Source organism: Mesorhizobium sp. B2-4-7 (genome assembly GCF_006442685.1).
Classification (GTDB): Bacteria; Pseudomonadota; Alphaproteobacteria; order Rhizobiales; family Rhizobiaceae; genus Mesorhizobium.
In genome coordinates, this window is the sequence record NZ_VFVH01000009.1 from 112,844 (window position 1) to 168,712 (window position 55,869).

General features: G+C 63.3%; 56 protein-coding genes and 1 pseudogene (2 of these 57 only partly in view). 41 read left to right on the forward strand and 16 right to left on the reverse strand.

From position 1 onward, the window contains the following. The 5 genes from FJ946_RS22345 to FJ946_RS22365 form a co-directional block, all read left to right on the forward strand. Positions 1-202: the final stretch of a glycosyltransferase family 4 protein gene (locus FJ946_RS22345; RefSeq protein WP_140564501.1), read on the forward strand. 857 nt of this gene lie to the left of the window's left edge; 202 of the gene's 1,059 nt are visible here — the last part of the coding sequence; its start codon lies beyond the left edge, outside the window; the stop codon is at positions 200-202. A 45-nt stretch (positions 203-247) separates the two neighbouring features. Beyond that, a complete protein-coding gene (locus FJ946_RS22350) occupies positions 248-2,410 on the forward strand; it encodes an amylo-alpha-1,6-glucosidase (RefSeq protein ID WP_140525405.1) in 2,163 nt (720 codons plus the stop codon). Positions 2,411-2,492: 82 nt separating this feature from the next. After that, the gene (locus tag FJ946_RS22355) at positions 2,493-4,262 is read left to right on the forward strand and encodes a trehalose-6-phosphate synthase (RefSeq protein WP_140564502.1); all 1,770 of its coding nucleotides are present in this window, start codon (positions 2,493-2,495) and stop codon (positions 4,260-4,262) included. Continuing rightward, a complete protein-coding gene (gene otsB, locus FJ946_RS22360; RefSeq protein WP_140557734.1) occupies positions 4,262-5,065 on the forward strand; it encodes a trehalose-phosphatase in 804 nt (267 codons plus the stop codon). Before FJ946_RS22355 ends, otsB begins: the two co-directional genes overlap by 1 nt. 52 nt (positions 5,066-5,117) lie before the next feature. Next, entirely contained in the window at positions 5,118-5,330 is a 213-nt protein-coding gene (locus FJ946_RS22365) for a hypothetical protein (protein ID WP_140498769.1), read from the forward strand. 9 nt (positions 5,331-5,339) lie between these two features. Here FJ946_RS22365 and dprA read toward each other — a convergent pair whose 3' ends face one another. From dprA to FJ946_RS22385, 4 genes are read right to left on the reverse strand one after another with little or no spacing between them, the layout of a single operon-like run. After that, positions 5,340-6,476 carry a DNA-processing protein DprA gene (dprA, locus tag FJ946_RS22370; protein WP_140564503.1) on the reverse strand — a complete coding sequence of 379 codons (1,137 nt, stop codon included), beginning with the start codon at positions 6,474-6,476 and terminating at the stop codon, positions 5,340-5,342. Beyond that, entirely contained in the window at positions 6,473-7,060 is a 588-nt protein-coding gene (gene plsY, locus FJ946_RS22375; protein WP_140564504.1) for a glycerol-3-phosphate 1-O-acyltransferase PlsY, read from the reverse strand. The genes dprA and plsY overlap by 4 nt, the downstream gene beginning before the upstream one ends. A gap of 58 nt (positions 7,061-7,118) precedes the next feature. Then, positions 7,119-8,405, reverse strand: a complete 1,287-nt coding sequence (locus tag FJ946_RS22380) for a dihydroorotase (protein ID WP_140564505.1) — start codon at positions 8,403-8,405, stop codon at positions 7,119-7,121. Further along, a complete protein-coding gene (locus FJ946_RS22385) occupies positions 8,402-9,367 on the reverse strand; it encodes an aspartate carbamoyltransferase catalytic subunit (RefSeq protein ID WP_140525335.1) in 966 nt (321 codons plus the stop codon). The genes FJ946_RS22380 and FJ946_RS22385 overlap by 4 nt, the downstream gene beginning before the upstream one ends. A gap of 149 nt (positions 9,368-9,516) precedes the next feature. Between FJ946_RS22385 and FJ946_RS22390 the strand changes: the two genes are divergently transcribed. The 3 genes from FJ946_RS22390 to FJ946_RS22400 all read left to right on the forward strand — a co-directional run bounded on the left by FJ946_RS22390 (position 9,517) and on the right by FJ946_RS22400 (position 12,153). Then, positions 9,517-11,145 carry a DNA alkylation response protein gene (locus FJ946_RS22390; RefSeq protein ID WP_140525334.1) on the forward strand — a complete coding sequence of 543 codons (1,629 nt, stop codon included), beginning with the start codon at positions 9,517-9,519 and terminating at the stop codon, positions 11,143-11,145. Positions 11,146-11,263: 118 nt separating this feature from the next. After that, positions 11,264-11,812, forward strand: a complete 549-nt coding sequence (locus FJ946_RS22395; protein WP_140525333.1) for a hypothetical protein — start codon at positions 11,264-11,266, stop codon at positions 11,810-11,812. Next, positions 11,812-12,153, forward strand: a complete 342-nt coding sequence (locus FJ946_RS22400; RefSeq protein WP_140564506.1) for a DUF6105 family protein — start codon at positions 11,812-11,814, stop codon at positions 12,151-12,153. Before FJ946_RS22395 ends, FJ946_RS22400 begins: the two co-directional genes overlap by 1 nt. Here the strand turns inward: FJ946_RS22400 and ruvX are convergent. Continuing rightward, complete coding sequence (ruvX, locus tag FJ946_RS22405) at positions 12,071-12,577, reverse strand: Holliday junction resolvase RuvX (RefSeq protein ID WP_140525331.1); 507 nt, start codon at positions 12,575-12,577, stop codon at positions 12,071-12,073. The genes FJ946_RS22400 and ruvX overlap by 83 nt on opposite strands. Before the next feature lie 123 nt (positions 12,578-12,700). On the opposite strand from ruvX, the gene FJ946_RS22410 reads away from it, so the two are divergent. The 6 genes from FJ946_RS22410 to FJ946_RS22435 all read left to right on the forward strand — a co-directional run bounded on the left by FJ946_RS22410 (position 12,701) and on the right by FJ946_RS22435 (position 17,065). Beyond that, a complete protein-coding gene (locus tag FJ946_RS22410) occupies positions 12,701-13,396 on the forward strand; it encodes a metal-dependent hydrolase (protein ID WP_140564507.1) in 696 nt (231 codons plus the stop codon). A 20-nt stretch (positions 13,397-13,416) separates the two neighbouring features. After that, positions 13,417-13,833, forward strand: a complete 417-nt coding sequence (locus FJ946_RS22415; protein ID WP_140564508.1) for a hypothetical protein — start codon at positions 13,417-13,419, stop codon at positions 13,831-13,833. Between the two features lie 88 nt (positions 13,834-13,921). Continuing rightward, positions 13,922-14,209, forward strand: coding sequence for an Asp-tRNA(Asn)/Glu-tRNA(Gln) amidotransferase subunit GatC (gene gatC, locus FJ946_RS22420; RefSeq protein WP_140498745.1), 288 nt, complete (start codon positions 13,922-13,924; stop codon positions 14,207-14,209). A 7-nt stretch (positions 14,210-14,216) separates the two neighbouring features. Continuing rightward, positions 14,217-14,675, forward strand: a complete 459-nt coding sequence (locus FJ946_RS22425) for a GNAT family N-acetyltransferase (RefSeq protein ID WP_140564509.1) — start codon at positions 14,217-14,219, stop codon at positions 14,673-14,675. Beyond that, on the forward strand, positions 14,675-16,240 hold the full coding sequence (locus tag FJ946_RS22430; RefSeq protein WP_140564510.1) for an amidase family protein: 1,566 nt from the start codon (positions 14,675-14,677) through the stop codon (positions 16,238-16,240). The genes FJ946_RS22425 and FJ946_RS22430 overlap by 1 nt, the downstream gene beginning before the upstream one ends. 27 nt (positions 16,241-16,267) lie before the next feature. Beyond that, positions 16,268-17,065, forward strand: coding sequence for a YdcF family protein (locus tag FJ946_RS22435; protein WP_140564511.1), 798 nt, complete (start codon positions 16,268-16,270; stop codon positions 17,063-17,065). On the opposite strand, the gene FJ946_RS22440 is transcribed toward FJ946_RS22435, so the two are convergent. Further along, on the reverse strand, positions 17,014-17,757 hold the full coding sequence (locus FJ946_RS22440) for a DUF599 domain-containing protein (RefSeq protein ID WP_140564512.1): 744 nt from the start codon (positions 17,755-17,757) through the stop codon (positions 17,014-17,016). The two genes, FJ946_RS22435 and FJ946_RS22440, sit on opposite strands and share 52 nt — an antisense overlap. 174 nt (positions 17,758-17,931) lie before the next feature. Between FJ946_RS22440 and FJ946_RS22445 the strand changes: the two genes are divergently transcribed. From FJ946_RS22445 to FJ946_RS22455, 3 genes are all read left to right on the forward strand, one after another. After that, a complete protein-coding gene (locus tag FJ946_RS22445) occupies positions 17,932-19,335 on the forward strand; it encodes an L-serine ammonia-lyase (protein WP_140557713.1) in 1,404 nt (467 codons plus the stop codon). A 69-nt stretch (positions 19,336-19,404) separates the two neighbouring features. Continuing rightward, positions 19,405-19,842 carry a DUF1489 family protein gene (locus FJ946_RS22450; protein ID WP_140498734.1) on the forward strand — a complete coding sequence of 146 codons (438 nt, stop codon included), beginning with the start codon at positions 19,405-19,407 and terminating at the stop codon, positions 19,840-19,842. A 352-nt stretch (positions 19,843-20,194) separates the two neighbouring features. Beyond that, a complete protein-coding gene (locus FJ946_RS22455; RefSeq protein WP_140564513.1) occupies positions 20,195-20,893 on the forward strand; it encodes a DnaJ domain-containing protein in 699 nt (232 codons plus the stop codon). A 46-nt stretch (positions 20,894-20,939) separates the two neighbouring features. Here the strand turns inward: FJ946_RS22455 and FJ946_RS22460 are convergent, their stop codons facing one another. Then, entirely contained in the window at positions 20,940-22,373 is a 1,434-nt protein-coding gene (locus tag FJ946_RS22460) for a D-alanyl-D-alanine carboxypeptidase family protein (protein ID WP_140564514.1), read from the reverse strand. Between the two features lie 283 nt (positions 22,374-22,656). On the opposite strand from FJ946_RS22460, the gene FJ946_RS22465 reads away from it, so the two are divergent. The 3 genes from FJ946_RS22465 to clpA all read left to right on the forward strand — a co-directional run bounded on the left by FJ946_RS22465 (position 22,657) and on the right by clpA (position 26,061). Beyond that, positions 22,657-22,986 carry a phasin family protein gene (locus FJ946_RS22465; protein ID WP_140564515.1) on the forward strand — a complete coding sequence of 110 codons (330 nt, stop codon included), beginning with the start codon at positions 22,657-22,659 and terminating at the stop codon, positions 22,984-22,986. 270 nt (positions 22,987-23,256) lie between these two features. Beyond that, the gene (gene clpS, locus FJ946_RS22470) at positions 23,257-23,586 is read left to right on the forward strand and encodes an ATP-dependent Clp protease adapter ClpS (protein ID WP_027051901.1); all 330 of its coding nucleotides are present in this window, start codon (positions 23,257-23,259) and stop codon (positions 23,584-23,586) included. 6 nt (positions 23,587-23,592) lie between these two features. Continuing rightward, positions 23,593-26,061: an ATP-dependent Clp protease ATP-binding subunit ClpA gene (gene clpA / locus FJ946_RS22475; protein WP_140515345.1), complete on the forward strand. Its 2,469-nt coding sequence runs from the start codon at positions 23,593-23,595 to the stop codon at positions 26,059-26,061. A 59-nt stretch (positions 26,062-26,120) separates the two neighbouring features. On the opposite strand, the pseudogene FJ946_RS22480 reads toward clpA, so the two are convergent. After that, positions 26,121-26,501, reverse strand: a pseudogene (locus FJ946_RS22480) (hypothetical protein); the annotation flags it as partial. An 18-nt stretch (positions 26,502-26,519) separates the two neighbouring features. On the opposite strand from FJ946_RS22480, the gene FJ946_RS22485 reads away from it, so the two are divergent. Beyond that, positions 26,520-27,161: a chloramphenicol phosphotransferase gene (locus FJ946_RS22485; protein ID WP_140564518.1), complete on the forward strand. Its 642-nt coding sequence runs from the start codon at positions 26,520-26,522 to the stop codon at positions 27,159-27,161. A 187-nt stretch (positions 27,162-27,348) separates the two neighbouring features. Here the strand turns inward: FJ946_RS22485 and FJ946_RS22495 are convergent, their stop codons facing one another. From FJ946_RS22495 to FJ946_RS22510, 4 genes are all read right to left on the reverse strand, one after another. Next, positions 27,349-27,783 carry an HIT family protein gene (locus FJ946_RS22495; RefSeq protein ID WP_140564520.1) on the reverse strand — a complete coding sequence of 145 codons (435 nt, stop codon included), beginning with the start codon at positions 27,781-27,783 and terminating at the stop codon, positions 27,349-27,351. A 158-nt stretch (positions 27,784-27,941) separates the two neighbouring features. After that, the gene (locus tag FJ946_RS22500) at positions 27,942-29,156 is read right to left on the reverse strand and encodes a GNAT family N-acetyltransferase (protein WP_140564521.1); all 1,215 of its coding nucleotides are present in this window, start codon (positions 29,154-29,156) and stop codon (positions 27,942-27,944) included. Between the two features lie 55 nt (positions 29,157-29,211). Beyond that, positions 29,212-29,940, reverse strand: coding sequence for a glycerophosphodiester phosphodiesterase (locus FJ946_RS22505; protein WP_140515351.1), 729 nt, complete (start codon positions 29,938-29,940; stop codon positions 29,212-29,214). Between the two features lie 11 nt (positions 29,941-29,951). Then, positions 29,952-30,416: a RidA family protein gene (locus FJ946_RS22510; protein ID WP_140564522.1), complete on the reverse strand. Its 465-nt coding sequence runs from the start codon at positions 30,414-30,416 to the stop codon at positions 29,952-29,954. A 138-nt stretch (positions 30,417-30,554) separates the two neighbouring features. Here FJ946_RS22510 and FJ946_RS22515 point away from each other — a divergent pair, with 138 nt between their 5' ends. From FJ946_RS22515 to tsf, 4 genes are all read left to right on the forward strand, one after another. Continuing rightward, complete coding sequence (locus FJ946_RS22515; protein ID WP_140525242.1) at positions 30,555-31,382, forward strand: cell envelope integrity EipB family protein; 828 nt, start codon at positions 30,555-30,557, stop codon at positions 31,380-31,382. A gap of 166 nt (positions 31,383-31,548) precedes the next feature. After that, complete coding sequence (locus FJ946_RS22520) at positions 31,549-31,827, forward strand: DUF4031 domain-containing protein (protein ID WP_140525241.1); 279 nt, start codon at positions 31,549-31,551, stop codon at positions 31,825-31,827. A 202-nt stretch (positions 31,828-32,029) separates the two neighbouring features. Continuing rightward, positions 32,030-32,812, forward strand: coding sequence for a 30S ribosomal protein S2 (gene rpsB, locus FJ946_RS22525; protein WP_140498708.1), 783 nt, complete (start codon positions 32,030-32,032; stop codon positions 32,810-32,812). 107 nt (positions 32,813-32,919) lie between these two features. Next, positions 32,920-33,840: a translation elongation factor Ts gene (gene tsf, locus FJ946_RS22530; RefSeq protein ID WP_140498706.1), complete on the forward strand. Its 921-nt coding sequence runs from the start codon at positions 32,920-32,922 to the stop codon at positions 33,838-33,840. Positions 33,841-33,867: 27 nt separating this feature from the next. Here the strand turns inward: tsf and FJ946_RS22535 are convergent, their stop codons facing one another. Then, on the reverse strand, positions 33,868-34,794 hold the full coding sequence (locus FJ946_RS22535; RefSeq protein WP_140564523.1) for a LysR family transcriptional regulator: 927 nt from the start codon (positions 34,792-34,794) through the stop codon (positions 33,868-33,870). A gap of 114 nt (positions 34,795-34,908) precedes the next feature. Between FJ946_RS22535 and FJ946_RS22540 the strand changes: the two genes are divergently transcribed. The 13 genes from FJ946_RS22540 to lpxB all read left to right on the forward strand — a co-directional run bounded on the left by FJ946_RS22540 (position 34,909) and on the right by lpxB (position 48,019). Beyond that, positions 34,909-35,436, forward strand: coding sequence for a nuclear transport factor 2 family protein (locus FJ946_RS22540; RefSeq protein ID WP_140515354.1), 528 nt, complete (start codon positions 34,909-34,911; stop codon positions 35,434-35,436). 29 nt (positions 35,437-35,465) lie between these two features. Further along, complete coding sequence (locus FJ946_RS22545) at positions 35,466-36,575, forward strand: aldo/keto reductase (protein WP_140498700.1); 1,110 nt, start codon at positions 35,466-35,468, stop codon at positions 36,573-36,575. Positions 36,576-36,722: 147 nt separating this feature from the next. Further along, on the forward strand, positions 36,723-37,445 hold the full coding sequence (gene pyrH, locus FJ946_RS22550; protein WP_140560967.1) for a UMP kinase: 723 nt from the start codon (positions 36,723-36,725) through the stop codon (positions 37,443-37,445). 110 nt (positions 37,446-37,555) lie between these two features. Then, positions 37,556-38,110, forward strand: coding sequence for a ribosome recycling factor (frr, locus tag FJ946_RS22555; protein ID WP_140498698.1), 555 nt, complete (start codon positions 37,556-37,558; stop codon positions 38,108-38,110). Positions 38,111-38,143: 33 nt separating this feature from the next. Then, positions 38,144-38,878 carry an isoprenyl transferase gene (locus FJ946_RS22560; RefSeq protein ID WP_140498696.1) on the forward strand — a complete coding sequence of 245 codons (735 nt, stop codon included), beginning with the start codon at positions 38,144-38,146 and terminating at the stop codon, positions 38,876-38,878. Continuing rightward, on the forward strand, positions 38,875-39,690 hold the full coding sequence (locus FJ946_RS22565) for a phosphatidate cytidylyltransferase (RefSeq protein ID WP_140498694.1): 816 nt from the start codon (positions 38,875-38,877) through the stop codon (positions 39,688-39,690). The genes FJ946_RS22560 and FJ946_RS22565 overlap by 4 nt, the downstream gene beginning before the upstream one ends. Before the next feature lie 100 nt (positions 39,691-39,790). Further along, positions 39,791-40,933, forward strand: coding sequence for an RIP metalloprotease RseP (gene rseP, locus FJ946_RS22570; RefSeq protein WP_140564524.1), 1,143 nt, complete (start codon positions 39,791-39,793; stop codon positions 40,931-40,933). A gap of 217 nt (positions 40,934-41,150) precedes the next feature. Then, on the forward strand, positions 41,151-43,523 hold the full coding sequence (gene bamA, locus FJ946_RS22575) for an outer membrane protein assembly factor BamA (protein WP_140560947.1): 2,373 nt from the start codon (positions 41,151-41,153) through the stop codon (positions 43,521-43,523). A 76-nt stretch (positions 43,524-43,599) separates the two neighbouring features. Next, complete coding sequence (lpxD, locus tag FJ946_RS22580; RefSeq protein ID WP_140498688.1) at positions 43,600-44,658, forward strand: UDP-3-O-(3-hydroxymyristoyl)glucosamine N-acyltransferase; 1,059 nt, start codon at positions 43,600-43,602, stop codon at positions 44,656-44,658. After that, complete coding sequence (gene fabZ, locus FJ946_RS22585) at positions 44,651-45,115, forward strand: 3-hydroxyacyl-ACP dehydratase FabZ (RefSeq protein WP_140498686.1); 465 nt, start codon at positions 44,651-44,653, stop codon at positions 45,113-45,115. The genes lpxD and fabZ overlap by 8 nt, the downstream gene beginning before the upstream one ends. 13 nt (positions 45,116-45,128) lie before the next feature. Then, a complete protein-coding gene (lpxA, locus tag FJ946_RS22590; RefSeq protein WP_140498684.1) occupies positions 45,129-45,962 on the forward strand; it encodes an acyl-ACP--UDP-N-acetylglucosamine O-acyltransferase in 834 nt (277 codons plus the stop codon). After that, complete coding sequence (locus FJ946_RS22595) at positions 45,934-46,848, forward strand: LpxI family protein (RefSeq protein ID WP_140564525.1); 915 nt, start codon at positions 45,934-45,936, stop codon at positions 46,846-46,848. Before lpxA ends, FJ946_RS22595 begins: the two co-directional genes overlap by 29 nt. Further along, a complete protein-coding gene (gene lpxB, locus FJ946_RS22600; RefSeq protein WP_140564526.1) occupies positions 46,841-48,019 on the forward strand; it encodes a lipid-A-disaccharide synthase in 1,179 nt (392 codons plus the stop codon). Before FJ946_RS22595 ends, lpxB begins: the two co-directional genes overlap by 8 nt. A 70-nt stretch (positions 48,020-48,089) precedes the next feature. Here lpxB and gltA read toward each other — a convergent pair whose 3' ends face one another. Together gltA and gltX are read right to left on the reverse strand one after the other, a co-directional pair. Further along, positions 48,090-49,418: a citrate synthase gene (gene gltA, locus FJ946_RS22605; protein ID WP_140498678.1), complete on the reverse strand. Its 1,329-nt coding sequence runs from the start codon at positions 49,416-49,418 to the stop codon at positions 48,090-48,092. A gap of 181 nt (positions 49,419-49,599) precedes the next feature. After that, on the reverse strand, positions 49,600-51,024 hold the full coding sequence (gene gltX / locus FJ946_RS22610; protein ID WP_140515358.1) for a glutamate--tRNA ligase: 1,425 nt from the start codon (positions 51,022-51,024) through the stop codon (positions 49,600-49,602). A gap of 103 nt (positions 51,025-51,127) precedes the next feature. Between gltX and FJ946_RS22615 the strand changes: the two genes are divergently transcribed. Continuing rightward, a complete protein-coding gene (locus tag FJ946_RS22615) occupies positions 51,128-53,578 on the forward strand; it encodes a ComEC/Rec2 family competence protein (protein WP_140564527.1) in 2,451 nt (816 codons plus the stop codon). On the opposite strand, the gene lexA is transcribed toward FJ946_RS22615, so the two are convergent. Then, on the reverse strand, positions 53,572-54,315 hold the full coding sequence (gene lexA / locus FJ946_RS22620) for a transcriptional repressor LexA (RefSeq protein WP_140498674.1): 744 nt from the start codon (positions 54,313-54,315) through the stop codon (positions 53,572-53,574). The two genes, FJ946_RS22615 and lexA, sit on opposite strands and share 7 nt — an antisense overlap. A 452-nt stretch (positions 54,316-54,767) precedes the next feature. On the opposite strand from lexA, the gene FJ946_RS22625 reads away from it, so the two are divergent. Then, positions 54,768-55,445, forward strand: coding sequence for a TetR/AcrR family transcriptional regulator C-terminal domain-containing protein (locus FJ946_RS22625; RefSeq protein WP_181167577.1), 678 nt, complete (start codon positions 54,768-54,770; stop codon positions 55,443-55,445). Further along, positions 55,442-55,869: the beginning of a kynureninase gene (gene kynU, locus FJ946_RS22630; RefSeq protein ID WP_140564529.1), read on the forward strand. It continues 820 nt past the right edge of the window; the window shows 428 of its 1,248 coding nt (coding positions 1-428); it begins with the start codon at positions 55,442-55,444; the stop codon falls past the right edge of the window. The genes FJ946_RS22625 and kynU overlap by 4 nt, the downstream gene beginning before the upstream one ends.

Sequence of the window (55,869 nt, forward strand, 5' to 3'; positions counted from 1 at the left end):
CGAGATCATCGATCACGGTGTGACCGGCTTCGTCGTCGAAACCCTCGAGGATGCCGTCGCCACCATGCCGGCCCTGCTTCAGCTCGACAGGCGCCGGATAAGGGCCGTTTTCGAAGGACGGTTCTCGGCCGACCGCATGGCGCGCGACTATGTCGCCACCTATTCACAGGCGATCGACACTCAACAAATCAGGGCTTCCTAGTACAGTGCCCCGTTCAGAAACAAGCACGGGACAGTCTTCTTGACCATCACCCAACTTGACGAGCGCAAGCTTGATCCCGCAATAGCCCTGGCCTCCCTGGACGAAACCGCGCCGAGGGAACCGCACCGGCTCTTCGCACTCAAGCATGGCGACTGCTTCGCCGTCGCCGATTCCTATGGCGACATACGCGGTGTGGGCGACGGCTTCTTCCGCGACGACACGCGCGTGCTTTCCGAATTCCGCCTCGCGGTGGGCGGTCGTTCGACGTCGTTGCTGGGCGCATCGCTGAGCCAGGACAATGTCCTGTTCACCTCCAACCTGACCAATCTGCCTATAGAGAGTGCCGGCGGCCGTCCCATCCCGCAAGGAGCGATCCACATCGAGCGTGTCAGGCTGCTGTGGGAGGACCGGCTGTATGAGCGCCTGACCCTTTCCAACTACAGCCAGGAACATTCGACCGTCCTGCTTTCGCTGCGCTTCGCCGCCGATTTCCGCGACATGTTCGAAGTTCGTGGCTCGACACGCGCCAAACGAGGCACCGCCCATACCGCCGAGATGGACCAGAACTCGGTTCTGCTTCGCTATGAAGGCCTGGACAAGGTGGTGCGTACGTCGACGATATCGTTTTCGCAGAAACCCGACGAATTGACCTCCGACCGGGCGGATTTCTTCATTGCAGTCACCAAACGCAGCCGCAAGACACTGTATGTCGAGGTCGGCAGCGAGATGGCCGATGTGCCCGACCGCGACCGGTTTCGCGCCGCAGCGGCGCGCGCGCGTTTCGGCATGCGCGCCAAGCGCCGCCATGGCGCGACGCTGCACAGTTCGGGCAGGGTGTTCAACGACTGGATGGAGCGCGCCCGTGCCGATGTGGCGCTGCTCACCACCGAACTTGCGACCGGCCCTTATCCCTATGCCGGCATTCCGTGGTTCTCGACGGCCTTCGGCAGAGACGGCGTGATCTCGGCGTTGCAGATGCTCTGGCTCAATCCCGGCCTGGCGCGCGGCGTGCTTGCCTTTCTCGCGCAACATCAGGCGACCGAAACCTCGCCCTTCAGCGACTCTCAGCCCGGCAAGATCATGCATGAAACGCGCAAAGGTGAAATGACGGCGCTGAGCGAGTTGCCGTTCGGCCGCTACTATGGCGGCGTCGACACCACCCCGCTCTACGTTCATCTCGCCTGCGCTTACGCGGACCGCACCGGCGACATGGTCTTTATCGACGGCCTGTGGCAGTCGCTATGTGCAGCCGCCGAATGGATCGAGGCGGCAAGCGCTTCGACCGGATTCGTCACCTACCGGCGTGCGGCGGAGTCAGGCCTCGCCAACCAGGGATGGAAGGACAGCTTTGATTCGGTCTTTCATGCAGACGGTCGTATCCCGAAGGGGCCGATCGCGCTGGTCGAGGTGCAGGGCTACGTCTTCGCGGCGTTCCAGGGGCTGGCGAGACTGGCTCGCCGGCGAGGCGAGACAGAAAAGGCGGAAGGCTGGGAAAGGCGGGCCGAAGAGATCCGCCGGCGGGTTGAAAGTCATTTCTGGATCGAAGAGCTGGGTTACTACGCGCTGGCGCTCGATGGCGACGGCCGACCATGCGAGGTGCGCACGTCCAATGCTGGACATCTGCTCTATGTGGGGCTTCCGGATCCGGATCGGGCGCGGATCGTCGCCGATCAGTTGCTGTCGGCTTCTTTTCACTCCGGCTGGGGATTGAGGACGCTCGCCGACGACGCAATATTCTTCAATCCCATGTCGTATCACAATGGCTCCATCTGGCCGCACGACACGGCGATATGCGCGGCAGGCCTTGCGCGGTACGGCATTCGCGACAATGTGGTGCGGCTGATGAGCGGGACGTTCGAATCCGCCGTCCATTTCAACATGCGCCTGCCCGAACTCTTCTGCGGCTTCACCCGCGCACCGGGCGAGGCGCCGATCGCGTATCCAGTCGCTTGCCTGCCGCAGGCCTGGTCGGCAGGTTCCGCCTTCATGCTGATGCAGGCCTGTCTGGGCCTCCATATCGACGGCTGGGCCGGCGAAATCCATGTCACAAGGCCACGCCTGCCAATCGGCATCGACAGCTTGGTGATCCGCCATCTAGCGGTGGCGGGCACGGCAGTCGACCTGACGTTCCAGCGGGTAGGAGACCGTGTGGGCGCGTTTCTGGCCGACCGCCATGAAGGGTTGGCGCCTTTGATCGTGCGCAGCTAAAAACCGGAACCATCACCGGCGACGTGCGTTGCACCATCTCCCCCGCGGAGAGGCGCGACCTAGGCCGGAGCAATTCACATCGATGCCAGACAACAATTTTGACTTCCTCCACTCTGCCTCCGCTCTATGGTTCGTCATTCTTGCCAGCCTCTGCGTTTCCCTTGTTGCCTTGGTGATTTCCGCGCTGCGATCCCGCCGGACCCCGCCGGAACCGGCGAATGTCGAGCCTCCACCGGCTCGTGTCGTATTGCGGGAGTTCGAAAAGAATGGCCATTCCGCCGACGCGGCGCTCGTCAACTGGTCGCCCTCGACACTGCGCGAAATCCTGGCGAAGGAACTGCCGGATGCGCAAGTGATCGTCGTCTCCAACCGCGAGCCCTACATTCACAATCTCAGGGATGACAATGTCGACCTGGTTGTGCCGGCCAGTGGACTTGTCTCGGCGCTGGAGCCGATCACCCGTGCCTGCGCGGGAACCTGGATAGCCTATGGCGGCGGTTCGGCGGATCATCTCGTCGTCGACCAGAACGACCGCATCGAGGTCCCACCTGAGAACCCATCCTACACGTTGCGCCGTGTCTGGCTGACCGACGAGGAACAGCAAGGCTATTATCTGGGCTTTGCCAATGAGGGTCTCTGGCCCCTGTGCCACATAGCCTTTACGCGGCCCGTCTTCCGCACGTCCGACTGGGAAACGTACGAAGCCGTCAATCGCAAATTCGCCGATACCGTCGTTGCCGAAGCGCGGAACGAACGCCCGATCGTCCTCGTCCAGGATTATCATTTCGCGCTGCTGCCGCGAATGATCCGGGAACGCCTGCCCGATGCGATCGTCATCACCTTCTGGCACATTCCGTGGCCGAATTCGGAAGTCTTCAGCATCTGCCCCTGGCGGGAAAAAATCCTGGACGGCCTGCTGGGGAGCTCGATCATCGGCTTTCATACGCAGTTCCACTGCAACAACTTCATCGAGAGCGTCGACCGCTTCCTGGAAAGCAGGATCGAGCGCGAGGATTCGGCCATCTCCTATGGCGGCCAGACGAGCCTGGTCCACGCCTATCCGATCTCGATAGAGTGGCCGCCGGCTCAACTCGGGAAATTGCCCGCTATCGCGCAGTGCCGCGCGCGCATTCGCGAAAAATTCGGGCTGGCGGACAATGTCAGCCTCTGTGTCGGCGTCGAGCGCCTCGATTATACGAAAGGCATTCTCGACCGGTTTCACGCATTGGACGAACTGTTCAAGCAACACCCGGAGTGGATCGGCAAGGTGGCCTTCCTGCAGATCGCGGCGCCAAGCCGTGGAACCTTGCCGGCCTACCAGCAACTGCACGAGGAATGCCTGCGTTGCGCGGCGGAGCTCAACGAGCGTTATGGCCGGGACGGCTACACGCCTGTCTTGATGGTGGCTGAACACCATTCCCAGGAGCAGGTCTACGAAATCTACCGGGCCGCCGATGTCTGCATGGTGACCAGCCTGCACGACGGAATGAACCTGGTCGCCAAGGAATTTGTCGCCGCACGCGACGACGAGCAGGGCGTGCTGATGCTCAGCATGTTTGCCGGCGCTTCCAAGGAGCTTCTCGAGGCGCTGATCGTCAATCCTTACGACGCGACGATGATGGCCGAGGCGTTGCTGCAGGCATTGACCATGGTGCCCGCCGAGCAGCGCCAGCGCATGCAGCGCATGCGCGAGATCGTCCGCGACAACAATGTCTATCGCTGGGCGGGCAGCATGCTTCTCGACGCCGCCCGCTTGCGCAAGCGAATCGCGATCGACCCCGCCGGGCCGGGCTCCGTTGCCGCGGCCAATGTGATATCGCTGCTTGATCGCAAACGGGTCGCGGCGCTGTGATGTCGGGATCGGCAAATCTGTCCGTGCCGACCGTCCCGCAAGGCCGATGGGCACTCTTCCTGGACATTGACGGTACGCTTCTGGAACATGCCGCGCATCCCGACGCGGTGGTCGTCGGTGATGCGTTGCGAAGCATGCTGACAAGGCTGGACGGGCGTCTGGCTGGCGCTCTGGCTTTCATTACAGGAAGATCCGTTTCCGCCGTCGACCGGCTCTTCCAGCCGCTGCGCCTGCCGGCTGCGGGTCTATACGGCCTGGAGCACCGGCTTGTCCGTGACGGGCCTGTCGAGGCGGCCGACGAGCCCGCCGACATTGCCGCGCTTGCCGAGGAAATCGAGGCGGAACTGGACAATGTGGACGTCTATATCGAGCGCAAGGGCCCGATCCTGGCCATTCATACGCGTGCGGCGCCGCAGTTGCTGCAACGGGCGACGCAACTGGTCGAACAGGCCCTGGAGCGGCTTCCGCGGGGATATCGGGTTCTTGCCGGCAATGCCGGGGTGGAACTGATGCCGCTCGAGGCGGCCAAGGGAGCGGCAATCAGGCGTTTCTGCGAGTTGCCGGCTTTCCGGGGGCGGATTCCCGTATTCCTCGGAGACGACACGTCGGATGAGAACGGCTTCGAAGCCGTCAATGAAATGGATGGCATTTCGGTCCGCATCAAACCGCAAGGGAAAACCGTGGCGCGCCACGCGCTGGCCGATGTCGGCGAGACCCTGGCCTGGCTTGAATCCCTATGTCACGACCAATCGGGCACTGGCCGGTTTGAGGAGGCGGTCCAGCCCACTGTCCGGCAGAGTTGAGGCCGCAAAACGCATTTTGCGCCTTTGAAGAACGGGTTTCAGGAGTTGATCAATGATCCAATTCACCAGCCTCATCCACGAGATCATGCCCGCGTGGCTCCGGCGGCGTTCGCGCCGGCGCATGCAGGACACGGAGACAACTTTCGATCCATCGCGTCCTGAAGACGCCGATGCCGTCTGGCGAAAGGCCGTCGAGAGGGACCTGTTCGGCGCAAACACGCCCGACTATACCGAGACCGAACAGAAGAAGCGCGATCACCACTGACGGAGGCTGTCAGCCTTCCGCGAAGACCAGCGAGACATTGCCGCCGGCATGCCGTTCGAGCCGGCCGGCGAGGTCGAGCTCCAGGAGCACCATGAACACCTGGGCCGGATGCAGGCCGGTGTGGCGGATGATCTCGTCGATCGCCACCGGCGTCGGGCCGAGCGCTTCGGTCACCCTGGCGCGGTCGTTTTCGCCGGGTGGCGGCGTGGCCGAGAAATCGGGGGGATCTTCAAAGGGCGGCAGTTCGGGGGCCCGCAAACCGGTCAGCGGCGCGATTGCCCTGTGAATGTCGGCGGCTTCGGTGACCAAGGTGGCACCGTCCTTGAGCAGGCCATTGGTGCCGGCGGCGCGTGGATCAAGCGGCGAGCCGGGTACGGCGAAGACCAGCCGGCCCATTTCGCCTGCGAGCCTGGCGCTGATCAGGGACCCGGAACGCTGCGCCGCCTCGACCACCACCAGACCGACTGCCGCGCCCGCGACGAGGCGGTTGCGGCGCGGAAAATCCTGGGCACGCGGCTGCCAGCCGAACGGCATCTCCGAAATGATGGCGCCGCCGCGCTCGACGATCTCGTCGCATAGGCCGGCATTCTCAGGCGGGTAGGGCAGATCGAGGCCTCCGGCCAGCACGCCGATCGTGCCGGTCGAGAGGCTGCCCTGATGTGCTGAAGTGTCGATGCCACGCGCGAGGCCGGAGATGATGGCGTAACCGTCGCGGCCAAGGTCGGTCGCCAGCATGCGCGCCATCTTGATGCCGGCGAGCGAGGCGTTGCGGGCGCCGACGATAGCTACCGCGGGCAGCCGGAACACCGCGCCTTCGCCTTTCACCGCCAGCAGCGGCGGCGGATGGTCCATGTTTTTCAACAGGGCGGGATAGTCCGGCTCGCCGATACCGACAAAACGGGCGCCTGCCCGCCGTGCGGCCTCCAGTTCCGCTTCAGCCTCGGCGATCGAGGGAATGCGGGCGATCCTGCTGGCGCCGGCCGAAATCATCAGCTCCGGCAGCATTTCCAGCGCGACCTCGGCCGAACCGAACCGGTTGATCAGGTCGCGAAAGGAGGCGGGACCTACATTCTGGCTGCGGATCAGCCGCAGCCAGCTCAACCGCTGCCGGTCGCTGAGGCGCGGTCCGGCGAGCGGCTTGCTCACTCCTTCGCCCCGATTTTGCCCTCGGTGCCGGCAAGCAGGCGTGAAATGTTGGCCCGGTGCTTGATGAAGACGATCAGGCTCATCACGACGAACAATGCGGCAATCTGCTGTGTGCTCAGGAAATAGAGGGCGATCGGCACGGCGACCGCGGCCGTCAGCGCTGCAAGCGAGGAGTAGCGGAACAGGAATGCCATGGCCAGCCAGACGATGGCGAAGATCAGCGCCACCTGCCAGGCAAGGCCGATCAGCACGCCGAGATAGGTGGCGACGCCCTTGCCTCCCTTGAATCCGAGCCAGATCGGGAAGAGATGGCCGAGGAAGGCGCCAAGGCCGGCCCAAGCGCCGAGTTCGGGCGCGAAATGGCCCGCGATCAGCACCGCGGCCGTGCCCTTCAGCGCGTCGAGCAGCAGCGTGGCCGCGGCAAGGCCCTTGTTGCCGGTGCGTAGCACATTTGTCGCGCCGATGTTGCCGGAGCCGATCTGGCGCACGTCGCCAAGCCCTGCCGCACGGGTCAGCAGAAGCCCGAACGGAATCGAGCCCAAGAAATAGCCGAGCACCAGCGCCGGGATCAGGTTGTAAGTCATTGTTCCCCCCGCATTTCCCCCTGACGGGCTGAATTCGGCGCGATGCGCCGCCGCCAGCTCAGACCGAGAACACTGTGCGGCCCGCCACCAGCGTTTGCAAGACCTTGCCCTGCAGGCGCGCGCCTTCGAAACAGGTGTTCTTCGAGCGCGAGCGAATGCCGCTTTCGCTGACGATCCAGGGTTCATCCAGATCGACAAGCGCAAGGTCCGCGACAGCGCCGGGCTTGAGCGTGCCGCCAGGCAGGCCGAACAGCCTTGCCGGCGCCGTGGACAAGGTCTCGATCAGCCGCGGCAGCGGCACGTCGCCATTGTGGTAGAGCCGCAAGGCGGCGCCCAGCAACGTTTCGAGCCCAATGGCGCCGGCTGCGGCGTCGGCGAAGGGCAGGCGCTTGGTGTCGACGTCCTGCGGATCGTGCGAGGAGACGATGATGTCGACCGTGCCGTCCCTGATCGCTTCGATCATCGCCAGGCGGTCTTCCTCGGCGCGCAGCGGCGGGGTCAACCGGAAGAAGGTGCGATATTCGCCGACATCGTTTTCGTTGAGTGACAGATTGTGGATCGACACGCCCGATGTGACGGTCGCGCCGTCGGTCTTCGCGCGCGCCACCGATGCCGCCGCCATCGCCGTCGATATCTTTGCCGCGTGGTAGGAGCCGCGCGTCAGGCGCGCCAGGGCAAGGTCGCGCTCCAGCGGGATGGTTTCGGCTTCACGCGGAATGCCGGAAAGCCCCAGCCAGCTGGCGTAGAGTCCCTCGTTCATCACGCCCGACGACGCGAGGTCGGCATCCTGGGTTTCGTGCACGATGGTTGCGCCGAAATCGCGGGCATAAGTCAGCGCCCGGCGCATCACCAGCGCGCTTGATATGGTGTGGCGGCCGTCGGTGAAGGCGGCGGCGCCGGCCTCGCGCAGCAGCCCGAATTCGGTCATCTCGCGGCCGTCGAGGCCCTTGGTGATGGCTGCGGCCGGGAAAATATTCACGATTGCCGTGTCCTTGGCGGTGCGCAGCACGAATTCGACCAGGGCCACATTGTCGATGACCGGATCGGTATCGGGCATCATGACGATCGAGGTGACGCCGCCGGCAGCCGCGGCGACACTTGCCGACGCGATCGTTTCGCGATGTTCTCCGCCCGGTTCGCCGATGAAGACGCGGCCGTCGATCAGGCCTGGAATGACCGCCTTGCCGGCGCAGTCGATGATGGTGGCGCCCTCGGGCGCCCCCTGGTTCAGCGCAGCCTTGCCGGCGGCGGCTATCTTCTTCCCCTCGACGATGACCGTCCCGGTCTCGTCTACGCCGCGCGAGGGGTCGATGATGCGGGCGCGCTCGAACACCGTGATGGTCATGCGCCGCGGCCCTCGTGGTTGCGGCGCGGGTCGAGCAGCGCTTCCATCACCGCCATGCGCACGGCAACGCCCATCTCGACCTGTTCCTGGATGACGCTCTGTGGCCCGTCCGCGATCTCCGAGGCGATCTCGACGCCACGGTTCATCGGTCCAGGATGCATTACCAGAGCGTCGTCCTTGGCCGCCTTCAGCTTCTCGGCGTCAAGGCCGAAATAGCGGAAATATTCGCGCACCGAAGGCACGAAGGCGCCTTCCATTCGCTCGCGCTGCAGGCGCAGCATCATCACCACGTCGGCATCTTTCAGGCCCTCGGCCATTGAGCCGGTGACGATCACACCCATCCTGTCGATGCCCGCAGGCAGCAGCGTCGAGGGTGCGACGACGCGCACCTGCGCGCCGAGCGCATTGAGCAGCATGATGTTGGAGCGGGCGACGCGCGAATGCAGGATGTCGCCGCAGATCGCCACGATCAGTTTCGACAGCGGACCCTTGGCGCGACGGATGGTCAGCGCGTCAAGCAGCGCCTGTGTGGGGTGCTCGTGCGCGCCGTCCCCCGCATTGACCACGGAGCAGCCGACCTTCTGCGCCAGGAGGGCGGCCGCACCGGCCGACTGGTGGCGGATGATCAATATGTCGGGCCGCATGGCGTTCAGCGTCATGGCCGTGTCGATGAGCGTCTCGCCCTTCTTCACCGAGGAACTCGCCACCGACATGTTCATGACGTCGGCGCCGAGACGCTTTCCGGCCAGTTCGAACGACGACTGCGTCCGCGTTGAGGCTTCGTAGAAAAGGTTGATCTGGGTGCGGCCGCGCAGTGTCGAGGTTTTCTTCTCGGATTGCCGCGAGATCGCGACAGCCCGGTCCGCCCTGTCGAGCAGAAGCTCGATGTCGGCGGGGGAAAGATCGCGGATGCCCAGAAGATGGCGGTGGGGATAGAGTGGCAGGGACGAAGCGTCGGTCATCTCAAGGGGCTGCTATAGGGTGGACGTTCCATGGCTGCAAGCGCCAGCTTTGGATTGCGGCTGTTCTCCCCGGTATTTTCGTCGCGAGCCTTGGGCTATATCTAGCCGATGGCTCCGGATTCGTAGCCGCCTGGCAGTAAGGATGAAGCGTGACCGACGACGTGACGAACCAGCCGCCGCCGCTGACAGGCGGCAACGCCTGGCGGGGCGATCCGTTGCTGATCCAGCTTGCCGAGCGCTTTTCCGATCCGGTGCGCAAGGATCTCGACGGGCTCGGCCGCTTCGTGCTGACGCAGGAGGCCCAGGAACTGGCCCGCCTCGCCAATGTCGAAACGCCGAGGCTCAGGACGCATGATCGCCAGGGCCGGCGCATCGATCTGGTCGAGTTTCACCCCGCCTATCACGCTTTGATGCGCCGTTCCGTAGCCAACGGGCTGCACTCCTCGGTCTGGGAGAACGGCGATGCCGAGATCGGCCGCCGCCATCAGGTGCGCGCGGCCCGGTTCTACCTGACGGCCGAACTCGAGACCGGACATCTGTGTCCCATCACCATGACCAGCGCTTCGCTGGCAGCGCTGATGGCGAGCCCGAAACTGTTCCGCGAGTGGGCGCCGCGCGTGACGACGCGCAAATACGATCAGAGCCAAAAGCCGCCGGTCGAGAAGACCGGGCTTACGCTTGGCATGGGCATGACAGAGAAACAGGGCGGCACGGACGTGCGCGCCAATGTAACGAGGGCCGAGCGCGTCGGCAGCGGCTTCTATCGCCTGACCGGCCATAAATGGTTCATGTCGGCGCCGATGTCGGATGCATTCCTGGTGCTGGCGCAGGCGCCGGAGGGATTGTCGTGCTTCCTCGTGCCGCGCGTCCTTGGCGACGGCTCGGGCAACGGCTTCCGTTTCCAGCGCCTGAAGGACAAGCTCGGCAACCGGTCGAATGCGTCTTCCGAGGTGGAGTTCGTCAACGCGATCGGTGAGATGGTCGGCGAGCCGGGCGCCGGCGTGAAGACGATCATGGACATGGTGACCTTGACCCGGCTCGACTGCGCCGTGGCGTCTTCGGCGATCATGCGGGCGGGTCTGGCCGAAGCCGTTCATCACGCCCGCCATCGCCAGGTGTTCGGCACCAACCTGATCGAGCAGCCGCTGATGCAGCGCGTGCTGGCGGACATGGCGCTCGACGTCGCCGCTGCCACGGCGCTGTCGTTCCGTCTGGCGCGTTCCTTCGACGAGGCGGCGAGCGATCGCGGCGAGGCGGCCTTTGCCCGTGCCATGACGCCGGTCGTCAAATATTGGGTCTGCAAAATTGCGCCGCCGCTGCTCTACGAGGCGATGGAATGCCTCGGCGGCAACGGCTATGTCGAGGAGGCGCCGCTCGCTCGCTACTATCGCGAAGCTCCGGTCAACGCTATCTGGGAAGGATCGGGCAATGTCATGGCGCTGGATGTGCTGCGCGTGCTTGGCCGCGCGCCGGGCCTATTCGAGGAGGTGCTTGCCGGCATCGATCGCGACCTGGGCGCGGGCGGACGCGGCACCATCGGTGTGCTGAAGGCGGCGATGCAAGTCGCCGCGACCGACGAAGGCTCGGCCCGCCTGCTGACGGAGCAACTGGCGCTGTCGGCGGCGGCGGCGGAATTGCGCCGGTTGGGGGCAGGGCGGATCGCCGATGCCTTCGTCGAGACGCGGCTGGCGGGCCAGTGGCGCAACACCTACGGCATGCTCGATTCGCGCCATGATGCGCGCATGATCATCGACACGCTCTATCCGCCAACCACCTGAGCAGCAGCCATGGACCACGCCTTGGTCATTCCCCCGCGCCGTTAACCTTAACAAATGGTTTCCGTTGCGAGGGCTGGCGGCAAAGCCCACTGTCATTCCTGTCGAAGCAGGAATCACGATGCGACAGGTATTGACCTCTTTTCTCGCCTTGCACTGGACGATCGTTTTCGCCCTGCTGGCGATCATCTGCATCGATGGAAACCGCGGCGTGGCCGGGGCGCTTGGGGTGCTGGGCGTGACGATCGAGAGCGCCCGCTTCGTCGATCTCGAAAATGTCGTCGTGGTTGCGCCTCTGGCAACGGCCCTGCTTGTCGTGGCGGTGCTGTTCTTCTGGGCTTTTGTCGAGGCGCTGATCAACAATGCCAGCAATCCGGGCGCCGACAGCGTTGCCCGCATCGCCTTCATCAGCGCTTCCGGCGTGCTGTCGCTGATCTTGGTCGGAGGCGCGGCGCAAGGCATCAACGGGCTGTTCCTGGGCGTCGCCGTGCAATTGGCCGCACTTCTGGCCTCCTATGTCGCCATGCTTGCCGAGCGCCGCACCCTGGCCACATCGGATGAGGTTGAAATCCACGCCACGGCGCACAGCATGGCCAGGGCCGCAGCCCACAATTCGCTGCTTTCGCTGATATCGGGCCGACCCCAGCCGACCCGGAAGGGAGGCCGCTGATGCGTTACATCTTCGCATTGTGGGCGGCTCCGATGGCGCTTTTCTGGGGCTGGTTCTACCTGTCGCTCAACGACATGAATTTCGGCTACGTCATGCTGAGCCGGCAGTTGCATGATTTCGTCTTCCAACTCTACGGCCAGATGCTCGGCATCGACCCGGCAATCATTCCCGGTATGGTGGGAAGAGCCTGTATATTCGACGGCCTGCTGCTGCTGGCGATCTGGGCGCTTCGCCGCCGTCGTGAAATCATCGGCTGGATCAGGAGGCGGCCGGCGGTTCCGGTGCAGTTCGAGCGGCTGCACCGAGCGAGCGAAGCCGGTCCAAAACTCCCTGCAGAATAAAGGCGGCGGCGGCCGAATCGATCTTGCCGGCGCGTTTGGCGCGCGAAAAATCCATCTCGATCAGCGTCCGTTCAGCGGCTACCGTCGACAGCCTCTCGTCCCATAGCAGGAAGGGAAGGTCGCTCAAGGCGGCCATGTTGCGTACGAAGGCGCGCGATTTCTGCGCGCGCGGACCTTCCGAGCCGTCCATGTTGACCGGCAGTCCAATCACCACCGCGCCGGCATTCTCCTTTTGCAGCAGATCCAGCAGCACGGCCGCGTCGAGCGAGAATTTCCGTCGGATGATGACCGGGCGCGGATGCGCGAAGGAAAAGCCACGGTCCGAAACGGCGACGCCGATGGTCTTGTCGCCGAGATCGAGCCCGGCAAGCGTCCTGCCGCCAGCCAGCCGTGCCGGCAATTCCTCGATGGTAATGATAGCCAACGGTTTTCCTTTGACCCGACAGCGCCGTCGCGGCGTTTTGAACACGCGAGGACGCCGTAACACTTTGCTCTTGAGCTGACGCCGTTCTATCCTCCGACGGAGCAAAAATCGAGGAACTCGCTGATGAAACTCACTTGGTACGGACAATCCGCCTTCAAGATCGAGGTGACGGGCGCAAGCATCCTGATGGACCCGTTCCTGAGCGGCAATCCGCTTTGGAAGAAAAGTTGGGAAGGCCCGGCCGAAGGTGTCACTCACGTGCTTTTGACGCATGGTCACGGAGACCATGTCGGCGATGCGCTCGAGATCCTCAAGAAGACCGGAGCGATGCTGGTCGCCAACCCCGAGGTCTGCGGCTATCTCGGCGGCCAGGGCGTCGACCAGAACAATATCAACCAGGGCAACACCGGTGGCACGGTGGACTGCGGCCCGTTCACGACGACTTTTGTCCAGGCATTGCATTCCTCGTCCTATGGGGACGGCATCTATATGGGCAATCCCTGCGGGCTGGTCCTGCATTTCCAGGACGACAAGACGCTCTATCACATGGGCGATACCGACATCTTCTCGGATATGGCGCTGGTCAACGAGCTGCATGAGCCGAAGATCGGCCTGGTGCCGGTCGGCGACCGCTTTACCATGGGAGGCGCTGTCGCGGCTCTCGCCTGCCGCCGCTATTTCAAGTTCGATGTCGCCGTGCCATGCCACTATGCGACTTTCGGCCTGCTCGACCAGACGCCCGACAAATTCGTCGCCGGAATGGAGGGTTCGGGCGTGAATGTCGTCGTGCCTGGGATCGGCGAGGCGGTCACGCTATAAATTGAAAACGGAATTAGAACATGGGCTTGAGGAACTCTCTTTGCGTTTCGATGCTGTTTGCGGCGTCGCCGGCGTTCGCCGCGGACGATTTCATTGAAGGGGTCTACCTCAAGTCCGAGGAGCTCTGCGTACAAGCCAGGAAAGACACCCTGCAGACGCTGATCGATGCCGGCAACATCGTGCTGTCGGCCCATGGCCTCCAGGGGGTCGAATACAATTGCGAGTTCTTGCAGATCAGCAAGGCGACACGCTCGCCGAGCTGGGCGGTGACGGCCATTTGCCAGGAGCCGGGCTACGTTTTTCCCGACGTGCTCTCGGTAACGCAGATGAGCCCGACTCAGATCGATCTCGTCTCCGTCCGGCCCATCGAAGACGAGAGCGAGGCGAGCGGCAACAGCGGCAGCTACTATCTGTGCGAGGGCATGGCCCCGCCGTGAGGCCATTTGCCCGATTGTGGGCATGCACATGTTGCGCGCCGCGCGCGGCGCCGCTATAGGCCGGGGCTGGTTTTCCCGAGGCACAAACATGTCCGTTGACGTCAAGACAGTGAAGCGCGTCGCGCGTCTCGCCCGCATTGCGGTGAGCGAGGAAGATGCCGAACGCATGACCGGCGAGCTGAATGCCATACTGGGCTTCGTCGAACAGCTGAACGAGGTCGATGTTTCCGGGGTCGAGCCGATGACTTCGGTAACTCCGATGGGGATGAAGAAGCGCCAGGATGTCGTCACCGACGGCAACAAGGCTGCCGACATCGTCGCCAACGCGCCTGCCACGGAAGAGAACTTCTTCCTCGTGCCGAAGGTCGTGGAGTAACAGGCCGATGGCCATCGAAATCGCAATCGAGACGCCGCTGCAGGACGATGTGCGCGGCTTGGTCGCGGAGCTCAACGAGACGCTGCTCGAACTGACGCCGCCGGAACACTGCTATCACCTGACCGTCGAGCAGATGGCCGGCCCGGACACCACGGTCTTCGTCGCCCGCGACGACGGTTTTGCAATCGGTTGCGGGGCGCTGAAGCGCCATGACGGCGCCGTCGGCGAGGTCAAGCGCATGTACACGCGGCCCACGCATCGCGGCCAGAAAATCGGCGCCAGGATTGTGGAGCGTGTCGAAGCGCTGGCGCGCGAGGAAGGATTGAAGCGTCTGGTGCTGGAGACGGGCGATCGCCATCCTGCCGCCCGGGCTGTCTATGAACGTTCCGGCTTCTCGCGTTGCGGTCCGGTGCTGGATTATCCCGATTCCGAGTGGTCGGTGTTTTACGAAAAGAGCCTTGCCTGATGAGCGACCTGACCCGACTGACGATTTCGCAGGCCCGCGCCAAGCTGCGCGCCAAGGAAATCACCGCGACCGAGATCGCCGACGCCTATCTTGCTGCGATCGAGCGCGCCAATCCGGCGCTCAACGCCTACGTCGTGGTGACCGGCGACAAGGCGCGCGACATGGCCAAGGCCTCCGACGCCAGGCTGGTCAAAGGCGAGGGCGGTGCGCTGGAAGGCATTCCGCTCGGCATTAAGGACCTGTTCGGCACCGAGGGCGTGCACACCCAAGCGTGCAGCCATGTGCTCGACGGCTTCAAGCCGCATTACGAATCGACCGTCACCTCCAATCTGTGGGCCGACGGGGCGGTCATGCTGGGCAAGCTCAACATGGACGAGTTCGCCATGGGCTCGTCCAACGAGACGTCCTATTACGGGCCGGTGGTCAACCCGTGGCGGCGTTCGCGCGTTGACACGATGGTGATGCCGACGACGCACCAGGGCGATGGCGGCTTCGTTTCGGCCGGCGGCACCAGGACCGCGCGCACCCTGGACAATGCGCAGCTGGTGCCGGGTGGCTCGTCGGGCGGCTCGGCCTCCGCCGTCTCGGCTTTCCTGTGCGCGGGCGCCACGGCCACCGACACTGGCGGCTCGATCCGCCAGCCGGCCGCGTTCACCGGCACGGTCGGCATCAAGCCGACCTATGGCCGCTGCTCGCGCTGGGGTATCGTCGCCTTCGCCTCGTCGCTCGACCAGGCCGGGCCGATCGCGCGCGACGTGCGCGATGCCGCGATCCTGCTCAGATCGATGGCCTCCGTCGATCCGAAGGATACGACCTCGGTGGACCGGCCGGTGCCGGACTACGAGGCGGCGATCGGCAAGCCGATCAAGGGCATGAAGGTTGGGATTCCCCGGGAATACCGCGTCGACGGCATGCCGGAGGAGATCGAGGCCCTTTGGCAGAAGGGCATTGCCTGGCTCAGGAATGCCGGCGCCGAGATCGTCGACATCTCTTTGCCGCACACCAAATACGCGCTACCGGCCTATTACATCGTGGCGCCCGCCGAAGCCTCGTCCAACCTTGCGCGCTATGACGGCGTCCGCTACGGCCTTCGCGTGCCGGGCAAGGACATCGTCGAGATGTATGAGAAGACCCGCGCCGCCGGCTTTGGCCGCGAGGTCAAGCGCCGGATCATGATCGGCACCTATGTGCTGTCGGCGGGCTATTACGACGCCTACTATCTGCAGGCGCAGAAGGTGCGCAATCTGATCAAGCGGGACTTCGAGAACGTCTTTGCCGCCGGCGTTGATGTCATCCTGACACCGGCGACGCCATCTGCCGCCTTCGGCATTGCAGACGAGGACATGGCTTCCGATCCGGTGAAGATGTACCTGAACGACATCTTCACCGTCACCGTGAACATGGCGGGCCTGCCGGGCATTGCGGTGCCCGCCGGCCTAGACCCCAAGGGCTTGCCGCTCGGCCTGCAACTGATCGGCAGGCCGTTCGAGGAAGAGACGCTGTTCCAGACCGCTGCCGTCATCGAGCAGGCGGCCGGAACGTTCCAGCCGGAGAAGTGGTGGTAGGATCGTTTCTCATCTAAGGGGTGAGGGATGTTCTTTTATCTTTCGAAAATCTTCTGGTTCTTTATCCAGCCGCTCAACCTGACGATCTTCCTGCTGCTGGCGGGGCTGGTCGCGGCATTTTTCGGCCGCCGGCGGCTGGCAGCCACCGGCGGCGTGCTGGCGTTTTTGGTTCTGGCGCTTTCGGCCTGGACCTCACTCGGCGTATTGCTGCTCAACCCGCTGGAGGAACGCTTTCCGCGCCCGCCGCTGCCGCAAAAAGTCGATGGCATCGTCGTGCTCGGCGGCGGCTTCGAGGGCGGCATCAATCTGGTGCGCGGCGGTTATGAGCTGAACAGCGGCGGCGACCGGATGGTCGAGACGGCCGTGCTGGCGCGGCGCTTTCCCGACGCCAAGGTGGTCGTCTCCGGCGGCAATGGCGAATTGTTCCTCGACGGCGAGGGCGATGCCGCCACCGCGCCGCGCCTGCTTGGCGCGCTTGGCGTGACGCCGGAGCGCCTGATCCTCGAGGGCAAATCGCGCAACACCTATGAGAATGCCGTCTTCACCAAGGCCTTGATAGCGCCGAAGCCGGGCGAAACCTGGCTGCTGGTCACCTCGGCCTACCATATGCCGCGCGCCAAGGCGCTGTTCGACAAGGCCGGCTTCGCGACCGTCCCCTGGCCGGTCGACTATCGAACGTCGGGAGACGAAGGCATCGGCCTGTTCTGCGACAATCCGGCCGATGCGCTGCAGGCGGCCACCATGGCGATCCGCGAATGGATAGGGCTGTTCGCCTATTGGCTGTCCGGCCGCATCGATCGGCCTTTTCCCGCACCTGGCGGCTGACCGATCACGGCGCGGCGCGCCGCCGAGAAGAACTGGCGCCGCACCAGAACGGCCAGGAGCAGAAGCGTCGACAGCACGAACACCACCGGATCGACGAACCAGCCGAGATAGCCGATCGAAAAGAACACGCCGCGCAGGCCGGAGTTGAAATGCTTGCCTGCCAGCATGTTCATCTGCGCCGCCCTCCACACCGCCGTTTCGGTGACCAGGTTGCGCGAGGCTTCGCCATGTGGGATCGGCACAGCACCGATCAGGATCGAGCAATAGTTGAACAGACGGTAGGCCCAGCCGAACTTGAAGAACGAAAACGCCAGGATCAGCACCAGTCCCAGCACCTTGATCTGAAAAGCTGGGCGCGACGGGGCGCCGCCCAGAGGCAGGGTGCTCAACACCTCGAGGACGCGGTCGGAGGCACCGAGCAAGGCAAAGCAGCCGCCAAGCGCGATCAGGGAGCTGGAGGCGAAGAAGGCGGTGCCTTGCTGCAGGCCACCCATGATGGCTGTGTCGACGATGCGGATCTCACGCTCGGCCATCCGGTGCATCCAGGCTTGCCGCTGCGCATTCATCGCCGTTGTCAGGGACATGCGGCTGACCAGCACACCGTCCGAGGCGAGCGTATGCAAAACCCACGCAATGAGGAAGAACGCCAACGCCGCGAGATCGGCTGTCGAAAGATCGAGGGAATCGCCCATTGGCGAATCCTATCACATCCAGTGCGATTGCTTCGATCGTCCGCGGCAGCGACGGATATGTCGCTGCCGGAGCAAACAAGGTCGGCAGGCGCTGCGCCGCGCCGTTCAAAACAGCGGAAACATCGCAGGAGTTCCTATATGTAGTCCCAGAGCGGCTTCGGGAGATTGTGGCGCGTGTTCCTTTCGGTTTTCGACCTGTTCAAGATCGGCATCGGACCATCGAGTTCGCACACGATGGGACCGATGACGGCCGCCCGCCGTTTCCTCGACGAGATCGCCGGAGACGACTGGCCGCGTCCGGCCGGCGCCAAGGTTGCTCGCATCGGCGCCAGCCTGCACGGCTCGCTCGCCTATACCGGCATCGGCCATGGCAGTGACCGTGCCGTCATTCTCGGCCTTGCCGGGCAGACGCCGCAGACGGTCGACCCTGACCAGGCGGACGGCATTGTCGTTCGCATCACCGCCGACAAGCTGATTTCACCGCCCGGCCACCCCTCCTACCGTTTCGATCCGGCCGGCGACCTGGTGCTCGACCGCAAGACGCCGCTCACCGGCCACGCCAACGGCATGGCGTTTTATGCCTATGATGCCGGCGACCGCCTGCTGCTCAAGCGCATCTATTATTCGATCGGCGGCGGCTTCGTGGTTTCGGAAGAAGAGCTGCAGCGCATGAAAGCCAAGGGTTCGGTGACGACCGAAGGCAAAAAAGTCCCTTATCCCTTCAAGAACGCCCTCGAGATGCTGAAGATGGCTGGCAAGAGCGGCCTTTCCATTGCCGAGATGAAGCGGGTCAACGAGGAAACACAAATGTCGCGCGATGAGCTCGACGACGGCCTCGACGCCATCTGGGGTGCCATGAAGAGTTGCATCGAGCGCGGCCTGTCGCAGGACGGCATCATGCCGGGCGGGCTGAAGGTGCGCCGCCGGGCCAGGCAATTGCACGACAAGCTGCAGGAGCAGTGGCAGCAGAACCGGCCCAATCCGCTGCTCGCCAATGACTGGCTGTCGATCTATGCCATGGCCGTCAACGAGGAGAATGCGGCCGGCGGGCGCGTCGTCACCGCGCCGACCAACGGCGCGGCCGGCACGCTGCCGGCAGTACTGCGCTACTGGCTGCATTTCCATCCCGAGGCCGACCAGCCCAGCATTCGCGATTTCCTGCTCACGGCAGCCGCCGTCGGCGGCATCATCAAGTCCAATGCGTCCATCTCCGGCGCCGAGGTCGGCTGCCAGGGCGAAGTCGGCTCGGCTTCGGCCATGGCGGCGGCCGGCCTGTGCGCCGTCATGGGCGGCACGCCCGAACAGGTCGAGAACGCCGCCGAGATCGCGCTGGAGCACCATCTGGGCATGACCTGCGATCCGGTCGGCGGGCTGGTGCAGGTGCCCTGCATCGAGCGCAATGCGCTGGGCGCGGTCAAGGCGGTGACGGCCGCCTCGCTTGCCATCAAGGGCGACGGCACCCATTTCGTGCCGCTGGACGCCGCGATCGAAACCATGCGCCAGACCGGCCTTGACATGAACGAGAAGTACAAGGAGACCAGCCTCGGCGGGCTGGCGGTCAATGTGGTGGAGTGTTGAGCCCGCTGGCACTGTGGAGAACTTGCTCAGGCCGTTGACGCATCCGTGCGACGGATTAAATCTTGGGCAATGGCTCTCAACCTCCTAAAGCTCTGCGTCGGCTGCGACAGCGTCGAGGATCTCGAAGAATGGATCGCGTTCCGCCTCGACGAGCGGCGCCGTGCCGGCGAACCGGCCGAGCATTGGCACACCACCCGCATGGTGCCGACGCGCGCCGATGAGGTTACCGACGGCGGCTCGCTCTACTGGGTGATCAAGGGAAGTGTGCAATGCCGGCAGTTGATCACCGAGATCCGGCCATTCACTGATGACGAGGGCATCGGCCGCTGCCATCTGATGCTGGATCCGCAAGTGGTGCGCACCGACTGGCAGCCGCGCCGCGCCTTTCAGGGCTGGCGCTATCTAAAGCCATCGGATGCACCTGCCGATCTCGGCAAGGGCAAGCCGGGGCAGGTCGAAATGCCGCCGAAACTCCGGCGCGAGCTCGCCGATCTCGGCCTGCTCTAAATCACTATCGGCTTGTTCCGAGCAGCCCATTGGCTTGCTCCGGGCAATCTGGCGGCATGGCCGGCCCGCATAGGCGGACTGCGGTTGCTGGCCCTCAATGTTGCTGTCCGTTGGACTTGCAAGCGTCGCGACAACGCCACATCTTGAAAATCATGAGCGATAGGAACCATCCGGTTTCGACATCTGACGCACTCGCACCGACCACATCGCGCCGCGGCGTAGTGGGATGCGGACCATGTGTCGCGCAAGGTCATGATTGCGGCGCAGAAATAACACCCGGTGGCGGCATGCTCGTGTTCAGGAATAGTCTGGAAAACCGGCCGATCGCCAGGCATTCACGGGGCAGTGGAATATGGTAGGCGCGATCATCGCTGTCGTCGCATTGCTGCTGGTGCTGATGGGCCTGGCAACGGCTTTCGTGCGGGCCGACCCGAGCAGGCTTGCAGGCGACATGAGGAAGGTTGGGCCGGTTTTGCTGGCGTTGGTCGGGGGCGCCGTGCTGCTGGTCGGGCGCGGCGGTCTCGGCGGCGTCATCCTGCTCGCAGCGATCGCCTGGTACGGCTCGATGCGGCTGAACCGGCGAGCCGTGATGCCGGCGCGGAGACGCTCGACCGTACGCACGGCGGCGCTGGAAATGGACCTCGATCACGATACAGGAGGCCTTGAAGGCCTTGTCCTGGCAGGCCGCCATGAAGGCAAGATGCTTGGTGCGATGGGCAAAGCCGAATTGCTGCAGCTGTTTCGCGAACTCTCCGGTGACCCGGAGAGCCGGCAACTGCTAGAGACGTATCTTGACGGCAGATTTCCCGTCTGGCGCAAAAACGCTGAGGCGCACAGTGGCGAAGGGCTGGGTATTGCGCCAGGTCCGGGCGCCATGACTAAGGAGGAGGCCTACAAGGTCCTTGGTCTTGAAGCGGGGGCCGCCGCGGCGGATGTCCGCAAGGCGCACCGCCGCCTGATGCAACGCCTGCACCCCGATATCGGCGGCACGTCTTTCCTGGCGGCGCGGATCAACGAAGCCAAGGACGTCTTGCTCTCCAATCACAACTAGTCTCCTTCGACGCAGAAATTTCCGGGAGATATCTTCCACGCCGTCCCTACTGCTGGACGGCGTAGCACTCGATTTTCTTCTTCTTGAGGGCGGTGCAGGCCTTCCAGGCCGCGGTCTTGGAACCGAAGCCGCCGAAGCGGGCGCGGTAGTACGTGACGCCGTCCTTGTCGAAGGCGACGGTGAAGCCGGAGGCATCTGCCAGCACCTTCGGCGCCTGCTTGGTGGCCTTGTCGAGGAAGGCCTGGGCTTCGGACTGTTTCGGCGACGAGGCGACCTGAATGGCCCAACCCGACGGCACCGACGCGGTGTTGACCGGGTCGACGGCCGGCGCGGGCTCGGCATAAGCGGACACCACCTGTGCCGTGGCGACCTTGGGGGCGGAGACGATAACCGTCTTCACCTTCTTTGCCGGAACAACCAGTTTGGGTTCTTCGGCTGCGGTATCGTCGGCGACATCGCTGTCGCCCTGGGCAACCGTCGCGTCGTCGGCAACGGCCTCGTCCGCGTCATCGGCGCTTGCCACCGCCACCGGCTTCTCGTCCGGAGTCGGTGCGTCGTGCTTGGGCAACAGCACCTTGGCCAATGCCGTCACCGGGTTGCCGCTATCGGCCTTGGCGACCAGATCGCCGCCGCCTCGGGTCGATGCCCGCGGCAGATAGGTGTTGATCAGGGCCGCCATCTGATTGTCGCGGCTGCTGCCCGAGGTGCCGCCCATGACCACGCCGACAATGCGACGGTTGCCGTCCGAAACCGATGAAACCAGGTTGAAGCCCGAAGCGCGGGTGTAACCGGTCTTGATGCCGTCGACGCCCTTGATGCGTCCAAGCAGGCGGTTGTGGCCGTTGATGCGCTGGCGGCCATAGAGGAAGGAGCGCTGCGAGAAATAGCCGTAATATTGCGGGAAATGTTCGCGCAGCGCGATGCCGAGCGTCGCCATGTCGCGCGCAGTGGTGAACTGGCCGGGATCGGGCAAGCCGTTGGCGTTGCGGAACACGGTGCCGTTCATACCGAGCTGCCGCGCCTTGGCAGTCATCATGCGGGCGAAGTTGGTCTCGTTGCCGCCGAGCATTTCGCCGAGCGCGGTGGCCGAATCATTGGCCGATTTGGTCACCATCGACAGGATGGCGGTCTCGACCGCCACCGATCCGCCCGGCTTCACGCCGAGCTTCGTCGGCGGCTCTGCCGCGGCATGAGCCGAGAAGACGACCGGCGAGTTCCGGCTGATCTTGCCCTTGGCCAGAGCCTCGAAAGTCAAATAAAGCGTCATCATCTTGGTGAGCGAGGCGGGATAACGCCGGGCGTTGGCATCCGAGGAGTAGAGCACCTTGCCGGTCTTGGCGTCGACCACGATGGCCGCGGACTTCGCGGCGAGCGACGAGGCCGCACTTGCAACGACGATGGTCATCGCCACGGCGATGATCATGACCGTTTTGAAAGGGGACGCGGATTTGGAAACGATGCCCGACAACGCCTGACGCACTGATAGTTCCTTTGAATTTCTTGTTGCGCTGGAGGCGGCAAAGGGATCCTGCCTCACTTCCGGGCAAGCTATCGGGGCAGCGTTACCAATCCGTTTATGGTAACCGCCGCGTTCACCATTTTCTGGTGGTTTGAGCCTCTGTTTATTCGAATTTTAGCCATTGCCCACACCGGCTGGGACGGAAGCTGGCGATTTCTTGACTTTTGTGCGTCGCACAATATATTCGAGTGCATTGCACAAGGCGCTCGGGGCAGGGCGCATCAACCGTCCAGGGAGAATTGAAATGACGCAGACCTATGAGGACTTCAGCAAATACGGCAAAGAGTTCGCCGACACCGGCTTGAAGAGCTTCGCCTCTTTGTCCAAGGGCGCGCAGGCAATTGCGGCCGAGGCCGGCGAATACACCAAGAAGAGCTTCCAGGCCGGCAGCGCCGCTTTCGAGAAGATTGTCTCGGCCAAGTCGCTCGACAAGGCGATCGAGGTCCAGTCCGACTATGCCAAGCAGTCCTATGAGGCGTTCGTCGCCGAGGCCACCAAGATCGGCGACCTCTATGCCGAACTCGCCAAGGAAGCCTACAAGCCGTTCGAATCGATCGTTGCCAAGGCGAAGTAATTCCGTTCGGCAGTGCGAGATCTGGGCCCATTGGGCCAAGACAGAGCCCGGCCGCGCCAGCGTGGCCGGGTTTTTTCATGTCTATTTCCGTTCAGCGGCCTGGCACCCCTTCACGATTGCGAAAATCGGCCAAGTTGGGCACCTAGCCATATTGTCAGCTAACCAGAAGGGCTTAAAATCGTCCATCGAACACCTACATGTCGAACTCGCATGAGGATTCGAAAGAGGCAGGATTACGTGACGATCGGTTTGACTGCCACCAAGGCACGGATGCAGAACGGCAGCGGCGACGGCAATGAGGCCGGCCGCGGCACGGCGGTCATCACGCGCACAAAGACCAAGACCAAGAAACCCAGCCTCTATCGGGTCCTCATCCTGAACGACGACTACACACCGATGGAGTTCGTGGTTCACGTGCTGGAGCGTTTTTTCCAGAAGGACCGCGAAGCCGCCACACGCATCATGCTTCATGTTCACAATCATGGAGTGGGCGAGTGCGGGGTCTATACATTCGAGGTGGCCGAGACCAAAGTGTCCCAGGTCATGGATTTCGCCCGACAGAATCAGCATCCGCTGCAATGCGTGATGGAGAAGAAGTGAGGTAACATGCCGGCTTTCTCCCAAGGCCTGGAAAAGGCGCTTCACCAAGCGCTGACGCTCGCCAACGAGCGGCACCATGAATATGCAACCCTTGAACATCTGCTGCTCGCCCTGATCGACGACACCGAGGCCGCCGCCGTCATGCGCGCCTGCAATGTCGACCTCGACGAGTTGAAGCACACTGTTCTCACCTATATCGACACCGAACTCGACAATCTGGTCACCGGCTATGACGAGGATTCCAAGCCGACCGCCGGCTTCCAGCGCGTCATTCAGCGCGCGGTGATCCATGTGCAGTCGTCCGGCCGCGAAGAGGTCTCCGGCGCCAACGTGCTCGTCGCCATCTTCGCCGAGCGCGAGAGCCATGCCGCCTATTTCCTGCAGGAACAGCAGATGACCCGTTACGACGCGGTCAACTACATCTCGCACGGCATCGCCAAGCGTCCCGGCGCGTCGGAGACGCGTTCGCCGCGTGGCGCCGATGACGAGCAGGGCGGCGCGAACGGCGCCGAGCCGCAAGAGGAAGGCGGCAAGAAAAAGCAGCAGCAGGACGCGCTGACCGCTTATTGCGTCAATCTCAACAACAAGGCCAAGGCCGGCAAGATCGATCCGCTGATCGGGCGCGAGTCCGAGATCAACCGCACCATCCAGGTACTGTGCCGCCGTTCCAAGAACAATCCGCTCTATGTCGGCGATCCCGGCGTCGGCAAGACGGCGATCGCCGAGGGCCTCGCCAAGCGCATCGTCGAGGGTGATGTTCCGGAGGTGTTGCACAACGCCACCATCTTCGCGCTCGACATGGGCACGCTTTTGGCCGGCACGCGCTATCGCGGCGATTTCGAAGAGCGGCTGAAGCAGGTCGTCAAGGAGCTCGAGGATTATCCGGGCGCTGTGCTGTTCATCGACGAGATCCACACCGTCATTGGCGCCGGCGCGACGTCCGGCGGCGCCATGGATGCGTCCAACCTGTTGAAGCCGGCACTGTCTTCGGGTGCGATCCGCTGCATCGGTTCGACAACCTACAAGGAGTTTCGCCAGTTCTTTGAGAAGGACCGCGCGCTCGTACGTCGCTTCCAGAAGATCGACGTCAACGAGCCGACCATCGAGGACGCCATCGAGATCATGAAGGGCCTGAAGCCCTATTTCGAGGAGTTCCACAAGGTCCGCTACACGACGGAAGCCATCAAGGCTTCGGTTGAGCTGTCGGCGCGCTACATCAACGACCGCAAGCTGCCGGACAAGGCGATCGACGTGATCGACGAGACCGGCGCCTCGCAGATGCTGGTGCCGGAGGCCAAGCGCAAGAAGACCATCGGCATCAAGGAGATCGAAGCGACGATCGCCACCATGGCGCGCATCCCGCCGAAGACTGTTTCGGCCGATGACGAGAAGGTGCTGCAGGGGCTCGATATCGAGCTGAAGCGCGTCGTCTACGGCCAGGACACCGCGATCACCGCGCTGACCTCGGCGATCAAGCTGGCGCGTGCCGGCCTGCGGGAACCGGAGAAGCCGATCGGCTCCTATCTGTTCTCGGGTCCGACCGGCGTCGGCAAGACCGAAGTCGCCAAGCAATTGGCCGCTTCGCTCGGCGTCGAGCTGATCCGTTTCGACATGTCGGAATATATGGAACGCCACACGGTCTCTCGGTTGATCGGCGCGCCTCCCGGCTATGTCGGTTTCGATCAGGGCGGCCTTTTGACCGACGGCGTCGACCAGCATCCGCATTGCGTGCTGCTGCTGGACGAGGTCGAGAAGGCGCATCCGGACCTGTTCAACATCCTGTTGCAGGTGATGGACCATGGCAAGCTGACCGACCACAACGGCAAGCAGATCGACTTCCGCAATGTCATCCTGATCATGACCACCAATGCGGGCGCGTCGGATGCGCAGCGCGCGGCGATCGGTTTCGGTTCGACCAAGCGCGAAGGCGACGATGTCGAGGCGATCAACCGGCTGTTCACGCCGGAGTTCCGCAATCGTCTCGATGCGATCATCCCGTTCGGCTCGCTGCCGGTGCCGGTTATCCATCAGGTGGTGCAGAAGTTCGTCATGCAGCTGGAGGCCCAGCTCTCCGAGCGTGGCGTCACCTTCGACCTGTCGCCGGATGCGATCGCCTGGCTCGCCGACAAGGGCTATGACGAGCGCATGGGTGCGCGTCCGCTCGGCCGCGTCATCCAGGAGCACATCAAGAAGCCGCTGGCAGACGAAGTGCTGTTCGGCAAGCTCAAGAAGGGCGGCACGGTGCGCGTCAGCGTCGAGAAGAAGGAAACCGGCGAGACCGGCCTGAAGCTCGAATCGCTCGCCGACGAGGCACCGGTGAAGCCCAAGAAGGAAGAACCGGAAGACACCCCCAAGCAGCGCAAGGCAGTGGCCAAGAAGCCGGCGGTCAAGAAGGCCGTCGCGCAGAAGCCCGAGCCCAAGGGCAAGGACGGCGGCAAGCGCAGCCTGGTGCCGCAACTGCCGCGCAAGAGCTGATAGTCACTCCCTCGAAAAAGCCCCGGAAACGGGGCTTTTTTGTTGGCACAAAGGGACGATCACTGAAGCGTAGCCGGCGGCCCCTGGACAGCAAGCGGCGTCGGGCGGATTTTGGCTGATTTGTCCGTCCAGGACGGCGGTGCTCCCACCTTGGCGCCGACCATGCCGGACAGGCCGGGTGCCCGGCCGAAGGCCTCGCAGGCCGCGTATTTCGGCTTACCGCCGAGGAACGATTTTATATGTTGGCCCAACGGTATCGAGATATGCAATCCCGACGGCGCCTTGCCGGTAACGAGCATGCGCGAAAAGTCGTTTCCGAAAGTAGCGCCCAGACTGTACGCGCCGCCGATCTCGGAGACCATGGCCTCGTTGGTGAAGGAGTTCGCTCCGCGGGACCAGACCATGGCGGCGCGTTGGATGCCGTTCCGGTCAAGTGCCTCCATGAGATGGGGAATTTTATGTCTGAACCAGGCCAGATCATCATCCTCAACGGCGCACCGCGATCGGGGAAATCGAGCATCGTCCAGGCAGTTCAGGAGAGCTTCGAGGGCCCATGGATGAACCTGGGGGTCGACACCTATGAGCAGGTCACGCCGCTGCGCTGTCGCCCGGGGATAGGTTTGCGGCCCGGCGGCGAGCGCCCGGATATCGAGGGTCTCGTGCCGAGGTTCTACGCCGCGCTCTACGAATCGATCGCCGCCCACAGCCGAGTGGGGTTGAATGTCGTGGCCGATCTCGGTCATCACGACAGCTATTCGCGACCCCTTGATTGCCTTGTCGATTGCGCCCAGCGCCTCGCAGGCCTGCCGGTTCTGTTTGTCGGTGTCCGCTGCCCGATCGAAATCATCATGCAGAGGCGCGCCGACAGTCCGGCGGGGAGGGGATATGTGACGGGATCGCCTGACGACCCTGTACCGTTGGCGGTGCGTCTGTGGCAGGAGGAGGTACACCGGCCTGGCGTGTATGATCTGGAAGTGGACACATCGCTTCTGACGCCGGCACAATGTGCGGATGCGATCCGCGGGCGGCTCAGGCAAAATGTAGAGCCTCCGACGGCGTTTGAGAGGCTTTTGGCGTTCTCCGCAAACAAGCTGTCCTGATCGCGCGCTCAGCGGCGATGAGAATGAATCTCAGCCGCGCGGCCCGCTCCTCATCTACGGCGGGCATAATCTGATTGATGTGCTCGGCGGAATGGCGATCACGCTGATATGCTGGCGGCTCGGGTTCATCGTTTTCGATGCGCAACTTCCCCAGACGGCCGCAATGGGGGCAGCTGAAAGCCAGGCGTCAGGATAGCGGCATGGCCGCCTTTATCCGGCCGGCATTCTCGGCCAGCACCTCGGGTTTCTCCATCTGGCCCGTATGCGGCTTCAGCGCGATGCCTTCGAAGCGCGGAATGACGTGGACGTGAAGGTGATAGACGGTCTGCCCGGAAGCCGGCTCGTTGAACTGCATCACGGTGACGCCATCGGCCTTGAATGCCTCGCGGACGGCGAGCGCCACCTTCTGCACGACTGTGAAAAGCGGGCCGAACGTTGCCGGATCGGCGTCGAGCAGATTGCGCGAAGGCGTCTTCGGCACCACCAGCGTATGACCCAGCCCCTGCGGCATCACATCCATGAAGGCAACGACTGCTTTGTCCTCGTAGACGCGGTGCGAGGGAATTTCACCGCGCAGGATCTTGGCAAAGATGTTGTCGGTGTCATAGGCGGTTTCGGCCATGGCGAACGCTCCGGATTGTGCCTCGGAAATTGGTGTAGCGAAGCCTCTCGTGAGCGGCAAGACGATCGGGCGAGATCGATGAAGCCGATCTCGACAGGCGTGCACTGCCAACCCAAGGGATGCCGAACCTGACATATGCTCCTGCCTCGTGGGATGGCCTACTCCTCGAGATCCTTGCGGAACGGTGTGTGCTCTTCCAGGTATTCGCCCATGCGTTCAACCTCGCGCCGTTCGCGCCTGAGATAGTCGGCGACGGCGTTGCGCAGGCCGGGATGGGCGATGTAATGCGCGGAATGCATGATCACCGGCCGGTAGCCTCGCGCCAGCTTATGTTCGCCCTGTGCGCCCGCCTCGACCACCTTCAGCTTGCGTTCGATGGCGAAGTCGATGGCCTGGTGATAGCAGACCTCGAAATGCAGGAACGGATGATCCTCGATGCAGCCCCAGTTGCGGCCGTAGAGCGCATCAGAGCCGATGAAGTTGATAGCGCCGGCAATGTAGCGGCCGTTGCGCCTGGCCATCACCAGCAGGATGTCATCGGGCATCCGCTCGCCGATCAGCGAGAAGAATTCGCGGTTCAGATAGGGCCGGCCCCATTTGCGGCTGCCGGTGTCCATGTAGAAGGCGAAGAAGTCGTCCCAGGCGCGTTCGGTAAGGTCCTTGCCGGTAAGCCAGTCGATGGAGATGCCGTCGGCAAGCGCCTCGCGGCGCTCCTTCTTCATCGCTTTGCGCTTGCGCGAGGCGAGCGTGGCGAGGAAATCGTCATAGGTCGAGAAGCCCTCGTTGACGAAGTGGAACTGCTGGTCGGTGCGATGCAGGAAGCCCGCCGCCTCCAGCACGTCCACGTCGCTCTCCTGCGCGAAGGTAACATGGGCGGAAGAGACGCCGAGCCTTTCCGTCACCGCCTTCAATCCCGCGGCGAGCCCGGCCTTGACGGTGCCGGAATGCTGGCCCCTGCTCACCAGTAGGCGAGGGCCGGTGACCGGCGTGAACGGTACCGAGCATTGCAGCTTGGGATAGTAACGGCCGCCGGCGCGCTCGAAGGCATCCGACCAGCCGTGATCGAACACATATTCGCCCTGGCTGTGTGATTTGAGATAGCAAGGGACCGCGCCGAGCAGCGTGCCTTGACCATTCTCCAGCCTGAGATGATGACCTTGCCAGCCAGTGCGCCGCACGGCGCAGCCGGAATCCTCGAGTGCGCTCAGGAAAGCATATGAAACGAGGGGGTTATAACCGTTTTCGGCATCACTGCGCGTGGTCCCGGCGAAACCGTCCCACTCTTCGCAGGTGAAGGCGCCGATGCCCGCCGCAATGCGGATCGCATACTCCGCATCAACCGTTTGCCCGTCGCCGTCGTCGCCCTGATCCATGAGGCTTATTTAAGCTCCATCCGGACCGCTACAAGTCACGTTCTAGGCACCCATATCAAGCGACCTTGACCAGATCGGGCTCGAACCCTTCGAACGTCATCTGGTCCGCATATTTGAATGTAAGATCGACCGCCGGCTGGTCATGCACCGTCCAGGTGATGACCGGCATTTTGAGCCGTTCACGGACAAAGCTGACGAATGGATTCGGCAGGTCGCCCGCTGCGTAGGAGGTGAAGGCGATCTGATGCGCCAGCATGGCGAAATGCGCTTCGATCAGCCTGTCGTCCTTGCCATAGGCGGTCAATCCAGCCGGGATGCCCGGCGCATCCCTGGCGAAATCGCGGATCAGCCAGTGGTCGAACGACATGATCGCCACCTTGCCCTTGTAGCGCTTGAGCAGCCTACCGACGCTCGCCACAAGGCCATTGTCGTATCCAGCCACGCCTTTTAGTTCGACCACCAGCGGCACCCGCCCGTCGATCAGATCGAGCGCCTCGCGCAGCGTCGGCACATGATCAGACGTGCCGCCGACCTTGAGCGCTGCCAGTTCGGCCGCCGTGCGCTGCCAGACGAAACCGTCGTGCCCAGTCAGCCGCTGCAAGTCGCCATCATGGATAATGACGGGAACTCCGTCCGACGACAGGTGCACGTCGCATTCGATGGCATAGCCGCGTTCGGCCGCGGCGGCAAAGGCGGAGAGGGTGTTTTCCCAGCGCGTCTTGTTCATGTCGTGAAAGCCGCGATGGGCGACAGGCCGGGCAATCAGCCAGGAAAGGTCGGTCATGTCAGGCTCGCTCATTCGACTTCGAAGATCGCTTCGATTTCCACCGCGGCATTAAGCGGCAGCGAAGCCGTGCCGACAGCGGAACGGGCGTGCTTGCCGCGGTCGCCGAGCGCCGCCACCAGGAAATCGGAGGCGCCGTTGGCGACCAGATGCTGCTCGACGAAATCCGGCGCCGAGGCGACGAAGACGGTGATTTTGACGAGCCGGCGTATCTTCTCGAGCTCGCCAAGTGCCGCCTTGGCTTGCGCCAGGATGTTGATCGCGCAGTATTTTGCCGCTTCCTTGCCGGTTGCTGTGTCGACGTCGCGGCCAAGCAGTCCGCTCGCCTGCAGCTTGCCGTCCTTGAGCGGCAATTGTCCGGCGGTGAAAAGCAGGTTTCCGGTCCTGCAATGCGGCACGTAGTTGGCGGCAGGCGCCGCGGCCGCGGGAATGGTGACCCCGAGGTCGTTTAGCCGCTTTTCGATTGTTTCACTCATTGCTTTTCCCTATTGCTGGAAGGCGCCGCGTCAGCCGGGCCGAAATTGCTATTTTTGCCTCGCTTCCGCCACGACTTTTTTTAAGCTGGACCATCTTTCCCTGCGGCCTGCCATCAGCCGCGACGATCGGAGCCTCTCATGCGCGCAACGCGCCTTGCATTCCATGCCGTCCTGTTGCCGGCGGTCTTTTCGATAGGTCCCGCTTTCGCCGTGCCGGCGCTGCAGGCGCATCGCGCCGTCTACGACCTTACCCTCAAGAAGGCGGACGACCGCTCCGGGATCACCGGCATTACCGGTCGCATGGTCTACGAATTCAACGGCTCGGCCTGCGAGGGGTATACGGTGAAATTTCGCTTCGTCACCCAGATCGCCACCAGCGACAATACCAAGCTGACCGACCAGCAAACGACGACGTTCGAGGATGCCGAAGGCAAGACCTTCTCGTTCGTGACCAAATCCTTCGTCGATCAGAACCTCGACAAGGAGGTCAAGGGCGTCGCCACGAAGGAAACGAAAGGGCTGAAGGTCGATATCGACAAGCCCGAGAAGAACAGCCTGGAACTTGCCGCCACCCAGTTTCCGACCCAGCACCTGGTCGAATTGATCGACAAGGCCGAGAAGGGTGAAAACTTCTATCAAACCAATCTGTTCGACGGTTCCGAGGACGCCAACAAGGTGATGTCCACCACCGTCGTCGTCGGCAAGAGGACCGATGCCGACAAGGCCGATCCGGAAGCGCCGGCGCTGGCCAAGCTTGCCACCGACAAATACTGGCCGGTCGACATCGCCTATTTCGACGACAGTGCCAAGAACGGAGAAGAGACGCCGGAATACCGGATCAGCTTCAAGCTGCACGAGAACGGCATCACCCGCGATCTAACCATGGACTATGGCGATTTCTCCATGACCGGCAAGCTGGTCAATCTGTCGCTTTTCGACCAGACGAAGGCCTGCCCGACGAAATAAACTTCGATTTGCCTCGACGCAGCGCCGTCGCGGTCCACGGCTTGAAAGCGTCGCGGCGGCTTCTCATCTTCTCGAGGCCGCCGGCCGCTTCATCTTCTGTGCGAATCCCTTCTATCATCGCTCGTCGCCGGTACCGGTCGGCGGAAGAAGGAATGCGGCGAGCCTCATGGCGGTCTATGTCGACGCGGCGATCTGGAAATGGGTTGGCCATCGCTGGTGCCATCTGATGGCCGACGACACCGATGAACTGCATCGTTTCGCCGCGCAACTCGGCATCAAGCGCTCATCCTACCAGGGGCCGCCGAAGACATCGGCGCCGCATTATGACATAACCGGTTTCGAGCGCGACCGCGCGGTGCGGCTCGGTGCCATCGAGTGCAATCGTGAAGAGATCGTCGCGATCTTCCGGCGGGTGAGGGTGCCAAAGGGTAAGATAAAGTGTTGAGGGCACGCGCGGATCGCCGCAGGCGCGCCGCAATGCGTCGTTGCGCTTGCGTTTGGAGCACTTCCCCTCTATATGCGCGCTCATTCCACACACGGACTTTGGTGTCTGCCCGGGAGAAATCCGGCTGAAACCTCCGGTGGCATCGAGGACTTCGTCCGAAAATGCCTGTGTCCGTGGAGGCTAACCGGAAAGGAAAATGAGAATGGCTCTGCCTGATTTCAGCATGCGCCAGCTTTTGGAAGCTGGCATTCACTTCGGCCACCAGACCCACCGCTGGAACCCGAAGATGGCGCCCTATATCTACGGCGCCCGCAACAACATCCACATCATCGACCTCAGCCAAACGGTGCCGTTGCTGCACCAGGCGCTGAAGCAGGTTTCCGACACCGTCGCCAAGGGCGGCCGCGTGCTGTTCGTCGGCACCAAGCGCCAGGCGTCCGACATCGTCGCCGATGCCGCGCAGCGTTCGGCCCAGTACTATGTCAACTCGCGTTGGCTGGGCGGCATGCTGACCAACTGGAAGACGATCTCGAACTCGATCCAGCGCCTGCGCAAGCTCGACGAGATGCTGGCCGGCGAGGCGCAAGGGTTGACCAAGAAGGAGCGTCTCAATCTCGACCGCGAGCGCGAGAAGCTCGACAAGGCTCTCGGCGGCATCAAGGACATGGGCTCGACGCCCGACCTGATGTTCGTGATCGACACCAACAAGGAAGCGATCGCCATCCTCGAGGCCAAGCGCCTTGGCATTCCGGTCGTCGCCATCATCGACTCGAACTGCGATCCGGACAAGATCGACTTCCCGATCCCCGGCAATGACGACGCCGCGCGCGCCATCCAGCTCTATTGCGACCTCATCGCGAAGGCTGCCATCGACGGCATCGCCCGCCAGCAGGGCGCGCTGGGTGTCGACATCGGCGCTTCGGTGGAAGCTCCGGTCGAGCCGGTGCTCGGCGAAACTCCGGCGGCGGAAACTCCGGAAGCGTGATAGCGAGGGCCGGTCACGGCCTTCATCTTTCTAATATTTTGACGCGTTAAACGGACGCACCGTCGAGATTCGATGGTGCGTCGGCGCATTTGAACAAAGAGGCGACAATGAGCATTTCGGCTGCACAGGTCAAAGAACTCCGCGACTTGACCGGCGCGGGCATGATGGACTGCAAGGCGGCGTTGAACGAGACCAACGGCAACATGGAAGAAGCCGTCGACTGGCTGCGCAAGAAGGGTATCTCCAAGGCCGACAAGAAGGCAGGCCGCACCGCGGCCGAGGGCCTGATCGGCGTCGATTCCGGCGTGCGCGAGGCCGCGGTCGTCGAGGTCAATTCCGAGACCGACTTCGTCGCCCGCAACGCCGCCTTCCAGGAGATCGTCGCCAACGTCGCCAAGGTGGCACTGGCCTATGGCACGAGCGAGGCCGTGGCTGCCGCGAAGTACCCGGGTTCGGACAAGTCGGTCACCGACACCATCAAGGACGCCGTCGGTACCATCGGCGAGAACATGGGCTTCCGCCGTTCGGCCAAGCTCACCGTTCCGCACGGCGCCGTCGCGACCTATGTTCACAACGCGGTTGCCGACGGCCTTGGCAAGCTGGGCGTCCTGGTCGCTATCGAGACCACGGGCAACGAGCACGCGGCCAATGCATTCGCCCGCCAGGTCGCCATGCATGTCGCCGCCACCAACCCGATGGCACTGACCACCGAGGAACTCGATCCCGCGGCAGTCGAGCGCGAGAAGGCGATCTTCGCCGACCAGGCACGCCAGTCCGGCAAGCCGGAGGCGATCATCGAGAAGATGGTCGAGGGCCGCCTGCGCAAGTTCTACGAGGAAGTCGTGCTTCTGAAGCAGGCCTTCGTGCTCAATCCCGACATCACCGTCGAGAAGGCGCTGAAGGATGCCGAGAAGGAGATCGGCGCTCCGGCCAAGATCTCGGCCTATCTGCGTTTCGCGCTCGGCGAAGGCATCGAGAAGGAAGCGACCGATTTCGCGGCGGAAGTCGCGGCGGCGGTCAAGAAATAGCCCGAAGAACAAGTAAGGCTAAACGGCTCAGGCAACTCGGCCGGGTGTCCGCATGGATGCCCGGCCGATTTCTTGTGCGGTGTCGATGAAGGCCCTCAGCTTCGGCGCCATCGACGCCCGGCGCGGAAAGTAAAGGAAAAGGCCGGGTTCCTCGATTGCCGTCTTTGGCAGGATCTGGACGAGGCGTCCTGCGGCAAGATCGACGCGCACCAGCGGCTCGAACACATAGGCGAGCCCGACCCCTGCAAGCGCAAGATCGATCGCCGCCAGCGAATCGGTCACGACGGCCGTGCCACGCGTCTCGACCACGACCTCCTTGCCGTTGTCGTTCAAATCCCAACGATAGAGCGCGCCGGAGCGGACAAGCCTGTAGCCTATGCAATTATGGTTCGCGAGGTCGGCCACGTCGCGTGGACGGCCGCGCTTTCCGATATAGTCCGGCGAGGCGACCAGCACGGCCTTGAAAGGCTGCGTCAGCCGTATGGCGGTCATGTCCTGCGCGATCATCTCGCCCAGCCTGATGCCGGCGTCAAAACCTTCCCCGACGATATCGACCAGGGCTTGATCGGCGAAAACCTCGACCGTCACATCCGGATAGCGATCGGCCATGGCTGCGATCACAGGCGTCACCGCCAAAGGGATCGCGATGTTGGAGGCATTGATCCTGAGCAGACCGGAAGGCCGTCCCTTGACGCCGCGGATGCGGTCCATCCGCTCCGCGATGTCCTGAAGGGCAGGGCCCGCTGTCTCCACCAATGCCTTGCCGGCTTCTGTCAGCGAGACGCTACGTGTCGTGCGCGCAAACAGCGGCTGGCCGATGCGTTCTTCCACCAGCCGCACCGCATGGCTGACCGCCGACGGGCTCATGCCGAGCTCGGCCGCGGCAAGCGCGAAGCCGCCCCGTCGCGCCACGGCAACGATGACGGGCAGGTGGGTAAGCAGGTCCCGGTCCATTCATGAATGATATCGCATAGTCTTTGCGAACAATGCAATCTTATCGATGGCGGCGCGTTGATCCACATTGTCCTCGATACATCGTCGGCGGGCTGATTTTCCAGGAGACGAGACATGAATGCTTTGAAACATGTGACCTTCGCTGCGGGACTGGCGCTGGCGCCGATCGATGCCGGGGGAGCCGAACCGGCGGAGTGGCAGGCGCTTGCCGACGAGCGCGCGGTCATCCGCATCGCCGATGCCATCGACCGCGCCGTCGACGCGCAGGACTGGAAGCTTGTCCGCAGCTATTTCGCGGATCGGGTTACCGCTGATTTCAGCAGCCTGTCCGGACAGCCGGCGGCCAATATTGCCTCCGACGACCTGATCGGCGCCTGGGCCGGCAACCTCAAGGGCGGCAAGACCAGCCTGCATCTGCGCACCAATCACCAGGTCGTTCTCGAAGCGGACACGGCGACCGTCCTGTCGAACGGCTATGCCTGGAACCGGATGGAAGGCAATGGCGAGCCGCTTTGGGAAGTCTGGGGCACATATGAGCACCACCTGACCCGCTCCGGCGCGGGTTGGAAGGTCGACGGCTTCACCTTCCGCGTGACCCATGAGCGCGGCAATCCCTGGGTCAAGACGACACCCGGCCAATAACCCAACATCAAACTCGATCGGAGAATATCATGACCATGAACTACTACACGCTTGGCAACAGCGGCTTGCGCGTCAGCCGGTTGGCGCTGGGCACCATGACCTTCGGCACCGAATTAGGCTGGGGCACTGATAGGGATACAGCCCGCGCAATCTTCGACGAATATGTCGAGGCGGGCGGCAATTTCTTCGACACGGCCGATCTCTATACCGGCGGCACCGCCGAGACCTGGCTCGGCGAATTCGTCGCCGAGCGCGGATTGCGCGACAAGGCGGTGATCGCCACTAAATTCACCTTCAATTCAGAACCGGGCAATCCGAACGCCGGCGGCAATGGCCGCAAGAACATAATGCGCGCCGTGGACGCCTCTCTGAAGCGGCTCGGAACCGACTATATCGACCTCTATCTCATGCATGTGTGGGACAGGCTGACGCCGGCCGAGGAGGTGCTGCGCACGCTGGACGACCTGGTGCGCGCGGGCAAGGTGCGCCACGTCGGCCTTTCCGATGTGCCGGCCTGGTATGCGGGGCGGGCGCAGGCGATCGCAGAATTGCGCTGCTATGAGCCGATCTCGGCCCTGCAGCTCGAATATTCGCTGGCCGAACGCTCGATCGAGCATGAGTTCGTGCCTTTCGCCACGCATCATGGCGCCGGCGTCATGGTTTGGAGCCCGCTGGCCAGCGGCTTGCTCAGCGGCAAATATCGCCCGACGCAAGCCGGCAATGCCGGCCGGCTCGACGGTTTCCGCAACACCACGCATCCGAGCTTCCGGAAATTCAGCGACCGCAATTGGGCGATCGTGGCCGAGCTCGAAAAGGTGGCCGCCGAACTCGGCCGCAGCATGGCCCAGGTGGCACTCAACTGGGTGGCGACGCAGCCCGGCGTCGCAACCGTCATCCTGGGCGCGACCAAGCTCGCGCAACTGCAGGACAACCTCGCGGCGCTGGATTTTTCGATTGCCCCCGAACTCCGCAAGCGGCTGGATTCGGTGAGCAGCATGCCGGCGCCGTTCCCGCATTCCTATTTCGGGCCCGAGATCCAGGTCAGGGTGGCCGGCGGTGTCGTGACCGGCGACAAGCCCTCCGGCTATTCGCCGCAGGTTCTGGTGGAAGGCGAGGCGGTCAGCATCAGCAGCAACTGATCGAAAAAGCCTGGGATTTTGCGCAAGGGCGCGGCGTGACATCGCCGCGCCCTTCGTGTATCGGGTCGAACCATCATGCCAGCGCCGCCAGGCGAAGCGGGGCAGTTTCGCCTCCTGATTTGCCGCGCCGAGATTTTCGAGGACCAGATGACGGTGAAGCCCTTCTACCGACGTGTCTTGCTGAAAGCGTCTGGTGAAGCGTTGATGGGCGAACAGCATTTCGGCATCGACGTCTCGGTCGTCGACCGCATCGCCGGCGACATCGCCGAAGCCCGCGCGCTCGGCATCGAGGTTGGCGTCGTCATCGGCGGCGGCAATATCTTTCGCGGTGTGGCGGTTGCCTCCAAGGGTGGCGACCGCGTCACCGGCGACCATATGGGTATGCTCGCCACCGTCATCAATTCGCTGGCGCTGCGCACCTCGCTGAACAAGATCGGCGTCGATGCGGTGGTTCTTTCCGCGATCGCCATGCCTGAGCTTTGCGAGAGCTTTTCGCAGCGCCAGGCAACCGCCTACATGAACCAGGGCAAGGTGGTGATCTTTGCCGGCGGCACCGGCAATCCGTTCTTCACCACTGATTCGGCCGCAGCACTTCGCGCCGCTGAAATCGGCGCCGACGCGCTGTTCAAGGGCACACAGGTCGACGGCGTCTATTCTGCCGACCCGAAGAAGGACCCGAACGCGACGCGTTTCGAGCGCATCAGCCATGCCGAAGTGATAAATCGCGGCCTTTCCATCATGGATACGGCAGCGATTGCACTTGCGCGCGAAAACAACATTCCGATAATCGTCTATTCGATCCACGAAAAAGGTGGTTTCGGCGATATTCTAAGGGGCGGCGGCCGCTGCACGGTCGTCGCGGACGATTGATCCGGGGCCTGATCGCGGAAAAGGCGAAAACCGGTTTCGAAATCAGGCTCGAACACGGGGCCTTGCCCCGAAAGCAGTGAACCCGCGTCAGACGGGTCGAGGAGACTAAGATGAGTGGTGAGTACGACGATCTCAAGCGGCGCATGGATGGGGCAATCGCCGCGTTCAAGCATGACCTGGCTTCGCTGCGGACCGGTCGCGCTTCCAGCAACCTGCTCGACGCTATCCAGGTGCAGGCCTATGGCACCAGCATGCCGATCAACCAGGTGGCCAATGTCACGGTGCCTGAGCCGCGCATGATTTCGGTGTCGGTCTGGGACAAGTCGATGGTGGGCGCGGTCGATCGCGCCATCCGCGAATCCAATCTGGGCTTCAACCCTATCGTGGACGGCACCAATCTCAGGATTCCGCTTCCGGAACTCAACGAGCAGCGCCGTAAGGAACTCGTCAAGATCTCGCATGGCTACGCCGAGAACGCCCGTGTCGCAGCGCGCCATGTGCGCCGCGACGGCATGGACTTCCTGAAGAAGGCGGAGAAGGACGGCGTCATCAGCGAGGACGATCAGCGCAAGCGCTCCGACCAGGTCCAGAAGCTTACCGACGAAACGATCAGCACCATCGACCACCTGCTTTCCGACAAGGAAGCTGAAATCATGCAGGTTTAGGGTCTGGCCGGCGGCTGGCCCGAAAGCGAGATCATGGCAACGCCCGCGCATGTCGCGATCATCATGGATGGAAACGGACGCTGGGCCAAGGCGCGCGGCATGCCGCGGCTCGCCGGCCATCGCGCGGGCGTAGAAGCACTGCGCAAGACGGTGCGCGCCGCGCCCGATCTCGGCATTTCCTACCTGACTGTCTATGCCTTCTCTTCGGAAAACTGGTCGCGGCCGAAATCCGAAGTCAGCGACCTGATGGGCCTGTTGAAGCTGTTCATTCGCCGCGATCTCGCCGAACTGCACCGCAGCGGCGTGCGCGTCAGGATCATCGGCGACAGGGCAGGGCTGCAGCCCGATATCAGGCTCCTGCTCGAAGAAGCCGAAGCGCTGACGTCGGCCAACGAGGCGCTGACGCTGATCATCGCCTTCAACTACGGCGGACGCGACGAGATCGTGCGCACGGCGCGCAAGCTTGCCTCGGCCGTCGCGCGCGGCGAGCTCGACAGCGAGGCGATCACCGCCGAATCCTTTGCCGGCTGCCTCGACACGCAAGGCGTTCCCGATCCCGAACTGGTCATACGCACCAGCGGTGAGCTTCGCCTTTCCAATTTTCTTCTGTGGCAGGCTGCCTATAGCGAGCTTGTGTTCCTGCCCTGCTATTGGCCCGATTTCAGCCGAGAGCATCTAGCCGAGGCCTTGCGCGAGTTCGCCGGGCGCGAACGCCGTTTTGGCGGGCTGGATCCGCAAGATGTCGCTTCGCGGCCGGCCGCGGGATGAGCAATCTCCAGCTTCGCGTTCTTTCGGCGGTCGTGCTTGCCATCGCGACGCTTGGCCTGACCTGGTTCGGCGGCCTGCCGTTCCGGCTGCTTTCAGCCGCGATTTCGGCGGTGATCTTCTACGAATGGACGCGCATGTCTCGCCCTTCCGGGACGACCGGGCTCGGTTTTTTGCCGGAAGCGCTGCTGCTGGTGTTTCTCGGCGCCCTGATCACCGGCCTGCCTGCCTTGTGGCTGCTGCTTCTAGTGGCTGCACTGGTCGCCGTCACGGCCATCGCCGCCCAACTGCGCGGGGCCGGGCAGTGGGATGCCTCCGGCCTTGCCTATGCAGCCGTCTCGGGTCTTTCCCTTGCGCTTCTGCGTGACGGCGACCATTCCGGCCTCGTCGCCATCCTGTTCCTGTTCGCGGTGGTCTGGGCGACCGACATCTTTGCCTATTTCGTCGGCCGGGCCGTCGGTGGCCCGAGGCTGGCGCCGTCCATCTCTCCCGGCAAGACGCGAAGTGGCGCGCTCGGCGGCGCCGTGGGCGGGGTCGTTGCGGGGCTCATCCTGGCCGTCGCCGCCGGTGCGGGCAACCTGCCAATGCTCGGTCTCGTCGCGCTCGCGCTTTCAATCGTCTCCCAGGCTGGCGACCTCCTGGAATCCTGGGTCAAGCGCCGCCACGGCCGCAAGGATTCGGGCGCGCTCATTCCGGGCCATGGCGGCGTCATGGACCGTGTCGACGGGCTTGTCGCGGCGGCTTTCGCCCTATACGTCATCGGCTGGATTTCGGCGGGCGCCGATCAGCCGGCACAGGGGCTGTTTCCCATTTGAACGGCATCGTTCCACGATCGATGCGGGCGCGCCTTGGATTCGCCTGGATTGATGTCACAGTCGCGGCGCAACGGTGTCGCGGAAGAACTGAGGATTTGAGTTGAACGAGATTCTTCACGCGATCTTCGGCATGGAAGGCTTCCTTCTCGGCACGCTCGTGCCCTTCCTGTTCGTGCTGACCGTGGTCGTGTTCGTCCACGAGATGGGCCACTATCTCGTTGGCCGCTGGTGCGGCATCGGCGTCAGGGCCTTTTCGATCGGTTTCGGCCCGGAACTCTTCGGCTTCAACGACAGGCACGGCACGCGCTGGAAGCTCTGCGCCATACCGCTTGGCGGCTATGTCAAATTCGTCGGCGACATGAACGCCACCTCCAGCCAGCCGTCGATGGAAGAGATCGAAACGCTGACCGACGAGGAACGCAAGGTCGCCTTTCACACCCAGCCGATCTGGAAGCGGGCGGCGACGGTGGTGGCCGGGCCGCTGTTCAATTTCCTGCTGACGATCGTCGTCTTTTCGGTGCTGTTTTCAGCCTATGGCCGCTATGTCGCGGAACCCATGGTGGCCGAGGTGACCGCCGGCAGCCCGGCGGCGAAAGCCGGCATCCTGCCCGGCGACCGATTCGTCAGCGTCGACGGCAGCAAGATCGAAACCTTCGGTGACGTCCAACGCCTGGTTTCGGGCCGGGCCGGCGACAGCATCACCTTCGTCATGCTGCGCGACGGCAAGGAAGTGACCGTGACCGCCACGCCGCAGCTGATGGAGCAGCAGGACGCGCTCGGCAACAAGGTCAAGGTGGCCGTGATCGGCGTCGTCAACAACCAGGAACTCGGCCAGCCCAGGCTGATCACCTACAGCCCCGCCGGCGCGTTGGCCGCGGCGGTGGAGGAAACCGGGCACGTCATCCAGCGCACCGGCCAGTTCCTGCAGCGTTTCGTCGTCGGGCGCGAGGACAAGTGCCAGCTCGGCGGCCCGGTGAAGATCGCGGACATGGCCGGCAAGGCGGCGAAGCTCGGCTTCGAATGGCTCGTGCAGCTCGTTGCGCTGCTGTCCGTGGGCATCGGCATCCTCAATCTTTTGCCGATTCCCCCCCTCGACGGCGGCCATCTCCTGTTCTACGGCGTGGAGGCCGTCATCCGCCGGCCGGTGTCGGAACGGATGATGGAAATGGCCTATCGGGCCGGTCTGCTTCTGGTTTTGGGCTTCATGGGTTTCGTATTCTGGAACGATCTGTTTGGATGCTGAAATCATGAAGAAATTTGGCTTCGGGATGGTCGATGTTGAGACGCCGTTTACCATGCACGGGGATATGAGTGACGCGAAAGCCACGCACCAGGGTTAAGTAAATACAAATTAACCAGAAGCCTTGCGTGTAGGGAAAATCCGGTTAATACGGTACGAGAAATTACCGCACGTCCGGTTTTCTCGCCGTGGGGACTACGAGAAAAGGTTATTAAGCCCGATGAAGGCAGCATCCAAGTTTTTGAGCGCCGCTTCCGCGGCAGCCCTGTCCGCGGCTTTGGTCGTGCCAGGTGCGCTCGCAGTGCAGTTCGTTGCCACATCGGCGGCCGAAGCCGCTGTCGTCAGCAGGGTGGAGGTGAGCGGCAACCAACGTGTCGACGCCGATACCATCCGCAATTACATCACCATCAAGCCGGGCAAATCCTTCTCCAGCTCCGACATCGACAGCGCGGTCAAGGCGCTCTTCGGAACCGGGTTGTTCTCGGATGTGCAGATCAATCAGGTCGGTTCGACGTTGGTGGTCAAGGTTTCCGAGTACCAGGTCGTCAACCAGGTGCTGTTCCAGGGCAACAAGAAGCTCAAGGACAACGCGCTTGCGGCTGCCGTGCAGTTGAAGCCGCGCGGCACGTTCTCGCAGGCGGCGCTCGACGCCGATGTAGAGTCGGTCAAGGCCGCCTACAGGCGTATCGGCCGTGACGATGCCGCCGTGACCACCGAGGTCATGCAGCTCGGCGACAACCGCGTGAACGTGGTCTTCCATGTCAATGAAGGTGATCGCACGCAGATCGCGGCGATCAATTTCGTCGGCAACAGCGCTTATTCGAGCCGCCGCCTGTCAGATGTGATCACGACCAAGCGCTCGTCCTGGGTTTCGTTCATCCTGCGCGACGACGTGTATGACGACGACAAGCTGCGCGCCGACCAGGAGCTGCTGCGGCGCTTCTACTACAATCACGGCTATGCCGACTTCCAGGTCGTGTCCGCTGTCGGCGAACTCGACAACGCGACCAACAAGTACACGGTCACCATAACCGTCCAGGAAGGCGAGCGTTATACGTTCGGCGACATCAGCGTCGAAAGCACGATTCCGGAAGTCGACTCGAAGGCGCTGGAATCGGTGGTCGAGACCCACAAGGGCGACGTCTACAACGCCAAGAACGTCGAGGACACCATCATTGCCCTGACTGAGAAGGTGGCCGGCTCCGGCTACGCCTTCGCGCAGGTCACGCCGCGTGGCGACCGCAATTTCGAGAATCATACGATTTCGGTGGTCTACACCATCGACCAGGGCACCAAGGCCTATGTCGAGCGCATCGAGATCCGCGGCAATGACCGCACGCGCGACTATGTCATCCGCCGCGAGTTCGACGTCAGCGAAGGCGATGCGTTCAACCAAGTGCTGATCCAGCGCGCGAAGAAGCGGCTGGAAGATCTCAATTACTTTGACAAAGTCGAGGTTTCGACGGTGCCCGGTTCGGCGCCGGACCAGGTCGTGCTGGTGGTCGACGTGGTCGAAAAGTCGACCGGTGAATTCTCTGTCGGCGCCGGCTATTCGACCGGTGGCGACACCGCCGGTCCGTCCGTCGAAGGATCGATCACAGAGCGCAACTTCCTCGGCCGCGGCCAGTTCATCAAGGTGTCGGCGGGTGGCGGCAAGAACTCGCGCGATTACAGCCTTTCGTTCACCGAGCCCTATTTCCTCGGGCGCCGTATCGCCGCCGGCTTCGACATCTACAAGCGGACCAGGGAATACGACGACTACGACAGCGATACTGTGGGCGCGACGGTGCGCTTCGGCCTGCCGATCACAGACAGCATCTCGACCCAGCTGGCCTACAATATCTCCCGGGAGAAGTATGAGGTAGACGACGGTTGCGATGCCACCGATGTAGATCCCAGCGGCACCTGCGACATTTCCAGAGCCGTGTTGGATGGCATCGAGCAAAGCCCTTGGATCAAGTCGTCGGTCAGTCTGGGACTGGTTTATAACACCATCGACGACATGAAGAACCCGCATGAGGGTATCTATGCCACCTCCACGGTTGAAGTGGCCGGCCTCGGTGGCGACGCCAAGTTCGTGAAGGTCACCGGACGCGGCAGCGTCTATCAGACGCTGTCCGAGCAGTTCGATCTTGTCGGCCTCATTTCGGGCGGCGCCGGCCATGTCGAAGGCTACGGCGGCGACGGCGATCTGCGCATCTTCGATCACTTCCAGAGCACCGATCGCATGATCCGCGGTTTCGCTTATGGCGGCATCGGCCCAGTCGACAGCGACGGTGCGGGTGACCACCTTGGCGGCACCACTTATTTCAACGCGTCGGCAGAGGCTCAATTCCCGCTGCCGGTCGTTCCAGAAAGCTTCGGTCTGCGCGGCGCGGTCTTTGCAGACGCGGCAACACTCTATGGCAGCAAGGTTGCCAATGATTTGGTTGACCAATCATCCGTGGGCATGAAATGGCGCGCCTCGGTCGGTGTCGGCCTGATGTGGGCTTCGCCGTTCGGTCCGATCCGTATCGACTATGCGATCCCGGTCAAGAAGGAAGCGAGGGACGACGTGCAGGAATTCAACTTCGGCATATCGACCCGCTTCTGACCGGCGGATGACGATGCTCCCGGGTCGTTGAGATCCGGGAGAAAATGTTCCGATCTAGCTGGATATAGCTTCTGGAATGACCGATCCGGTGTTCTTCGCGCCATCACGCCGGTATACGGCGGGCGAAGTCGCGAATCTGACCGGCTCGGTGCTTGTCGATTCCGGCCAGTCCGGCGTTTTCATCGACGCGCTGGCGCCTGCCAACGAAGGCGGCGAGAATGCGCTCGTTTTCGTCGATGGCAAACGCAATTCCGTGCTGATGCCGTCGCTGCGGGCTGCCGCTGTGCTGTGCCCGGCGGAGTTCGCCGGCAAGGCGCCTGCCGCCATCGCCGTCCTTGTACATCCCCGTCCGCAACAGGCATTCGCGCTGGTCGGACGACTGCTGTTTCCGACGGCGGCGACCCCGGGGCCAATGACCGGTGAAACCGGTATCTCGCCGCATGCCCATATCGATCCGAGCGCACATGTCGAGGAAGGTGCCGTCGTCGAAGCCGGCGCGGTGATCGGTCCTGCGGTGTCCATAGGCGCCGGCACCGTCATCGCGCCTCACGCCGTCGTCGGCCGTTCCTGCCAGATCGGGCGTGACGGCTATATCGGCCCGGGCGCCAGCGTCCAATATGCCTTGATCGGCAACCGCGTCATCATTCATGGCGGCGCCCGGATCGGCCAGGACGGCTTTGGCTTCGTTGCCGGCGCCAAGGGGCCGGAACGTGTTCCGCAGATCGGCCGCGTCATCATCCAGGACGACGTCGAGATCGGTTCCAATTCCACGGTCGACCGCGGCGCCATGTCCGATACGATCATCGGCCAGGGCACCAAGATCGACAATCTCGTGCAGATCGCGCATAACGTCCGCATCGGCCGCAACTGCATCGTGGCCGGACTTTCGGGTATCTCCGGTTCCGTCGTCGTGGGCGACAATGTCACCATGGGCGGCGGCGTCGGGCTTGCGGATCACCTGACCATAGGGTCGGGCGCGAAGCTTGCCGCGAGAAGCGGATTCATGAGCAATGTGCCCGCGGGCGAGATCTGGGGCGGCTATCCGGCACAGCCGATGGCGGAAGCCATGCGCGAGATAGCCATGCTGCGCAAGCTCGCCAGGACCCGCAAACAGGGCGAGGGGAGCAATGGCTGACATCACCGGGACGACGCTGGAAGCAGTCGACATATTGGGGCTGATGAAGCTCCTGCCGCATCGCTATCCGTTCCTGATGATCGACCGCATCGTCGACATTGATGGCGACGAATCCGCCACCGGCATCAAGAACGTGACCATAAACGAGCCGCATTTTCAGGGTCACTTCCCCGAGCAGCCGGTCATGCCGGGCGTGCTCATCGTCGAGGCGATGGCACAGACTGCCGGGGCCATCTGCATCCGCAGTCTTCGCACTGAAAAGCCGTCGCTGGTCTATTTCCTGACCATCGACAACGCCAAGTTCCGCAAACCGGTCGTTCCCGGCGATCAGTTGAAGATCCATGTCAAGAAAATCAAGAAACGCGGCAACCTGCTCAAATTCGCCTGTGAAGCCCTGGTCGACGGCAACAAGGCCGCCGAGGCTGAGATCTCAGCCATGATGGTCACCGGCGACTGACAATCGAATGCTTATGAAAATCAAGACATCCATCCATCCTTCCTCCGTCGTGGAGGAAGGCGCTCAAATCGGCCAAGGCGTCCGCATAGGACCGCTCTGTTATGTCGGCGCAGATGCCGTGATTGGCGACGGCGTTGAACTGGTCAGCCATGTCTCGGTGATAGGCGCGACGACGATCGGCGCGTCGACCAAGGTCTATCCCATGGCGATACTGGGCGGGCCGCCGCAGAACACCAAGCACAAGGGCGGCCGCACCACGCTCGTCATCGGCGAGAACTGCACGATCCGCGAAGGCGTCACCATGCATGTCGGCACCGATACCAGCCGCGGCGAAACGACGGTCGGCGACAATGGCAATTTTCTCGCCTACGCCCACATCGCCCATGACTGCGTCGTCGGCAAGAACGCCACCTTCGCCAACGGCGCGACGCTGGGCGGACACTGCGAAATCGGCGACAACGTCTATATCGGCGGTCTCAGCGCCGTTCATCAATTCGTGCGGGTAGGCGACAACGCTTTTCTTGGCGGGTGCTCGGCTTTTGTGGGTGATGTCATTCCCTATGCCATGGCGGCGGGAAATCGGGCCAGCCTGCGCGGCCTCAACATCATCGGGCTCAAGCGCTCCGGTCTGCCAAGATCCGAGATCTATCTGCTGCGCAGGGTCTATAAGACAATATTCGACCGCTCGCGCACCGTTGGCGAGAACATCGAATTCGCCAAGGCGGAATTCGCCACGTCACCGACCGCCATGAAGATCATCGATTTCATCTCCAGTCGCGGCAAGCGGCACTATGCTGTGCCATCGCTCAAGGGGAGCGATGGCGATGACGGCGATGACGAAGACTGAGGCGGCGGCAGCGGATTTCGTTCTCTCGCCGGGGGCCAAGGTCGGCATCGTCGCCGGCGGCGGCAGCCTGCCGGTGGAAGTCGCGCAAGGCCTGGCCGCGCATGGCTACCCGCCCTTCATCCTCTTGATGGAAGGTGAGGCCGACCGCCAGCAGGAGTTGCTCCGATACGAACACGACAGCCTCGCCCTCGAGCAGATCGGTTCACTGGTGGCGACGCTGAAGCGCCACGGCATCACTCATGTGGTCCTTGCCGGCGAAATCAGACGCCGGCCCCGGCTGACCGACATCCGTCCGAGCCTTGGCTTGCTGGCGATCGTACCATCGGTGATCATGGCGCTGGCGCGCGGCGATGACGGACTTTTGAAGGTGGTGACACGCGGCCTGGAGAAGCGGGGCATCAAAGTGGTCGGCGCGCATGAGGTCGTTCCCGAACTGGCCGCCGGCGAAGGCACGCTGACCACGGCGAAACCAAAGCAATCGGACTGGCGCGACATCGAGGCGGCCAGGCTGGCCGCCAAGGCCATCGGCGCGCTTGATATCGGGCAGGCGGCGGTTGCGATCGGAGGCCGGGCCATCGCGCTGGAAGGCATCGAAGGCACGAGCGGCCTGCTCGAAAGAGCGCGCGCGCTGCGCGGCCATGGCAGGCTTGCCGGAAAGACCCGCGGAGTGCTGGTCAAATGCGCCAAACCCGGCCAGGAGCTGCGGGCCGACCTGCCGTCGATAGGGCCGCAGACGGTGGAAGCATCCCATGCGGCGGGGCTTGCCGGAATTGCCGTCGAGGCGGGGCGCTCTCTCATCCTGGAGGGGCCGGCGACGCTGTCGCGGGCGAATGCGCTCGGCCTGTTCATCGTCGGCCTGCCAGCAGGGGAGCCGGCGCATGGCTGACAAGGCGCTGAAGATCGCAATCGTGGCCGGCGAGGAATCCGGCGACCTGCTTGGCGCCGACATCGTGCGCTCGATCAAGCAGTCGACGGGGCGCGAGGTGCAGCTCGTCGGTCTCGGCGGCCGCCATCTGCAGGCGCTCGGGCTGGTCTCGCCGTTCGACGCCGGCGAGATCGCCCTCATGGGCTTCAGCGCCATCCTGAGTGACCTGCCGCGGCTGATGCGGCGGATCAGTCAGCTGGCCAGGACGGTCGCGGATGCGAAGCCCGACTGCCTCATAACCATCGACAGCCCCGATTTTTCCCTGCGCGTGGCCAGGAAAGTGCGCGCGGCCAACCCCACCATCCCGATCATCCACTATGTCTGCCCCAGCGTCTGGGCATGGCGGCCGGGCAGGGCGGTGGCGATGAAGCCCTATGTCGACCACATCCTCTGCATCCTGCCGTTCGAGGTGAAGGAGCTAGGCAGGCTCGGCGGACCGCCTGGCACCTATGTCGGACATCGCCTCACCCATGACGCGGGCGTGCTCTCTGCGGCGAGGGCGCAGGCGCAGCCGCGGGATCTTTCGCCGGATCGCGTGAAGACGCTGCTTGTGCTGCCCGGCTCGCGGCGCAGCGAAGTGCGGCGGCTGCTCGAGCCGTTTGGGGAGACCGTATCGATGCTGCGGGCCCGCCGGCATCGCTTGCGGCTGATGTTGCCGACGGTGCCGCATGTCGCCGATGTCGTGCGCTCCGCGGTCGCTCGCTGGGACGAGAAGCCCGAGATCATCCTCGACGCTGAGCGAAAGTGGCAGGCTTTCGGCAAGGCCGACGCGGCGCTGATCGCGTCCGGCACGGTTTCGCTTGAACTGGCGCTGTCTGACGTGCCGATGATCTCCTGCTACAGGCTGGACCCGGTTGCGCGCATCGTGGCGCCATATCTCGTTTCGGTCTGGTCGGCGCTGCTACCCAATCTGATATCGGATCGGGCGCTGATCCCGGAATTCTACAACGAGTATGTCAAGCCGAACAATCTGGCCCGCCAACTCGAAGCGCTGTTCGCCGACACAGGCATGCGCAGATGGCAGAAGGACGGGTTCGCCGAGATCGCGCGGCGCATGACAACCGCCAAGCCGTCAGGCGACATCGCCGCGCAGGTGGTGATGGGGTATATCAAGAGAGTGAGTAGTGAGTAGTGAGTAGTGAGTAGGATTACCGCTCTTTCCCTACTGACTACTGACTACTCACTTATTCACTTCTTCCTTTTTACCGCTTCGCGATCGGCACGTAGTCTCGCTCCGGCGCGCCGGTGTAGAGCTGGCGGGGGCGGCCGATCTTCTGGCGCGGATCCTCGATCATCTCCTTCCACTGCGCGATCCAGCCGACGGTGCGGGCGACGGCGAACAGCACGGTGAACATGGTGGTGGGGAAGCCCAGCGCCTTCAGCGTGATGCCGGAATAGAAGTCGACATTGGGGTAGAGCTTCTTCTCGATGAAATAGGGATCGGTAAGCGCGATCTTTTCCAGTTCCATGGCGATGTCGAGCAGCGGATCGTCCTTGATGCCGAGTTCGCCCAGCACCTCATGCGCGGTCTTTTGCATGATCTTGGCGCGCGGATCGTAGTTCTTGTAGACGCGGTGGCCAAAGCCCATCAGCCGAAACGGATCGTCCTTGTCCTTGGCGCGGGCGATGAATTCCGGAATGTGATCGACATGGCCGATCTCGCCGAGCATGTTCAGCGCCGCTTCGTTGGCGCCGCCATGCGCCGGGCCCCACAGGCAGGCGATGCCGGCGGCGATGCAGGCGAACGGATTGGCGCCAGACGAGCCGGCGAGCCGCACGGTAGAGGTCGAGGCGTTCTGCTCATGATCGGCGTGCAGGATGAAGATGCGCTCCATGGCGCGCGCCAGGACCGGGTTGATCTTGTATTCCTCGCATGGCACGGCAAAGCACATGTGCAGGAAGTTGGCGGCGAAATTCAGTTCGTTCTTCGGGTAAATGAAGGGCTGGCCGATATGGTATTTGTAGGCCATGGCCGCGATCGTCGGCATCTTGGCGATCAACCGCATCGACGCCACCATGCGCTGGTAAGGATCCGAGATGTCGGTGGAGTCGTGATAGAAGGCCGACAGCGCGCCGACCACGCCGCACATCACCGCCATCGGATGCGCGTCGCGGCGGAAGCCGGTGAAGAAGCGCGACATCTGCTCATGCACCATGGTGTGGCGCGTCACGCGGTAATCGAAATCGTCCTTCTGCGCCTTGGTCGGCAGTTCGCCGTAGAGCAGGAGATAGCAGACTTCCAGGAAGTCGCCATGTTCGGCCAACTGGTCGATCGGATAGCCGCGATGCAGGAGAATGCCGGCGTCGCCATCGATGAACGTGATCTCGGACTCGCAGCTTGCCGTCGAGGTGAAGCCGGGATCGTAGGTGAAGGCGCCGGTGGTGCTGTACAGCGTGGCGATGTCGATGACGTCAGGCCCGACTGAACCACTTCGCACCTTGAATTCGTGCGTCTTGCCGGCGAATTCCAGCTTTGCCGTGGCTTCCTGGGTCTTGCCGCCCAGTTCCCGTCTTGTCGCAGCTTCGGTCATTGCAAACTCCTTCTTGTTCCTCATGCCGGCAAAGGCAAATTCTGCAAAGCGACACGTCGAAGTCACCGAATGCGCGTATTCGCGACCGCATTTTAGGAAGTGCGTGCCAGATTGGGCCAAGGCTCAATGTTGCACTGCGAAACGCGCCTTTCAATGCCAATCTTCTTGGGCCAGATTGCTCCTAATCGATTTGATCGGCGATGCGCGCCAGGCTCTCCTCGCGACCAAGCACGGCGAGAACGTCGAACACGCCGGGCGAGGTGCTCTTGCCGGTCAAGGCGGCGCGCAAGGGCTGGGCGACGGCGCCGAGCTTGTGGCCGCCGGCCGTCGCATAGTCCCGGATCGCGGCTTCAGTCGAGGCCGCCGTCCAGTCGCCTGAAACCGCCTCGAGGGCGTCGTGAGCGCCACGCAGGACCTTGCGCGCATCGTCATTGAGCAGCAGGGCTGCCTTCTCGTCGATCGGCAGTGGCCGCGCGGCAAACAGGAAGGCGGCGCCATCGACAAGCTCGACCAGCGTCTTGGCGCGCTCCTTCAGCCCCGGCAACGCTGCCAGCAACTGTGCCCTGTTCCGGTCGTCGAGGCGTGCGGCCATTGCCGGGCCGCCCTCGAGATAGGGCAAGGTGGCGATGAAGATGTCGAACAGCTCGGCATCGCCCATGCGGCGCATGTGGACGCCGTTTAGCGCCTCCAGCTTGGCGAAATCGAAGCGGGCGGCGCCCTTGTTCACATCGCCGATATCGAACCAGGCGATCATGTCCTGGATCGACATGATCTCGTCGTCGCCGTGGCTCCAGCCGAGCCGAGCCAGGTAGTTGAGCAGCGCTTCGGGCAGGTAGCCCATGGCACGGTAGGCCTCCACGCCCAGCGCGCCGTGCCGCTTCGACAGCTTGGCGCCGTCGGCGCCGTGGATCAGCGGTATGTGCGACATTGAAGGCACATCCCAGCCCATGGCGTTGTAGATCACGGTCTGGCGGGCGGCATTGGTCAGGTGGTCGTCGCCACGGATGATGTGGGTGACGCCCATGTCGTGGTCGTCAACGACGACGGCATGCATGTAGGTCGGATTGCCGTCCGAGCGCAGGATGATGAAGTCGTCCAGATCCTTGTTGGGAAAGCGCACGTCGCCCTGGACACGGTCATGCACCACCGTCTCGCCTTTGGTCGGCGCCTTGATGCGGATCGCGCCCTTGACGCCAGGAGGCGCCTGCGAAGGGTCGCGGTCACGCCAGCTTCCGTCATAGCGCGGCGGCAGGCCCTTGGCCCGCGCCGCGTCGCGCATTGCCTCAAGCTCGGCAGGGGTCTCGTAGCTGTAGTAAGCCTTGCCCATGCGCACCAGCTCCTCGGCCACCTCGCGATGGCGCGGCGCGCGCTCGAACTGCGAGACGGCGTCGCCGTCCCAGGTGAGGCCGAGCCAAGTCAGTCCTTCGAGAATGGCTGCTGTCGCCGCATCGGTGGAGCGCTCGCGGTCGGTGTCCTCGATGCGCAGCAGCATCGTACCGCCGGTGTGCTTGGCGTAGAGCCAGTTGAAGAGCGCCGTACGCGCGCCGCCGATGTGCAGGTAGCCGGTGGGCGAGGGGGCAAAACGGGTGACAACCTTGTCGGACATACAACTCTCGGGAAACGTCTGGAGCGGGGTGCGGATCACACGCACTTTCGCGCGTCGCGCGTTCATGTAGCATAGGGTGTCGAGGGCGCAAGGGGCAGACCCGATGGCTGGAGCGGGCCGGGGCGCGGAGGAAGGCGAGGACGTCGTTGCCGGCGTCAGCGAACGCTCTCTTTTTGCCATGCCCGCGCCCGCCTCATTGCCGCTGGCGTTGCCGCCCCTACAGCAGCCGGGCAAGTCGCCGCCGGCGGATGTTTCCACGCCGCCCGGCATTCCCGCAGCCGGCGCGGCCGAGCGCCTGCGCCGTGAGTTCGGCCGTGCCTCGTGGCCTCGTCTGCGCAACGGCGTGGCCAGAGCGTCCGAGCTCGAACTCGATCGGGGCATAGGCTTCCTGCTCGTCCCGGTGTTCCTGGCGTGCGGATCGATTGCGTATTTTTCGTTGGCGGCGGAGCCGGGCTTTGCCAAGCCTGTCGCGGTCGCGATCCTGATGTCGCTGTGCGCGCTCGTTTCACGCTCATGGCCGAAAACGCATCTGTGCTTCATGGCGGCGCTGTTGTGCGCGCTCGGCATGCTCGCCGGCAAAGTCGAGACGTGGCGAGCGGGAACGCGGATGCTGGGCTCGGAAATCTCCACGCAAATCACCGGCCGCGTCGTTTCGGTCGACCAGATGGAGACCGGGCGCATCCGGCTGACCATCGATGTGACATCGACCGCGCGGCCGAAACTACGCTACGCGCCCGAGCGCGTTCGCCTTTCGGCGCGCAAGGTGCCGGCTGAAGTGACGGCCGGCTCCCTCGTGACCGGCTATGCCAGGCTGTTGCCGCCGACCGGGCCGGTGCGGCCGGACAGCTACGACTTTTCCTTCGACAGCTACTTCGCCGGCATAGGCGCCAGCGGCTTCTTTCTCGGCAACCCCAAAATCGTCTCAGCCGATGACAGGCCGTTGTGGGCCGCCCTCTCAGCCGCCATCGAGAGTGCTCGCGAAAGCATTGCCGACCATATCAGGGGCAGCATCGGCGGCGCCGAGGGCGAGATCGCCGCGGCGCTGATCGTGGGTGTTCGCGCCGGGATTCCCGACGAGATCAATGAAGCGATGCGACGCACCGGCATCTACCACATCATCTCAATTTCCGGGCTGCACATGGCGCTGGTCGCCGGCACCGTCATGGGTCTGCTGCGTGGCGGCTTCGCGCTGTTTCCGAACTTTTCCTCCCGTCGGCCGGTCAAGAAATACGCGGCCGCGGCGGCACTTTTCTCGATCGCCGCCTACCTCGTCATTTCGGGCGTCGTTGTCGCCGCCGAACGCAGCTTCATCATGCTGGCGGTGATGCTGATCGCCGTTCTGTTCGATCGGGCGGCACTCACCATGCGCAATCTGGCTATTTCGGCGATCGCCGTCATCGTGGTGTCGCCGCACGAGGTGGTAGGGCCGAGCTTCCAGATGTCGTTCGCCGCCACCGCGGCCCTGGTCGGCGCCTATGCCGGCTGGTCGGATCGCAAAGCCGACAAAGCGCGGACCCCGCCGCCGCAACGGACCTTGCCTGGCCTGCTGACGCGAAAATTGCTGCTGGCGACAGGTGGGCTGGCGATGACCTCGATTATCGCGGGAAGCGCCACGGCGCTTTTCGCCATCTGGCATTTCCAGCGCGTGTCGCCGCTCAGCCTGTTCGCCAATCTTGCCGTCATGCCGATCGTTTCTGTCGTGATGTTCCTTGCGGTTGCCAGCGCGCTGCTGATGCCGTTCGGGTTCGATGGACCATCCCTTTATCTGATGGGCAAGGGACTGGCCGCGATGATCGCCATATCAGGATGGATCTCGCAACGCTCGCCGGTCGACGCGGTCGGGTTGATTTCGCAGCAATCCGTCCTTCTGGTGGCGATCGCCCTGGTCATCGCGACGATGGCCACGACATGGCTGCGGCTGGCGGCACTTCCCTTCGCGCTCGCCGGCCTGTTGACCGTCTCGGACACGCGCACGCCGGACGTGCTGATTTCGGAGGATGCCCGCCTGGTGGCGTTGCCGATCGGCGGCGGCGAGCTCGCGATCAACCGGGCGCGCCCGAACGAATTCACCGTCGATAATTGGAAACGCGCGCTGAAGTCCGAAACCATCGTTGCGCCGGAACTGTTCGACAGCGGAGACCGACAGTTCGACATCTTCGATCCCGCGCAACTTCCGGCGGGAGCGCCTTTCTATTGCTTCACGGGCCTGTGCATGGCCCGGCATACCTCGGGGGCGATCATCGCGCAGGTGGAGGATCGCAAGGACGCCTGGAGGGCCTGCTCCTATGCGGATCTGATCGTCATCAACGACCCCGCGGGCTACGACCCCTGCCACAATCCGCTGGTTCTCGTCATCACCAAGCGGCAGCTCGCTCGTAAGGGAAGTGCCGCCGTCTTCTTCGACCGGCAATCGGCGACGGCACCGGCACGGGTCAGCTTTGCCGTCGACAGGCCATATCGGCCTTGGCACGAACAGCGAAAATTCTCACGCGAGGCAAGGGGACTGCCGCCTTACCGTAAACCCGAAAAGCCCACCGCCGACCCCGCTCAGTAGCGCCTGATCAGGCCGACCAGCTTGCCCTGCACCTTGACCCTGTCCGGTCCGAAAATACGTGTTTCATAGGCCGGATTGGCAGCCTCGAGCGCAATCGAAGCACCCTTTCGGCGGAAGCGCTTAAGCGTTGCTTCCTCCTCGTCCACCAGGGCCACGATGATCTCGCCGGGACTTGCGGTGTCGGCATTGCGGATGATGACCGTGTCGCCGTCGAAAATGCCGGCCTCGATCATCGAATCGCCCTTGACCTCCAGCGCATAGTGTTCGCCGCCCATGATCATGTCAGGCGGCACTGAAATGGAATGCGTCTGATGCTGGATGGCGTCGATCGGCACACCCGCTGCGATGCGACCCATGACCGGGATCGACACCGCTGAAACCGCGTCGTCGTCATTGCCGGCAGCGGGCAGACGCGAAGACGTCGCCGGCTTGATCTGCCGGCTAGGGCTGCTGCCCTGTCCGAGGCTGCCTTGGATGACGCTCGGGGAGAACTTCTTTGCCGCGTTAAGACCCGGCGCGATCGAGTCCGGCAGGCGCAGCACCTCCAGCGCGCGCGCCCGGTTGGGCAGGCGGCGAATGAAGCCGCGCTCCTCCAACGCCGTGATCAGCCGATGAATTCCCGACTTGGAGGCGAGGTCCAGCGCTTCCTTCATCTCGTCGAAGGACGGCGGAATGCCGCTTTCCTTCAGCCGTTCATGGATGAACATCAAGAGTTCATGTTGCTTGCGCGTGAGCATGGCGGCCCCCAAAGGCATTGCACGAAGGGTCTGGAACCAGAATCAGAAAACAAACCCAGAACAAACACTATCTGTTCCAGTTGTGTTCCGCAACCATTTAAAGTTTAATGAATTTGTTAAGGCGACGGAAACGAAATGCCCTCCCGCAGCCAGCATCCTGCCAGCGCGGTCCGTCGTCAATGCGCTCCCGGGCCCTTTGAAACTATTTTGGTTAATGGCCTGTGGCCCGACCGGTCTCCACTCTTGGCACAAGCCTGCAAGCTGGGTGACCGGCAGGTGCGGGGTGCGTTTGGGCGGATTAGAAACCCCTGCGGCTCGTGAACGAAACGAAACCAAAATGCCAACTTCCGCCGGAAAACGGCCAGACACCACCACTGGTCGCGACGGGCTGCGTTCGTTCGTTCGCTTGACGAAACCGTATAATAATGTACGGTTTTCGAAGAGGAACACCAATGACCACGCCGAAGCAGGCCGCGCGACGCGAACGGATAGAGGAGGCCGCCTATGCGGTGCTCCGGGAAACCGGCTACAAGAGCGCCTCCCTGCTTGCTATCGCCAAGCGGGCATCGGCCTCGAACGAAACCCTCTACAACTGGTACGGCAACAAGCAGACCCTGTTTCGATCCTTGATCGAAGCCAATGCGGGAGAGGCAAGGAAGCTGCTGGAGGACGCCCTTCACCAGGCGCGCGATCCGCTCGAAACCCTGAACTTGCTCGGGCCAGTCCTGCTGACCCTCGTGACGGGCGACAAGGCGGTGGCGCTCAATCGCGCCGCGGCCGGCGACGTCAACGATACAGGCACGCTTGGCCAATCGATCGCGCAATTCGGCCGCAATACCATAATGCCGCTTCTTGGCGACCTGCTTCGAACCGCAAGTCGGGCCGGCCCGATCGCCTGTGACGATCCTGCCGAAGCCGCCGACATCTACATCAGTCTTTTGATCGGCGATCTCCAGGTTCGCCGGATCGTTGGGGTGCTCGAGGAACTGCCTCGGGCGGAAATCGAGCAAAGATCGAACCGGGCGTTCACCCTGTTCTTGCGCCTCTATGCGGCCAGCCCTTGCCCGGGCGGCAAAACAGCCGGCCCGTTTCCAGGGCGCTCTTCTCACCGAGGAACATCGCGACCATGAGCAAAATTCCCGATCTCGCAGCGATCGAGGCAATGGACACCGCGGATCCGCTGCGTGCCATGCGTGACCGCTTCACCTTGCCCCAGGGGGTGATCTATCTCGACGGCAATTCGCTGGGCGCCGCTTCGCCAGCCGTGTTCGGCGAGCTGCAGAAGGCCGCCACGCAGGAGTGGGCGCAGGATCTCATCCGCGCCTGGAACACCGCCGGCTGGTTCGACATGCCGGTCGAACTCGGCGACCAACTCGGGCGCCTGATCGGGGCCGCCGCCGGCCAGACGGTGGTCTGCGATACCACCTCGATCAACATCTACAAGGTGCTGCATGCGGCACTCGGGATGCGGCCGGACAGGTCAGTCATCATCGCCGAGGGGGACAGCTTTCCGACCGATCTCTATATGGCCGAAGGCGTTGCCTCGACGCGGCC

What these genes read in the sequence shown, in the direction of transcription:
- FJ946_RS22355 (WP_140564502.1), top strand. Translation starts at nt 2,493, where the DNA reads ATGCCAGACAACAATTTTGACTTCCTCCACTCTGCCTCCGCTCTATGG.
- otsB (WP_140557734.1), top strand. Translation starts at nt 4,262, where the DNA reads ATGTCGGGATCGGCAAATCTGTCCGTGCCGACCGTCCCGCAAGGCCGA.
- FJ946_RS22365 (WP_140498769.1), top strand. Translation starts at nt 5,118, where the DNA reads ATGATCCAATTCACCAGCCTCATCCACGAGATCATGCCCGCGTGGCTC.
- plsY (WP_140564504.1), bottom strand. Translation starts at nt 7,060, where the DNA reads ATGACTTACAACCTGATCCCGGCGCTGGTGCTCGGCTATTTCTTGGGC.
- FJ946_RS22380 (WP_140564505.1), bottom strand. Translation starts at nt 8,405, where the DNA reads ATGACCATCACGGTGTTCGAGCGCGCCCGCATCATCGACCCCTCGCGC.
- FJ946_RS22385 (WP_140525335.1), bottom strand. Translation starts at nt 9,367, where the DNA reads ATGACCGACGCTTCGTCCCTGCCACTCTATCCCCACCGCCATCTTCTG.
- FJ946_RS22395 (WP_140525333.1), top strand. Translation starts at nt 11,264, where the DNA reads ATGCGACAGGTATTGACCTCTTTTCTCGCCTTGCACTGGACGATCGTT.
- FJ946_RS22400 (WP_140564506.1), top strand. Translation starts at nt 11,812, where the DNA reads ATGCGTTACATCTTCGCATTGTGGGCGGCTCCGATGGCGCTTTTCTGG.
- FJ946_RS22410 (WP_140564507.1), top strand. Translation starts at nt 12,701, where the DNA reads ATGAAACTCACTTGGTACGGACAATCCGCCTTCAAGATCGAGGTGACG.
- FJ946_RS22415 (WP_140564508.1), top strand. Translation starts at nt 13,417, where the DNA reads ATGGGCTTGAGGAACTCTCTTTGCGTTTCGATGCTGTTTGCGGCGTCG.
- gatC (WP_140498745.1), top strand. Translation starts at nt 13,922, where the DNA reads ATGTCCGTTGACGTCAAGACAGTGAAGCGCGTCGCGCGTCTCGCCCGC.
- FJ946_RS22425 (WP_140564509.1), top strand. Translation starts at nt 14,217, where the DNA reads ATGGCCATCGAAATCGCAATCGAGACGCCGCTGCAGGACGATGTGCGC.
- FJ946_RS22430 (WP_140564510.1), top strand. Translation starts at nt 14,675, where the DNA reads ATGAGCGACCTGACCCGACTGACGATTTCGCAGGCCCGCGCCAAGCTG.
- FJ946_RS22435 (WP_140564511.1), top strand. Translation starts at nt 16,268, where the DNA reads ATGTTCTTTTATCTTTCGAAAATCTTCTGGTTCTTTATCCAGCCGCTC.
- FJ946_RS22440 (WP_140564512.1), bottom strand. Translation starts at nt 17,757, where the DNA reads ATGGGCGATTCCCTCGATCTTTCGACAGCCGATCTCGCGGCGTTGGCG.
- FJ946_RS22450 (WP_140498734.1), top strand. Translation starts at nt 19,405, where the DNA reads ATGGCTCTCAACCTCCTAAAGCTCTGCGTCGGCTGCGACAGCGTCGAG.
- FJ946_RS22455 (WP_140564513.1), top strand. Translation starts at nt 20,195, where the DNA reads ATGGTAGGCGCGATCATCGCTGTCGTCGCATTGCTGCTGGTGCTGATG.
- FJ946_RS22465 (WP_140564515.1), top strand. Translation starts at nt 22,657, where the DNA reads ATGACGCAGACCTATGAGGACTTCAGCAAATACGGCAAAGAGTTCGCC.
- clpS (WP_027051901.1), top strand. Translation starts at nt 23,257, where the DNA reads ATGCAGAACGGCAGCGGCGACGGCAATGAGGCCGGCCGCGGCACGGCG.
- clpA (WP_140515345.1), top strand. Translation starts at nt 23,593, where the DNA reads ATGCCGGCTTTCTCCCAAGGCCTGGAAAAGGCGCTTCACCAAGCGCTG.
- FJ946_RS22485 (WP_140564518.1), top strand. Translation starts at nt 26,520, where the DNA reads ATGTCTGAACCAGGCCAGATCATCATCCTCAACGGCGCACCGCGATCG.
- FJ946_RS22495 (WP_140564520.1), bottom strand. Translation starts at nt 27,783, where the DNA reads ATGGCCGAAACCGCCTATGACACCGACAACATCTTTGCCAAGATCCTG.
- FJ946_RS22500 (WP_140564521.1), bottom strand. Translation starts at nt 29,156, where the DNA reads ATGGATCAGGGCGACGACGGCGACGGGCAAACGGTTGATGCGGAGTAT.
- FJ946_RS22505 (WP_140515351.1), bottom strand. Translation starts at nt 29,940, where the DNA reads ATGACCGACCTTTCCTGGCTGATTGCCCGGCCTGTCGCCCATCGCGGC.
- FJ946_RS22510 (WP_140564522.1), bottom strand. Translation starts at nt 30,416, where the DNA reads ATGAGTGAAACAATCGAAAAGCGGCTAAACGACCTCGGGGTCACCATT.
- FJ946_RS22515 (WP_140525242.1), top strand. Translation starts at nt 30,555, where the DNA reads ATGCGCGCAACGCGCCTTGCATTCCATGCCGTCCTGTTGCCGGCGGTC.
- FJ946_RS22520 (WP_140525241.1), top strand. Translation starts at nt 31,549, where the DNA reads ATGGCGGTCTATGTCGACGCGGCGATCTGGAAATGGGTTGGCCATCGC.
- rpsB (WP_140498708.1), top strand. Translation starts at nt 32,030, where the DNA reads ATGGCTCTGCCTGATTTCAGCATGCGCCAGCTTTTGGAAGCTGGCATT.
- tsf (WP_140498706.1), top strand. Translation starts at nt 32,920, where the DNA reads ATGAGCATTTCGGCTGCACAGGTCAAAGAACTCCGCGACTTGACCGGC.
- FJ946_RS22535 (WP_140564523.1), bottom strand. Translation starts at nt 34,794, where the DNA reads ATGGACCGGGACCTGCTTACCCACCTGCCCGTCATCGTTGCCGTGGCG.
- FJ946_RS22540 (WP_140515354.1), top strand. Translation starts at nt 34,909, where the DNA reads ATGAATGCTTTGAAACATGTGACCTTCGCTGCGGGACTGGCGCTGGCG.
- FJ946_RS22545 (WP_140498700.1), top strand. Translation starts at nt 35,466, where the DNA reads ATGACCATGAACTACTACACGCTTGGCAACAGCGGCTTGCGCGTCAGC.
- pyrH (WP_140560967.1), top strand. Translation starts at nt 36,723, where the DNA reads ATGACGGTGAAGCCCTTCTACCGACGTGTCTTGCTGAAAGCGTCTGGT.
- frr (WP_140498698.1), top strand. Translation starts at nt 37,556, where the DNA reads ATGAGTGGTGAGTACGACGATCTCAAGCGGCGCATGGATGGGGCAATC.
- FJ946_RS22560 (WP_140498696.1), top strand. Translation starts at nt 38,144, where the DNA reads ATGGCAACGCCCGCGCATGTCGCGATCATCATGGATGGAAACGGACGC.
- FJ946_RS22565 (WP_140498694.1), top strand. Translation starts at nt 38,875, where the DNA reads ATGAGCAATCTCCAGCTTCGCGTTCTTTCGGCGGTCGTGCTTGCCATC.
- bamA (WP_140560947.1), top strand. Translation starts at nt 41,151, where the DNA reads ATGAAGGCAGCATCCAAGTTTTTGAGCGCCGCTTCCGCGGCAGCCCTG.
- lpxD (WP_140498688.1), top strand. Translation starts at nt 43,600, where the DNA reads ATGACCGATCCGGTGTTCTTCGCGCCATCACGCCGGTATACGGCGGGC.
- fabZ (WP_140498686.1), top strand. Translation starts at nt 44,651, where the DNA reads ATGGCTGACATCACCGGGACGACGCTGGAAGCAGTCGACATATTGGGG.
- lpxA (WP_140498684.1), top strand. Translation starts at nt 45,129, where the DNA reads ATGAAAATCAAGACATCCATCCATCCTTCCTCCGTCGTGGAGGAAGGC.
- FJ946_RS22595 (WP_140564525.1), top strand. Translation starts at nt 45,934, where the DNA reads ATGGCGATGACGGCGATGACGAAGACTGAGGCGGCGGCAGCGGATTTC.
- lpxB (WP_140564526.1), top strand. Translation starts at nt 46,841, where the DNA reads ATGGCTGACAAGGCGCTGAAGATCGCAATCGTGGCCGGCGAGGAATCC.
- gltA (WP_140498678.1), bottom strand. Translation starts at nt 49,418, where the DNA reads ATGACCGAAGCTGCGACAAGACGGGAACTGGGCGGCAAGACCCAGGAA.
- gltX (WP_140515358.1), bottom strand. Translation starts at nt 51,024, where the DNA reads ATGTCCGACAAGGTTGTCACCCGTTTTGCCCCCTCGCCCACCGGCTAC.
- FJ946_RS22615 (WP_140564527.1), top strand. Translation starts at nt 51,128, where the DNA reads ATGGCTGGAGCGGGCCGGGGCGCGGAGGAAGGCGAGGACGTCGTTGCC.
- lexA (WP_140498674.1), bottom strand. Translation starts at nt 54,315, where the DNA reads ATGCTCACGCGCAAGCAACATGAACTCTTGATGTTCATCCATGAACGG.
- FJ946_RS22625 (WP_181167577.1), top strand. Translation starts at nt 54,768, where the DNA reads ATGACCACGCCGAAGCAGGCCGCGCGACGCGAACGGATAGAGGAGGCC.